Annotated in this window: 56 protein-coding genes; 28 read left to right on the top strand and 28 right to left on the bottom strand. The window is 67.3% G+C overall.

Annotated elements, in window-relative coordinates:
• Positions 1–87 precede the first annotated feature (87 nt).
• Positions 88–339, bottom strand: a complete 252-nt coding sequence (locus ACWF9G_RS30375; RefSeq protein WP_452519553.1) for a DUF6290 family protein — start codon at positions 337–339, stop codon at positions 88–90.
• Positions 340–845: 506 nt separating this feature from the next.
• Between ACWF9G_RS30375 and ACWF9G_RS30370 the strand changes: the two genes are divergently transcribed.
• Positions 846–1,055 (top strand): hypothetical protein, encoded by a 210-nt coding sequence (locus ACWF9G_RS30370; RefSeq protein ID WP_452519551.1) that lies wholly within the window; start codon positions 846–848, stop codon positions 1,053–1,055.
• Positions 1,056–1,264: 209 nt separating this feature from the next.
• On the opposite strand, the gene ACWF9G_RS30365 is transcribed toward ACWF9G_RS30370, so the two are convergent.
• Positions 1,265–3,001: a hypothetical protein gene (locus tag ACWF9G_RS30365; RefSeq protein WP_452519550.1), complete on the bottom strand. Its 1,737-nt coding sequence runs from the start codon at positions 2,999–3,001 to the stop codon at positions 1,265–1,267.
• 602 nt (positions 3,002–3,603) lie between these two features.
• Here ACWF9G_RS30365 and ACWF9G_RS30360 point away from each other — a divergent pair.
• The gene (locus tag ACWF9G_RS30360) at positions 3,604–3,804 is read left to right on the top strand and encodes a hypothetical protein (protein ID WP_452519549.1); all 201 of its coding nucleotides are present in this window, start codon (positions 3,604–3,606) and stop codon (positions 3,802–3,804) included.
• Positions 3,805–3,899: 95 nt separating this feature from the next.
• Here ACWF9G_RS30360 and ligD read toward each other — a convergent pair whose 3' ends face one another.
• Positions 3,900–4,874: a non-homologous end-joining DNA ligase gene (gene ligD / locus ACWF9G_RS30355; protein WP_452519547.1), complete on the bottom strand. Its 975-nt coding sequence runs from the start codon at positions 4,872–4,874 to the stop codon at positions 3,900–3,902.
• A gap of 775 nt (positions 4,875–5,649) precedes the next feature.
• Here ligD and ACWF9G_RS30350 point away from each other — a divergent pair.
• Positions 5,650–5,919 (top strand): hypothetical protein, encoded by a 270-nt coding sequence (locus ACWF9G_RS30350; protein WP_452519545.1) that lies wholly within the window; start codon positions 5,650–5,652, stop codon positions 5,917–5,919.
• Entirely contained in the window at positions 5,919–7,193 is a 1,275-nt protein-coding gene (locus tag ACWF9G_RS30345; protein ID WP_452519544.1) for a helix-turn-helix domain-containing protein, read from the top strand. The genes ACWF9G_RS30350 and ACWF9G_RS30345 overlap by 1 nt, the downstream gene beginning before the upstream one ends.
• Positions 7,194–7,652: 459 nt before the next feature.
• On the opposite strand, the gene ACWF9G_RS30340 is transcribed toward ACWF9G_RS30345, so the two are convergent.
• On the bottom strand, positions 7,653–8,147 hold the full coding sequence (locus ACWF9G_RS30340; RefSeq protein ID WP_452519543.1) for a hypothetical protein: 495 nt from the start codon (positions 8,145–8,147) through the stop codon (positions 7,653–7,655).
• 484 nt (positions 8,148–8,631) lie between these two features.
• Here ACWF9G_RS30340 and ACWF9G_RS30335 point away from each other — a divergent pair, with 484 nt between their 5' ends.
• On the top strand, positions 8,632–9,015 hold the full coding sequence (locus tag ACWF9G_RS30335) for a hypothetical protein (RefSeq protein WP_452519541.1): 384 nt from the start codon (positions 8,632–8,634) through the stop codon (positions 9,013–9,015).
• Positions 9,016–9,045: 30 nt separating this feature from the next.
• Here ACWF9G_RS30335 and ACWF9G_RS30330 read toward each other — a convergent pair whose 3' ends face one another.
• Together ACWF9G_RS30330 and ACWF9G_RS30325 are read right to left on the bottom strand one after the other, a co-directional pair.
• A complete protein-coding gene (locus ACWF9G_RS30330; protein WP_452519539.1) occupies positions 9,046–9,378 on the bottom strand; it encodes a hypothetical protein in 333 nt (110 codons plus the stop codon).
• Positions 9,378–10,073: a recombinase family protein gene (locus ACWF9G_RS30325; RefSeq protein WP_452519538.1), complete on the bottom strand. Its 696-nt coding sequence runs from the start codon at positions 10,071–10,073 to the stop codon at positions 9,378–9,380. The genes ACWF9G_RS30330 and ACWF9G_RS30325 overlap by 1 nt, the downstream gene beginning before the upstream one ends.
• Before the next feature lie 342 nt (positions 10,074–10,415).
• Between ACWF9G_RS30325 and ACWF9G_RS30320 the strand changes: the two genes are divergently transcribed.
• The 4 genes from ACWF9G_RS30320 to ACWF9G_RS30305 all read left to right on the top strand — a co-directional run bounded on the left by ACWF9G_RS30320 (position 10,416) and on the right by ACWF9G_RS30305 (position 14,304).
• A complete protein-coding gene (locus ACWF9G_RS30320) occupies positions 10,416–11,327 on the top strand; it encodes a pentapeptide repeat-containing protein (RefSeq protein WP_452519537.1) in 912 nt (303 codons plus the stop codon).
• 255 nt (positions 11,328–11,582) lie between these two features.
• Positions 11,583–12,386 (top strand): RNA polymerase sigma factor, encoded by an 804-nt coding sequence (locus ACWF9G_RS30315; protein WP_452519536.1) that lies wholly within the window; start codon positions 11,583–11,585, stop codon positions 12,384–12,386.
• Entirely contained in the window at positions 12,383–13,909 is a 1,527-nt protein-coding gene (locus ACWF9G_RS30310; protein ID WP_452519534.1) for a DUF6777 domain-containing protein, read from the top strand. The genes ACWF9G_RS30315 and ACWF9G_RS30310 overlap by 4 nt, the downstream gene beginning before the upstream one ends.
• Before the next feature lie 185 nt (positions 13,910–14,094).
• Positions 14,095–14,304 (top strand): hypothetical protein, encoded by a 210-nt coding sequence (locus ACWF9G_RS30305; protein ID WP_452519532.1) that lies wholly within the window; start codon positions 14,095–14,097, stop codon positions 14,302–14,304.
• A 252-nt stretch (positions 14,305–14,556) separates the two neighbouring features.
• Here ACWF9G_RS30305 and ACWF9G_RS30300 read toward each other — a convergent pair whose 3' ends face one another.
• A complete protein-coding gene (locus ACWF9G_RS30300; protein WP_452519531.1) occupies positions 14,557–15,249 on the bottom strand; it encodes a hypothetical protein in 693 nt (230 codons plus the stop codon).
• 271 nt (positions 15,250–15,520) lie between these two features.
• Between ACWF9G_RS30300 and ACWF9G_RS30295 the strand changes: the two genes are divergently transcribed.
• Positions 15,521–15,826: a hypothetical protein gene (locus ACWF9G_RS30295; protein WP_452519529.1), complete on the top strand. Its 306-nt coding sequence runs from the start codon at positions 15,521–15,523 to the stop codon at positions 15,824–15,826.
• 62 nt (positions 15,827–15,888) lie between these two features.
• Here ACWF9G_RS30295 and ACWF9G_RS30290 read toward each other — a convergent pair whose 3' ends face one another.
• Complete coding sequence (locus ACWF9G_RS30290; protein ID WP_452519528.1) at positions 15,889–16,905, bottom strand: hypothetical protein; 1,017 nt, start codon at positions 16,903–16,905, stop codon at positions 15,889–15,891.
• A gap of 422 nt (positions 16,906–17,327) precedes the next feature.
• Positions 17,328–17,459, bottom strand: coding sequence for a hypothetical protein (locus ACWF9G_RS30285; protein ID WP_452519527.1), 132 nt, complete (start codon positions 17,457–17,459; stop codon positions 17,328–17,330).
• 218 nt (positions 17,460–17,677) lie between these two features.
• Between ACWF9G_RS30285 and ACWF9G_RS30280 the strand changes: the two genes are divergently transcribed.
• Complete coding sequence (locus tag ACWF9G_RS30280; RefSeq protein WP_452519525.1) at positions 17,678–17,863, top strand: DUF6011 domain-containing protein; 186 nt, start codon at positions 17,678–17,680, stop codon at positions 17,861–17,863.
• 76 nt (positions 17,864–17,939) lie between these two features.
• Here ACWF9G_RS30280 and ACWF9G_RS30275 read toward each other — a convergent pair whose 3' ends face one another.
• The 11 genes from ACWF9G_RS30275 to ACWF9G_RS30225 are packed head-to-tail and all read right to left on the bottom strand — an operon-like array spanning position 17,940 to position 28,242.
• Positions 17,940–18,239, bottom strand: coding sequence for a hypothetical protein (locus ACWF9G_RS30275; protein ID WP_452519524.1), 300 nt, complete (start codon positions 18,237–18,239; stop codon positions 17,940–17,942).
• A complete protein-coding gene (locus ACWF9G_RS30270; RefSeq protein WP_452519523.1) occupies positions 18,236–20,917 on the bottom strand; it encodes an RRQRL motif-containing zinc-binding protein in 2,682 nt (893 codons plus the stop codon). The genes ACWF9G_RS30275 and ACWF9G_RS30270 overlap by 4 nt, the downstream gene beginning before the upstream one ends.
• A gap of 10 nt (positions 20,918–20,927) precedes the next feature.
• Positions 20,928–23,903 carry a toprim domain-containing protein gene (locus ACWF9G_RS30265; RefSeq protein WP_452519521.1) on the bottom strand — a complete coding sequence of 992 codons (2,976 nt, stop codon included), beginning with the start codon at positions 23,901–23,903 and terminating at the stop codon, positions 20,928–20,930.
• A complete protein-coding gene (locus ACWF9G_RS30260; protein WP_452519520.1) occupies positions 23,900–24,700 on the bottom strand; it encodes a DUF4913 domain-containing protein in 801 nt (266 codons plus the stop codon). The genes ACWF9G_RS30265 and ACWF9G_RS30260 overlap by 4 nt, the downstream gene beginning before the upstream one ends.
• A complete protein-coding gene (locus tag ACWF9G_RS30255; protein WP_452519518.1) occupies positions 24,697–26,589 on the bottom strand; it encodes a type IV secretory system conjugative DNA transfer family protein in 1,893 nt (630 codons plus the stop codon). Before ACWF9G_RS30255 ends, ACWF9G_RS30260 begins: the two co-directional genes overlap by 4 nt.
• Positions 26,574–26,828, bottom strand: coding sequence for a hypothetical protein (locus ACWF9G_RS30250; RefSeq protein ID WP_452519517.1), 255 nt, complete (start codon positions 26,826–26,828; stop codon positions 26,574–26,576). The genes ACWF9G_RS30255 and ACWF9G_RS30250 overlap by 16 nt, the downstream gene beginning before the upstream one ends.
• A 5-nt stretch (positions 26,829–26,833) precedes the next feature.
• Positions 26,834–27,157: a WhiB family transcriptional regulator gene (locus tag ACWF9G_RS30245; protein ID WP_452519516.1), complete on the bottom strand. Its 324-nt coding sequence runs from the start codon at positions 27,155–27,157 to the stop codon at positions 26,834–26,836.
• Entirely contained in the window at positions 27,154–27,402 is a 249-nt protein-coding gene (locus ACWF9G_RS30240) for a hypothetical protein (protein WP_452519514.1), read from the bottom strand. Before ACWF9G_RS30240 ends, ACWF9G_RS30245 begins: the two co-directional genes overlap by 4 nt.
• Positions 27,402–27,698, bottom strand: coding sequence for a hypothetical protein (locus ACWF9G_RS30235; RefSeq protein ID WP_452519513.1), 297 nt, complete (start codon positions 27,696–27,698; stop codon positions 27,402–27,404). Before ACWF9G_RS30235 ends, ACWF9G_RS30240 begins: the two co-directional genes overlap by 1 nt.
• Before the next feature lie 5 nt (positions 27,699–27,703).
• Positions 27,704–28,009, bottom strand: coding sequence for a hypothetical protein (locus ACWF9G_RS30230; RefSeq protein ID WP_452519511.1), 306 nt, complete (start codon positions 28,007–28,009; stop codon positions 27,704–27,706).
• Positions 28,006–28,242 carry an excisionase family DNA-binding protein gene (locus ACWF9G_RS30225; protein WP_452519509.1) on the bottom strand — a complete coding sequence of 79 codons (237 nt, stop codon included), beginning with the start codon at positions 28,240–28,242 and terminating at the stop codon, positions 28,006–28,008. The genes ACWF9G_RS30230 and ACWF9G_RS30225 overlap by 4 nt, the downstream gene beginning before the upstream one ends.
• A gap of 161 nt (positions 28,243–28,403) precedes the next feature.
• Between ACWF9G_RS30225 and ACWF9G_RS30220 the strand changes: the two genes are divergently transcribed.
• The 4 genes from ACWF9G_RS30220 (at position 28,404) to ACWF9G_RS30205 (ending at position 32,365) form a co-directional block, all read left to right on the top strand.
• Positions 28,404–29,177 carry a GntR family transcriptional regulator gene (locus ACWF9G_RS30220; RefSeq protein ID WP_452519508.1) on the top strand — a complete coding sequence of 258 codons (774 nt, stop codon included), beginning with the start codon at positions 28,404–28,406 and terminating at the stop codon, positions 29,175–29,177.
• 11 nt (positions 29,178–29,188) lie between these two features.
• On the top strand, positions 29,189–29,863 hold the full coding sequence (locus ACWF9G_RS30215) for a YdcF family protein (RefSeq protein ID WP_452519506.1): 675 nt from the start codon (positions 29,189–29,191) through the stop codon (positions 29,861–29,863).
• A gap of 230 nt (positions 29,864–30,093) precedes the next feature.
• Entirely contained in the window at positions 30,094–30,315 is a 222-nt protein-coding gene (locus tag ACWF9G_RS30210) for a ribbon-helix-helix domain-containing protein (protein ID WP_452519505.1), read from the top strand.
• A 193-nt stretch (positions 30,316–30,508) separates the two neighbouring features.
• Complete coding sequence (locus ACWF9G_RS30205) at positions 30,509–32,365, top strand: hypothetical protein (RefSeq protein ID WP_452519503.1); 1,857 nt, start codon at positions 30,509–30,511, stop codon at positions 32,363–32,365.
• Between the two features lie 356 nt (positions 32,366–32,721).
• On the opposite strand, the gene ACWF9G_RS30200 is transcribed toward ACWF9G_RS30205, so the two are convergent.
• A complete protein-coding gene (locus ACWF9G_RS30200) occupies positions 32,722–33,597 on the bottom strand; it encodes a ParB/RepB/Spo0J family partition protein (protein WP_452519501.1) in 876 nt (291 codons plus the stop codon).
• A complete protein-coding gene (locus tag ACWF9G_RS30195) occupies positions 33,597–34,304 on the bottom strand; it encodes a nucleotide-binding protein (RefSeq protein WP_452519500.1) in 708 nt (235 codons plus the stop codon). Before ACWF9G_RS30195 ends, ACWF9G_RS30200 begins: the two co-directional genes overlap by 1 nt.
• 161 nt (positions 34,305–34,465) lie before the next feature.
• Here ACWF9G_RS30195 and ACWF9G_RS30190 point away from each other — a divergent pair, with 161 nt between their 5' ends.
• Complete coding sequence (locus tag ACWF9G_RS30190; protein WP_452519499.1) at positions 34,466–34,717, top strand: hypothetical protein; 252 nt, start codon at positions 34,466–34,468, stop codon at positions 34,715–34,717.
• Complete coding sequence (locus ACWF9G_RS30185) at positions 34,717–36,549, top strand: hypothetical protein (protein ID WP_452519497.1); 1,833 nt, start codon at positions 34,717–34,719, stop codon at positions 36,547–36,549. Before ACWF9G_RS30190 ends, ACWF9G_RS30185 begins: the two co-directional genes overlap by 1 nt.
• Positions 36,550–36,627: 78 nt before the next feature.
• Here the strand turns inward: ACWF9G_RS30185 and ACWF9G_RS30180 are convergent, their stop codons facing one another.
• Complete coding sequence (locus tag ACWF9G_RS30180) at positions 36,628–36,852, bottom strand: hypothetical protein (protein ID WP_452519495.1); 225 nt, start codon at positions 36,850–36,852, stop codon at positions 36,628–36,630.
• A 292-nt stretch (positions 36,853–37,144) separates the two neighbouring features.
• On the opposite strand from ACWF9G_RS30180, the gene ACWF9G_RS30175 reads away from it, so the two are divergent.
• The 3 genes from ACWF9G_RS30175 (at position 37,145) to ACWF9G_RS30165 (ending at position 40,633) form a co-directional block, all read left to right on the top strand.
• Entirely contained in the window at positions 37,145–37,555 is a 411-nt protein-coding gene (locus tag ACWF9G_RS30175) for a hypothetical protein (RefSeq protein ID WP_452519494.1), read from the top strand.
• A 7-nt stretch (positions 37,556–37,562) separates the two neighbouring features.
• Entirely contained in the window at positions 37,563–39,443 is a 1,881-nt protein-coding gene (locus ACWF9G_RS30170) for a relaxase/mobilization nuclease domain-containing protein (protein ID WP_452519492.1), read from the top strand.
• Positions 39,444–39,895: 452 nt separating this feature from the next.
• Positions 39,896–40,633 carry a helix-turn-helix domain-containing protein gene (locus ACWF9G_RS30165; protein ID WP_452519490.1) on the top strand — a complete coding sequence of 246 codons (738 nt, stop codon included), beginning with the start codon at positions 39,896–39,898 and terminating at the stop codon, positions 40,631–40,633.
• A gap of 218 nt (positions 40,634–40,851) precedes the next feature.
• Here ACWF9G_RS30165 and mobF read toward each other — a convergent pair whose 3' ends face one another.
• A complete protein-coding gene (gene mobF, locus ACWF9G_RS30160; protein WP_452519554.1) occupies positions 40,852–45,585 on the bottom strand; it encodes a MobF family relaxase in 4,734 nt (1,577 codons plus the stop codon).
• A 135-nt stretch (positions 45,586–45,720) separates the two neighbouring features.
• On the opposite strand from mobF, the gene ACWF9G_RS30155 reads away from it, so the two are divergent.
• The 5 genes from ACWF9G_RS30155 to ACWF9G_RS30135 all read left to right on the top strand — a co-directional run bounded on the left by ACWF9G_RS30155 (position 45,721) and on the right by ACWF9G_RS30135 (position 48,704).
• Positions 45,721–45,960, top strand: coding sequence for a hypothetical protein (locus tag ACWF9G_RS30155; protein WP_452519488.1), 240 nt, complete (start codon positions 45,721–45,723; stop codon positions 45,958–45,960).
• 113 nt (positions 45,961–46,073) lie between these two features.
• Positions 46,074–47,030 (top strand): RNA polymerase sigma factor, encoded by a 957-nt coding sequence (locus tag ACWF9G_RS30150; RefSeq protein ID WP_452519487.1) that lies wholly within the window; start codon positions 46,074–46,076, stop codon positions 47,028–47,030.
• Positions 47,027–47,719, top strand: a complete 693-nt coding sequence (locus ACWF9G_RS30145; RefSeq protein WP_452519485.1) for a hypothetical protein — start codon at positions 47,027–47,029, stop codon at positions 47,717–47,719. Before ACWF9G_RS30150 ends, ACWF9G_RS30145 begins: the two co-directional genes overlap by 4 nt.
• Before the next feature lie 428 nt (positions 47,720–48,147).
• Complete coding sequence (locus tag ACWF9G_RS30140; RefSeq protein ID WP_452519483.1) at positions 48,148–48,402, top strand: hypothetical protein; 255 nt, start codon at positions 48,148–48,150, stop codon at positions 48,400–48,402.
• 50 nt (positions 48,403–48,452) lie between these two features.
• Positions 48,453–48,704, top strand: coding sequence for a hypothetical protein (locus ACWF9G_RS30135; protein WP_452519481.1), 252 nt, complete (start codon positions 48,453–48,455; stop codon positions 48,702–48,704).
• 63 nt (positions 48,705–48,767) lie between these two features.
• On the opposite strand, the gene ACWF9G_RS30130 is transcribed toward ACWF9G_RS30135, so the two are convergent.
• Genes ACWF9G_RS30130 through ACWF9G_RS30120 form a run of 3 tightly spaced genes read right to left on the bottom strand, consistent with a single transcriptional unit; the run spans position 48,768 to position 50,329 of the window.
• Complete coding sequence (locus ACWF9G_RS30130) at positions 48,768–49,622, bottom strand: helix-turn-helix domain-containing protein (RefSeq protein ID WP_452519479.1); 855 nt, start codon at positions 49,620–49,622, stop codon at positions 48,768–48,770.
• The gene (locus ACWF9G_RS30125; RefSeq protein ID WP_452519478.1) at positions 49,603–50,121 is read right to left on the bottom strand and encodes a DUF6879 family protein; all 519 of its coding nucleotides are present in this window, start codon (positions 50,119–50,121) and stop codon (positions 49,603–49,605) included. The genes ACWF9G_RS30130 and ACWF9G_RS30125 overlap by 20 nt, the downstream gene beginning before the upstream one ends.
• The gene (locus tag ACWF9G_RS30120) at positions 50,105–50,329 is read right to left on the bottom strand and encodes a hypothetical protein (protein WP_452519476.1); all 225 of its coding nucleotides are present in this window, start codon (positions 50,327–50,329) and stop codon (positions 50,105–50,107) included. The genes ACWF9G_RS30125 and ACWF9G_RS30120 overlap by 17 nt, the downstream gene beginning before the upstream one ends.
• A gap of 229 nt (positions 50,330–50,558) precedes the next feature.
• Here ACWF9G_RS30120 and ACWF9G_RS30115 point away from each other — a divergent pair, with 229 nt between their 5' ends.
• Both ACWF9G_RS30115 and ACWF9G_RS30110 read left to right on the top strand, forming a co-directional pair.
• Entirely contained in the window at positions 50,559–50,747 is a 189-nt protein-coding gene (locus ACWF9G_RS30115) for a hypothetical protein (protein ID WP_452519474.1), read from the top strand.
• Positions 50,748–50,849: 102 nt separating this feature from the next.
• Entirely contained in the window at positions 50,850–51,377 is a 528-nt protein-coding gene (locus ACWF9G_RS30110) for a hypothetical protein (protein ID WP_452519472.1), read from the top strand.
• 87 nt (positions 51,378–51,464) lie between these two features.
• On the opposite strand, the gene ACWF9G_RS30105 is transcribed toward ACWF9G_RS30110, so the two are convergent.
• The gene (locus ACWF9G_RS30105) at positions 51,465–51,617 is read right to left on the bottom strand and encodes a hypothetical protein (RefSeq protein WP_452519471.1); all 153 of its coding nucleotides are present in this window, start codon (positions 51,615–51,617) and stop codon (positions 51,465–51,467) included.
• 567 nt (positions 51,618–52,184) lie between these two features.
• Between ACWF9G_RS30105 and ACWF9G_RS30100 the strand changes: the two genes are divergently transcribed.
• A complete protein-coding gene (locus ACWF9G_RS30100) occupies positions 52,185–52,487 on the top strand; it encodes a hypothetical protein (protein WP_452519469.1) in 303 nt (100 codons plus the stop codon).
• The last annotated feature ends 182 nt before the right edge of the window (positions 52,488–52,669 follow it).

Genomic DNA, 52,669 nt, shown 5'->3' with positions numbered 1-52,669 from the left:
GGACGTCGACGTCCAGGCCGCTTCGCTGTGTGTGGCTACGCGCTGCTTCAGTGGTTTCGAGATCCCATGCAGAGGACGAACCGCAGGTTAGCTACCGGGAGTGCGTACTGCGCGCATCTCCTCCGCCGCCCGCAGGAGCCGCTGTTTCTCTTCTTCGATCATGCGCTCGATCTCGACCGGATCGAGGGCATTACGGATGCCTTCCAGGAGGAACTCCCGGGCCAGTTCCGCGACCGATTTGTTGCGAAGCTTCGCGATGCTGGCCAGCGTCCGATAGTCCTCGTCGAGTAGGCGCACGCTGAATGTGCTGGTCGCAGGCGACGATGCAGATTTGGTCATGGCTCATCTTCTCCTTCCGTTGCGGTCACCACGGTTCGGTGGTTCCTTCGGTTCAATACGCCAAGTGGCATGCATCCCTCGCCGCTGTGCCACCGACACAACTGGTTCGATGCATCTAATTGGTATTTGAACCATAGCACTTCATTGCCGTCAACAGGTGCTATGGTGCGACCTCTTGTATCGACTAACCACTGGTTCACGCGGATGCGGGCGCTCGCGACGAGTGTCAACGTCCGAACACGGCGCCGAGCAGCTCCAACCCACAACCGGGCATCCATCGACTCGGCCTCGTGCCCGCCACTAGCTGGCCGACTCTCTCGTCGGGGTGGGGAGAATCCAGCCCTCGGGGTGGTGGTTTCACTGACAGGCACCAGGCTTAATTGAGCTTCCTTGCCAGAGCCCGGCGTTCGCGCACCCGCGGGCACGATGGGGTCGACCCCGACAACCGAGTAGCAGCCGGGCTATCGGCCGCCAAAGCCCAGTCCACGAAGGCAAAGAGATGCCGGATGACTGATTCGAACAAAGCACAAACCGGTGAATTCCACGTCGTCGATCTCGCGGGACACCCTTTTCGCGAGTGGCTGCACGATTGGGTCCGCGCGGAGGCGCTTCGACGCGTCGAACCCGTCCTCGAGCACATGTTCGATCCCGCGTTCAAACGCATCACCGACCTGCTCGGCCACGACGAAGAATCCGGGAACCCGCACGACAGGTAACCAACCCGCTCGAAGCGCATGCTCCGACCACGGCGCGGCGATCCTGCCGCAGTGGGTTGAGCCAGCTCGCATAGGCCGAGGCTGGGCAACTTGCCCGATAGCCGTATCGGGGTGCTGATTTCCAGAGCGATCCCCGCCGGATGGGATGCCGTCTTGGCCACCGGTCGTCGCGGCGCCTCAGCCTCAGGTCGAACGGTCCGATATCGGCATCACGTGACAGGTCGGTACCCGCGAATCGGTGTCGGTGCGAGGGGATCGCTGACGTAGATGGGTATTTCGATCGGCCCGGTGCCAGCGAATTGGCGTTTCCGGTTACCCCGGTTCGCGGTGACCACCTCTCGGGTGTCGGTGACCCCGTGGTCATCGAGGAGACCTCGCATGCGAACGGTGAACGCGGGCGCGTGCCGTTCGAAGTAGAACAGCACATCCAGGATCTGGCATGAGTGCTCAGCGACGATCCACCGCAGAATCGGGTCGGCCGCATCGCCTGCAGCCCTGACCAGCTGTTCACAGAACCGCAGCTGACGGCGGCCTTCGGGCATGCCCATGATCATTCGAGCGATGTCCACGGTCACGGGGCTGTAGTCCTTGGCCATGGTGAGCAGCATCGCCTGGAATCGTTGAGGGGCCGGCCATGGCAGCGCTTCGAACAGCAGCCACCCGCTGGTCGGGTGCTTGGTCAGTAGGTCGGCGACCAGCGGTGCGGGATCGGGTGACTTCAGCACGGCCTCACCGAGTCTGGCCAAGGGCGTGTAACAGTCCGGGATTCCGGTCCAGGGCCGCAGCCGCTCGTCCCAGTCCCGCAACGCACAGGCCAGCAGTAGGGTCGTCTGCTCACGGTCCTTGGCGAACATGACGTCCAGCAGCGGCCCGAGGTGGATCACCAGCTCGAGGAGGTGGCCCACACCGTGCTGCTCAGGTCGGGTGAGCCGCGGATCGAGCAGTGCGGTGCTCAGGTGATCGAGGTATTGGCGTTGGACGTCGACGAAGGCGACCAGGTCGTCGATTCCGTCGCCTTCCAGCTTGATCTCGTTGGGTACGCGGGTGATCTGGCTCAGGCGCACCAGGATCTCGGTGCGGATCTCTGGCCGTAGTTGCTGGTAGAGGTCGGCCAGCAGGTTCGGGCGTTGCATCGCCCGCGCGTGGCGGATCAGCTGGACCGCGGCGAGGAACATCTGCTCGGTGTGGTTGCCAGCCAAGGCCGACAACAGCTTTCCCGCCAGCGCAGGTCCGTCGGTGCCGCTGTCGATGACCCCGCCGAGCAGGCTCTCCGGACCGTGCGACAGGTCGCCGGCGCGTACAACAACCTCACGGCGAGCGCGGGCGATGTCTCCCTTCTTGACCACACCGGCCAGCCGCCGACCGAAGGTGATCATCGGGCTCTGTTCCAGGACGCTGAACTCGCCGTCGCCGCTCAGCGGAGGAGACACCGCGGCGATCCGCTCGGCGATCTCGGTGTTCCTGGAACCGATCTCGGCGAACATCCGGGAGCTACGCGGGTAGTCGCGGCGCCGGACCTCCTCCAGAAGTGCCGCCGGCATCCCCGGATCGATCTCACCCGCCAGGTAGATCAGGACGTCGATCAGGTCGGAGAACAGGAGGATCTCGTCCATCTCGTCGACCGCGCGCTGCTCGTCGTTGGCCTCGAGCAACCCGGCCAGCCACTCGGCGTTGCGCTTGAGCTCCGGGGACAGCGCCGCCGAATGTCGGCTGCTGCGCGGACGCGGTCCGACCAGCTCTGGCACCTTCACCGCTACCGGGCGCGCGGTCGACGGCGACGCGTTCCTCGCCCGCTGCAGCTGAGGATCGAACTCGGCGTGCAGGTCGTTCGACGATCTGCCGATCTTGCCCGCCACGCTGGTCAGGATCGCGTCGTAGAAGTCCTGGCGCGGGCCGGTCTTGGATTCGCGCATCTGGCGGCTGCACTGCTTGGCGTCTAGCGTCAAACCGTTCGCCTCGACAACCTGCTTGTGGGTCAGGTCCGCTTGAACGAGAAGCCCGTTGAGCGCGGCGTTGAGCTCCCGGGTCGCCGGCGGCAGCCCTTTGAACGCGTCCGGAGAAGTCGGCAGAGGCCGCCCGGCTCGTCTTGTCTCCGGCACCTGCAGGCCTTTCCAGTTGTCTGAGCTATCTGTCAGCGAGCCTCGTGCCGTTCAAGTGTAGAACTCCACCCGGACAATCCCGAATCTCCACGGGGACAATCACATCCACGCACGTCAGGGACTATTCCGGCTTGGCGGACAATTCTTCGACGCTGTTGAATCGCAGTGCGACCGTCAACCGGCAGTCGTACGAGAAGGGACCCGCATCGGCAACTTGGCGGCCAACGATGCGGGTCCCTGCGTCAGACCGAACTCAGAAAGATCCGACAGCACATGTTCTCTCATGAGGTCCCCGGATCGGAAGATCCACACACCGGACATGACCGGACACCGCTCGACAGTGGGTGTGACGGTATGTCCGTGCTCGGCGCCGGTGTCGTTCGACAGTGCTCGGTCATGGACGAGGAAGCTGTGGCGACGGTGATGCGATCAGCCCTGTGGGTGTCGGCATGAACCTTTCAGTGCCCGTTATCGTCCTGGTGGTCTGCCTGATTGCGGCGGGGGCGATCATCTGCGGTCTAGGGGCTGTCGTCCTGGCCCAGAAGAAGGGCCAGGACGGCGCCACGGCGATCATCGCCGGTTTCGCTGCCGCAGGCGTCGCGGTCCTGATCGGCTGTGCCCTCATGGGTGCGATCGCCGACATGGCCTGACAGCCCGACACCGTTTGGTACGCAACAAGAACCCGCCCAGATGGTCTGGGCGGGTTCGCGAGCCCGATCGGCTGGCGCACGCCTGAGCGGCGGATTCAGCTGGGCAAGCCGACTTCGTCGGGAGTCTTGTCGGTCCGGATCCCCCGAAAGCTCGGATGCCGCAGCAGTCCGTCGGCACTAATCTCGCGGTATTCGATGTCGGCGACGAACACCGGCTCGACCCACCACGCGCCCCGCACCGCCGCGGCCGGCGGCTGGTCGTCGAGCGGGCTGGTGTCGCGGCGAACCTTCTCGAGGGCGGCGTGGATGCTGCGCCGGGCTTCGGTGGTGAATCCGGTCCCGACCCCGCCGATGCAGTGCAGGTGTCCTTCGGGAGTGTGTCCGGCCAGGATCAGGCCGCCGAAAGTGGAAGCGTTGGGGCCGGTTCCGGGGACCGCGCCGACGATGACGGCCTCGGTCGTTGCCCGCAGCACGGTCTTGATCCAGGCCGAAGAGCGGCGACCGGGCTCGTAGATCGAGTCGGCTCGCTTGCTGAGGATGCCCTCCAGCCCGGCCTCGGCGGCGGCGTGCAGCAGCTGCTCGGCGTCGTGCTCGGCCAGCGACCAGCTCGGTGGAATCCGCATGCGGGCGCCGTCGTCGATACGCAGGTCGGCCAGCTCAGCCCGCCGCGAGGTGTACGGATCGTCGAGCAGGATGTCGTCGTCGAGGGCGAGCAGGTCGAAGCCGATGTAGTCCACCCGCACCTGCTCGATCAACGCGGCTGCGGGGCGCCCGACGTGCATGCGCCGCTGCAGCAGCGAGAACGACGGCGCACCGGACTTGTCGGGGGCCACGAGCTCGCCGTCGAGCAGGATGGTTCGCCCGCAGGTGATCTCGGCCAGCGCGGCGACGACCTCGGGGTAGGAGCTGGTGATCTCGCGTAGGTTCCGGCTCCACAAGCTCACGCCGTCGGGGGTACAGCGGGCGATCGCGCGGACGCCGTCCCACTTCATCTCCGCGCACCAGCCGACGGGCGGCCGCGGGGGCCGTCCGGGTTTGGCCAGCATCGGCGCTGGCACCGCGAAACCCACAAGATCAGGCTAACCCCGGCCTACCTGCGGTTTCGTTTCGCCGTCGAAGCTGGGCGTGTTCAGACAGACCGTGGTGCTCGCTGCCCGCTGGTTCGGGCGGCCGGTCAGTGTCGGTGCCCGGCGGTCGCAGTCCGGCTGTAGCCAGTATCGGCGCGCTGACACCGATAGATAGGGCGCTGGTCCGAGCCGCGCCTGGACGTTATATGGCCGGTCTCCCCGTTGCCGCGGGGAGACCGGCCGAGTCGAGATCGCCCGGACGAGTGGACGGTTCCCGATCGCGCGAAACGGTGCGCAAATGCGCGTAACGGCGACTGGACCAATATCTCTGTCCGGGCTCGGTGGCGTCGAGGAAGACCTGACAATCCCGGACAGTCCAGTTTCTCCGCAGGCGTGAGGACCTGTGCTATATCCGGCTGTGCGAGGTCCGTATACCCGCTGGTGGAGCGTTAAAGGACCGTGTCATTTGTCCTGGGTAAAGGTGCGTAAGGGGGACCTTTTAGAGACGCGGAATGCCGAGCCTGCCAGGGTGGCAACACTGAACAGGTTGGTGTTGCCACTCATCGGTGGAGTCCGTCGACCTATGTTCGGCTGCTCGAGATTTTGCCGTTGACCTGTGTAGTTCTCCCGCGAAATCGGGTTTCCTTGAAGGGCAAGTGAATACCAGGGTTGGGATCTCCCAGCGCCCGCGGATTGCCGTCTGCGGGAGACGCGTTCGGTAGAGCCCCCGCCCATCGCCCCATCGCCCGGACGACGTGTTCTCACCCGAAAGGTCATCATGCGCATCTCTCTGCGGATTCCCGAGGTTTTCCGTACCGATCCCGATCCCGTCGGCGGTGTCCGTCGCTTCCACCGTGGTAGCGGGCTCTCCGCGCGCCTGGGGGCGTTCGGCATGATGGCCGGGGTGGCGATCGTGCTGCACGCCAACGGCGCCGACCTGGTCACCGCCTCCGGCGTCGTCGTCGCCCTCGGCGCGGCCGCCACCCAGCTGACGACCACGGCGCTCGCGCCGACCAAGTCGGCGCCGACGGCACCGGCGGGTGCCTGATGGTGCGCCCGGCTCGCCGGCGTGCCCGACAGGGACGCCGCGACCAGACCGCCGAGACCCAGGACGCACAGGCCCTCGACGCCCGCCTGGTCCTGGCCGACCGGGTCCGGGAGCTGCGTGAGTCCATCGGCGTCAGCCAGCGGGCCCTGGCCGTGCAGATCGTCTACAGCCGCACCATCGTCAACCGGGTCGAGTGTGCGAAATGGCCGGTGTCGTGGGACTCGGTGCGCGCGATCGTGGCCGCGCTCGGAGTCGTCGAGGACGAACAGGATCCGGCCAAAGACGAGATGGCGCAGTGGAAGACGCTGTGGCAGCAGGCACGCGACCGCTACTACCGCGAACCCCAGGAACTAGTCATGAGGAAGCCCATCATGGTGACGTCGGTCCGGCGTCGTCGGCAAGTTGATGGCGTCCAGCTTGAGCTGCCCGCGCCCGGGGAGCCCGCGCCGTCGTCGGTGAAACCGGAGCCCGAGGCCGCGCTGGTGCGCCCGCGCGGGTATCGGCAAGATCTGTATCTGCCCGACCCGCGCACGGTGCGCACCGTCGGCCGCTACGTAGATGCGCTTCAGCGCCTGCGAGCCTCGGTGGACAACCCGTCCTACCGCAAGATCGCAGGCCGGGTGCGGACCTTCCGAGTCGCCCTGGAAGGTACCGCCGGCGGTGGGATCGCGCCGAGTCACCAGACCCTGCATGACATGTTCAAACCGGGCCGGGTCGAACTGCACTGGGAGGTGGTGCTGGCCTTCCTGAGCGGGTGCGGGCTGAACTCCGAAGAGATCCGCTACTGGCACAAGCTGTTCCAGCGCTTGCACTACCGTCCCAGGGCCAAGTTCTTGCGCCAGATCGACGAGCACAGCCCGCCGCCGATGGTCGATCTCGACGGCGTCATCACCGCCGCGCAGTTCGTCGGCAAGCTGCGGGCGCTGGCCAAGGCGTCCGGGCGCAGCATGGACAAGGTCTTGAGCACCGCGAAGATCCATCCGGGCAGCTATCTGCCCTCCCGCTCGGCGGTCTTCGCGCGGTTCCGCGACGCGGAGCAGTCCAACACCCTGCCCGAGCGCGACGTGGTGGTGAGCTTCCTGCGCGGCTGCTACTGCCGCACCCACGGGTATCACTGCGTGCCTGATTGCAAGGCAGACTTGATCGAGCCGTGGATGCGTGTCTACGACAGCTTGTACGGCAGGAAGCGGAGCGATCCCTTCGCGTTCTCCCCGCCCGAGCTGAGCATGTTCGAGTCCAAGCTGGAGCCGGTCCTGATTCGCGAGACCGGCTAGCGGCGGGTTTGATGATCTTCCGGGGGGACACTTTTCGGCCATCTGCCGCGCAGAGGGTGTTCGGAAAACGACCGTTTACCGAACAGCCGGCCACATTCGGGCGCCGACGGCGGACTCGCAGGAGTGGGTGTTCGGAAACCCGTTCAGCCTCAACGGTCAGCCAGGCAGCCCGACCTCGTCGGGTGTCTTGTCCGGCCCGGATCCCGCGGGATTGCCGCAGATGCCAGAGATATCCCGCGTAGGGTCTAACTGTGAGAATTTCGCGCGGTCGCGCCGCGGCCCGTGTTGTTCTGTGGCAGCTCGCCACGGGAGCAACCGGCGCGGGCGCGGGCCTGACACTCGGCGCCCTGCTCGGCGCCGCGGTCTTCGGTCGCGCCAGCACCGGAGCTGCCGTGACCACGGCGGCCACCATGGTCACCGTGGCCGTGGCGTTCGGGCTCTGGATCCAGCCGGGAGGCCCTAGCCGGATGCAGGGCTCTCCGGCGCAGGTTCGAGGGGTCGAGGATCGTCCGGCCCTGCGGCATCGCTAGAAGTTCCACGGGAGAGCAGCATCTTCCAGACCGCGCGGAGCTTGAACGAGGCCGCTCCCATGGTCGCGACACTGCCGACCGCGCCCAAGCTCAGCGCGACCTGCGGCGACAACCCCGCAAGGTAGACCGCCGCGCCGATCCCCAAGCCCAGCATCGCGCCGGCACCAATCAGCGCCAGCGCAAGCATGGCGACCGTCGACCGCAGGAACGTCATCAAGGTGATGTAGCGCGCCAAGGTCTGGTCGTCGGCGGTTGCACGCACCAGCTGGCGGTCGATGGAATCGAGCCAATCCGCCGGCGCGCGGTTCACCCGAGGGGCGGGTGCGCGGGGCGGCTGACGACGAAGCGGCACGACCACCTCGGCGGAGGCTTGGCGCTGGTCGGGTTCGCGCTCACCGAGGCCGTTCGACTGCGGTCCGATCATGACGGTGCTCCCGCACGGCTGTCTTCGGCCGACCAGTGGCTGCTGAACTGAAAAGCCAGTGCGACGTCGCCACTCGCTGCGGTCGATCCGGAGGTTGCTCCGAACACATTGATCCCCAGGGGATTCGGGGACGACCCAACCGGAGGTAACCAGAACGGGAATGCAACACCGGTTCGGCCATCCGATCATGGACATGGATGGTCGAACCGGGTGCGGTGGAGCCCCACTCCCGGTCAAGGTAAAGCCCTGCAAGACGTGCGTTGCGGGGTTGCACCGACTCACGGTCGGTCAAAGTCTTACTGGCTCCAGAACCCTGGCGATGGGGGGTCCCAGCTCGACTGCAACGCTGCGGCCAGCATACCGGCAGTCATCGGCGGGATGCCACCGATCCTGGGTCCGACCGTGACCACTCAGGGGATCCTCAGGAGCCGCCTCGTGCCGGGGCTGCCGGGGCTTTGCACCCCCTGTCCGTACGGTCCGCGCCATGAATCTGAACATGTGGCAGACAGGTGTGGTCTCGCTCATCGTCGCGGCGGTGATCGGGCTCGCGAAGCTCCTTCGCACCTGGACGAAGCAGCACTGGCCGAAGTGGCGGCAGCGCCGCCGGGCCGCGGCCGACGCGCGCCGAGCCCAGCGGGATCTCCAGCAACGAGAACAGGCTCGGCAGACGGCGATCGCGGCCGCGGCTGCCGAGGGTCGGCTGATCGCGGTCGAGCACAAGGGAAGCGGACCAGTCGCGGTGCGCTTCAGCGACGACACCTGGTCGTACTACTTCAGCGGCAACCGCGAGGCATACAACACGGCGATGCGCAGCGGCGAGTACCCGCCGACGCGCACCTTCCCGAACTATCCGCCGCCTCTCCCCTGATCAGCTGCTGGGGCCGCGAGCCCTACCGCGTCAGTAGTCGAAGTCGGGGTCCGCGAACAACCGACAGGCGAAGGCGATGCCCGCACGGAAGTCGTCGTTGATCCCGTCCTCGTCAAGGCGTTTTGCCGTCGCCTTCAACAGCGGGTCTTTCTGGAGCGACGGGTGGTCGTCGAGGAACTCGTGGATGCAGGCGTCCGGGGATGCGCCCCCGAAGGACTTGCGGTCGATCTTCGGGCCGCCGACGAACATGTCCCTGATGTGCTGGGCGATGTCGGTGCGGGCCTCATCGGTCGCGCGCTGCCGGATCTCCTCTCCGAGCCCGGCCAGCTCGTCGGCCAGCTCCGATGCGGACTTCTTCGCCATTACCGCTGTTCTCCCTCTTCGGAATTCGTCGCGGCCGCCAGCGCCGGGGCCGCGGTCGAGCTGCTGAGCTCGGGGACGTACTTGTAGATCGTGGCCCGGGAGACTCCGAGCAGCCGGGCGACCGAGGACACCGTCTCCTCCGGTCTGGTTAGGATCGCGCGGGCCTGGCGGATCTGCTCGTCGGTCATCGCCGGCGGCCGACCGAGGCGCTGCCCGCGGGCCCGCGCGGCGGCCAGGCCCTCGTTGGTGCCCTGCACGATCAGCTCGCGGATGAACTCCGCCAGCGCGGCGAAGACGTGGAACACCAACCGGCCGCCGGGGGTGGTGGTGTCGAGTGCTTCGTGCAGGGAACGGAATCCGATGCCGCGGCGGCGCAGGCCGGCCACGATCGAGATCAGGTCCTGCAGCGAGCGGCCGAGCCGGTCCAGCGACGGCACCACCAGGGTATCGCCGGGGCGCAGGTAGTCCAGGCACGCCCACAGCTCGGCGCGCTCGACGTTCTTGCCGGACTTCTTGTCGGTGAAGATCTTTTGGCAGCCCGCCGCCTTCAGCGCACGCAGCTGGCGGTCGAGGTTCTGGTCGCGGGTGGAGACGCGGCCGTAGCCGACGAGCGCTCCCCCGCCGCCGATCGGGTCGAGGGCGTCGCCGTCGAGGGTCAGCGGTGCCAGGCCGGTGTCGTCGGAAGTCGCTGTCACGCAACGATTGTACAAAAAAGGGTGCTCGGCAGTTGTTGAACACTCTCGATTTACAACACCTTTTTCAACACTGCCGTGTCTCGACCGGCCTGGCGGTTCCGGTTCGGGCGGCCGAGTGTCGTAAAACGATCGTTTCTTGACGCTGCCGCAACGGGTGAGGATGTCGACTAATCCCGAAAGTCCGCGCGTAACACGAGTCTCTGAGGGCGGCAGGCTGGATGATTCCCAAGTATGAACGCCACGCCTCCTGCTCGACGTCGCCTAACCAGGGTGGTTGCTGGGACCCGCGGGAGTGCGCAAACCGTTCAGTCGGGCGTTCGGTTGCGGCGACCGGCGCCCGCGGTGCGTGGATGGCGACGCTGGTCGCAGCTAGGCCGTCGCTCCCTGCTCGGCTTCGTCGGCTGGAGCGGCTGGTCCAAGGTCGCTGCACTGGCCACTGCAGCGACAGCCATTGCAGCGCTGTGGTTCACCGGACAATCCTTGCAATCCACCGAGCAGCAGTACGCCCTGTCCGAACAAGCCCAGGTCACCGAGAGGTTCACCAAGGCTGTCGAGCAACTCGGCTCGGACAAACCTGATGTCCGACTCGGAAGCATCTACTCGCTGGAGCGCCTCGGCCGAGACTCCCCCCAGGATCAACCCGTCATTCTCGAAATCCTGACTTCCTTCGTACGTACTCACGGCGTCACCTGCGGCCAACCGCCCGACAAAGTGTCGTTTCCAGTGGACACCCAAGCCGCCTTGACAGTGATCGGCCGACGAAACACCGACCACGACGGCCCCCGACTGTTCAACTTCAACAACGCCTGCCTCGCTGGCGCAAATCTGTACGGCGGCAACTTCTCCACCATGGCCTTCTTCGACGCCGACCTCACCGGCGCGAACCTGAACAACGCGCGCCTCGTCAATGCGAGCATGAGTCCGGTGCGCCTCGGTAAGGCGGTCATCAACTATGCCGACCTCGTCCGCGTCAGCCTGCAAAACGCTGACCTCACCGGCGTGAGCATGCGTGAGTCGGACCTCACCGGCGCCTACCTCCACCACTCGAACTTCACCGGCGCCGACCTCTTCTATGTGCGCTTCGTCAACGCGAAACTCATCGATGTCAATCTGACCGGCGCAGACCTCACCTACGCCAACCTGACCGGCGCAGACCTCACCGGTGCCAATTTGACCGGGATCTGCTACGACAACAGGACCATCTGGCCCGAAGGCTTCACCCCACCGCAGCCACCGAGCTGTCCCCCTGCGTGACCCATGCCAGGCTCTGGTGGCGAAGCCACGGTCGCAGCGGCCAGGACACAGACCGCGCTGCCCGCTGACCCATCGATTTTCAACGCCGACCGTGTAGGAGGCGGTGAACCGTCGGCGGCCTTCGGCCGAATGAGCTGGGATCTGTTGAAACTTCTTTGTCCAACCGCGTACGCGTTGGCTCGGTCGCGCCTATAACTGTGCGTGTTCTCTTCGCCTCGGCGATCCGTTCTTGTGCTTCCGGGCAGAAGGTGGTCGATGTCCGATCCCACGGACGAACACGCGCTCGGTCGTCCCGCCGACAGTGAGTCCGGTGCCGGCATCGACGCCGAGGAGCTGGCAAGGCTGGAGAGGAAGGCCCGCGATATCGAGCTGCTCGCTGCGGCTCACGAGGCCGGGATCGACAGCTGGCAGTTCAAGGAACTCGAGCGTGAGCTGGTGAAGTACGCGCTGCCGGTAATGCGGGCGTGGATACGTAGCGAGGCCGTGTACGTCAAGGCCTCCGAACTGATCCAGAAACGCGGCGGCTCGTTCTCGGCCACCCCGCAGGAGCGTCGACGCTTACGCAGCGATACGGCGCTGCGCGACGATCTGCTCAACGAGACGCTGGTCGAGGCGATCAAAGGGTTCCGTGCGCAGGTGTCCGCGGGAACCGGATGGGATCCGGACAAGGGCGCCGACATCCGCACCTTCTTCACCAACGGCTGCGTCCTGAAGTTCATCAGTGTGTTCCGACGCCTGCTCAAACCCGCCGACCAACCGGCATGGCATGACGATCTCGATGAGGCCTTCTCCCTCACCGGCGGCAGCATGGTATTCCCGCCTGTCCGGTCGGCTTCCCCGGAAAGCGTCCTCGACGACGTCGAAGGAAACCGCCTCTGGGACCTGCTGACACCGTTGGAACGAGAGATCATCGACGCCAGGCTGGACGGCTACTCGACCAGCGAAATTGCTGAGATCTGCGGATTGCCGACACCCGGAGCGGTACGTGCCGTGCTGCAGCGACTCCGGCAGCGGATGCCGGGACTCTATGCGCGTTTGAAGCTGGAGGAGGACCAGTGACCACCACTCCACCACCAGGCCCGTCCCATTCCGAACGGCAACGGTTCCGCCAGCTCATCGAGGACTCGACCCTCGGCTCCGAGGGCGGGCGCGCGCTACGTGAACGCACCTCCGACACCGAAGTCGACCAGCTCCTCGCCCGCGCCGACAACCAGCGCACACCACCGCCTGACGACCCACCTTCAAGCCGAGACCGGTTGCATCACAAGAAGAAACAGTCACCCGCACGGAAGTCGAAGGGCGACCAGATCCGCGACCGATACGCCGTCGGCGGGGCCCACATCGGCGGTGTGGTCGCCAACGGGGGATCCGTCGTGGTGCGGAACAACGTGATCAGCCGTGCCCGGCGCCCAGTATGGCGGGGTGTGGTCGTGCTGGCGGTCCTGGTGCCGTTGATGGTGCTCGGTGTACGCGTGTTGTTCTTTTCCGACAGTACGCAGGCGCCACCGGTCACGATCGATGCGCAGCTGCTGCGCGCCGATGACCCCGGTGGCACGCCGTATCTGTCGGCACCGCCCCCAGGATCTGCTCCACCCTCGGAGCCGATCACCCCGTTGGTGACTTTGCCTGGAGGCACCAACAGGTATTCGGGCGGGACCGACGGCCTCTACAGCGGTATTCGCGATCAGATGATGGGGGGACGTGAACAGATCATCGACTTCTACCGATCCGACCGTGTGGCGGCCGCGGCGGCTGCGGCGGCTCTCGAAACCGATGCCACGTTGACGTGGTCGGGAGGGCATTTGACCGCCGCCAACCTGGTCGACTATCTGAACGAACTGACCGCGGTGTGGCTACGCGCCGATACCCGCGTCACCGACTACGCCACCAACTGGGGTGACGGCGGCACAGCCAACCAGGTCGTGCTGCAAATGGGGACCGCGGTGCTGATCGATCGAACCGGGGTCCCGCGGATTCGCAGCATCAGCGGATCACCGCTGACCGCGCCCGAACAAGGCGCCACACGCATCCGCTACACCGGTACCGCCTGGCAGGAGTTCTCGCCCGCGACCGTCGTGACGATCACTCCCAGCGCGCCGCTGCAGGCCTTCACGTTGTTGGATCTGCGCGGGGGCCTCCTGTTCTCGCGGCCCAGCGGAACCGTCGGTGTTCAGGACCAGGACGCACCCACCACCACGACACCGCCGGCCACGACGACCACCCCGCCGCCGGTACCGATACCGGGAAGGACTCTCGCCGACGTCGATACCAGCGGGGACTGGCTGCTCGAATCAGAAAGCAGTGGAGTGTCCGGGACGCTCACACGAACGGGGCCGACTTCCTTCCAGTTTCGGACCGACACGACCAGCGAACACGTGGGGTGGGACTGCGAACTGCGTGCCCAAGGCATCGATGCGGCCACGATGAGATGCCTCTCCCTCACCGGGCCTTCGTCGGTGGAGTGGTCCTCCACCGGGAGAGTCACGATCTTGCATGACAACGAGGGGCGTGTCCGGCTCTACTACACCGGGAAGGTCGAACCGGGCATGGGCGTGACAACGATGATCCTGCGCTACCCATAACCTTCCGGGCTGGTATAGGGGGTGGAGTCGCCGCGCGTACGCGAATGCGAGAAACCTCTCAGCACCGCTTCCAGGCGTACGAGTCCCCACGTATCAGGCCTAGGCCCTCATGAAACAGCAAACCCAACAGTGGATTTCGGGGGCTTCCCGACTATCCGCGGGTTGCCGACTACGAGGGAAACTCGATGTTGTCATACGACCAATTGCGCCAGCGGATCAAGTACCTCTACTTCGTGATCTGCGTGCTCCTCAGCCTCCTCAGCGGAGTCATCGGAGCGTGGGTGGCACACAGCGCGGAAAACTCTTGGGCCACCTGTTTTTTCACCGGCGGCGGGATCTTCGCCGGAACGCTCACCCTATTCGTTGGCGTTCTGACATTGCTCTGGAATGTCTAGACAGTCGGGCAGGTAGGCCTGCCGACCCGAAGCCGGTTACCGGCACGGGCCCCGGATCCTCCCGGGGCCCGTCTTGTTTATCTCGCGGACGCTGCTCAACGAACGGGTTGCCGAACACCTCGTTCTGCGAGAACCGTGCCCAACCGGTACGAGAGCCGGCGTTCGCTAGATGTTCGTTTCACGACACATCACCGAGGGGTGCCCTTGGACGGGCACCCCTTCGGCGTGTTCGACCTCGATGAGCCGGACGAGTCAGGGTTTGGCGGCCGCGACTTGCCGGGCCTGGGTCGTGTTGTCGATGTACTTGCCGAGGTCCGCGTTGAGCATCGTTGCCAACTGAATCAGGTCGCCGACTCTGGCGGGCAGATCGGTAGTCAACAGAGGTTCGTGGTGGGCGATCCGGTTGCGGAGGGCGTGGAGCGCGGCCATGGGCTTGTCGACGTCTCGGGCTCGGTCTGTGCCTGCGGGGAAGGCGTGGTGGAGGATCGGCACCCACAGTGTGCTCTCGTGGCCTGCGCTGGTCAGATAGCGCCAGAAACCGAAGGTCAGCTCCGCGACAACCTTGCCAGAGGGCGCCGCTGGTCCACCGGCGTCTTTGCGGGCCTTGGCCAGTATGTTGCGGTTCTGCTGGTTGATGTCCACCTGCTTGCGCTGTGCTCGTTTTCCTCGCGTGCGCAGCAGCGGCGGAAAGGTGACGTTGGGATCGTCTGTCCAGTCCCCCGGCCCTGGCCAGTGTGCTTTCATCACCCGGTCGTAGCTGTTGCGGAGTCCGATCTCGAAATGACAAAGGTCCTGGTGCAGCGTGCTCGCGGCAGTGCTGTTCCACTCGTAGAGCTCCAGCGCGGCCTTTCGAGATCCGCCGCTCGCACGAAGGTAGGTCAACAGCCGACCCGCCGTGAGCCACTCGTCGATCCACCCGCCGTCGTTGTCTGCGAGCCTGAACACACCCTGCGACAAGTCTTTGCCTTCCCCGCTAAACGCATGTAAATTGGATTTCGAACAGCCCCGGTGGGCCGCTGACTCTAGTCATGTCGCCGGGGCTTTGTACTGTCTTGACTACGTTTCGAGGTTCACGCCTCGATCGTTTCGCCCCTCCTCTCTGCGGGCTCCGCTCCTGATCAGTGATGACCAAACCCCTTGGCTTGGTGGCGTTCTCGGGCGTATCCGAGTCCGCGCACGCGACGGACATGTCGGCGTGCTCATGCACCATCGCGGTATGAGCACGCACGATGCCGTCAACACCGCAAACCTCGAATCAGCCCGCCGGGCCGGATGGCCGGAACTCACCGGCACCCCTGCACAGATCGGCTGGGCGGCCACCATCCGGGCAGCGAGGATGCGCGAGTTCGACGCCACCGAATCCGAGATGACCGACGCGGCCCGGGCCGCGCTCCGCAGCGTGCTGCTCGAGGTCACTACCGCCAGCGATTGGATCGACACGCGATCCAACCCCCATTGGCACCTGGTTCTGCTGGTCATCCAGCGATCCCCCGAACAGATCTCCGCGCTCGGCGCGCTATAGCCGATCCGGCGCACGGTCTTCGGTCGCGAGCTGGCTGCGAGCCCAGCCGGTCCGGGGAGTCGTTAACCCAGACGCGCCGCGGCACCAGGTGGGCTGCTGGGGCGCGCCTTCCTGCGTCTGCGCACCGGTGGTACCGACGGTGTCGGCGCGGCCGACGCGGCCGCGGTTATCGGCTGCAGCCTCGCGTCGTTGATCAACGTGTAGACGTTGCGGACCTTCTCGCGGGCGAGGGCACGAGAATTACCTGGGCTGTTCGGCACGAGCCGCTTGGTCACTCGCAGCAGTCCGCGGTCGACCAGTTCCTTGGTGCCCCGCGCACGGGTCGCGGGGGAAATCCCGTACTGGTTGGGGAACTTCTGGGTCGACCACCAGACCTCGGCGCCTTCACTGGCGTGGCTGTTCGACATCACAATCAACAGCATGGCCACCGCCGCCGAAGACATGTCCTGAATGTGGCCGTTGGTCCACAGCGTCAGCGGAATTCGGCTGTACCGGTTGGCCTCCATGGCCTGCTGATACTTCTGCTTCCGCTCATGCGACCGAGTCTTCGAGGCAAGGTCCTGCGCGCGAAAGTGTGAGGTGGACGGCAGCTCGTACGCGGCTCCGGAACCGCTCTCGTCGAGGATCTGAACGATCGATGGCTCACCCGGTTCGCGGACCAGGCGAACCAGCTTGGCGTCCTCGAGTGTGCGAAGCGCATCGATCACCCGCCGCGTCCCCTTGGTCTCGGGCTCGGGAAGCGCCAGCAGCTGCGCCCACTTCCGGGCCGGATAGTCCGTGGTGTGCGGCGCGGCGGCCGACCGCCAGATCAATGCCAAGTACAGCTTCACCGACACTGCTGCTCCCCGCCCGCCGGCCCCGACGAGTCTCGCCATCGGCGACCGCTGCCGCTCCTGGTCGTCCTTGGAGGCGCCAGCTTGGGTGAAGGACCACCGCAGCGGAATCGAGGTCCGCGAACCCGACGTCTCCGCGATGTTCACCGCGATCTCGATCGACGACTCGGGCACGTCCGGGCGTGGACATGGGAGTTTCTCGAATATCAGAATGTTAGGATCGACTCTATCGACCTGGTCAGCCATTTGGAGTCCTCCATACTTCTTCAACCAAACCGGGTCCATCTTATCTACAAACGTAGGTGTAATCAATCTCCTAACCGTGAGTTCACTTCAAGCTAACGCGACAGTCTTCGGGTGCAAGCTTGACATGACCCGCAAACTCCAATGTAGAGAACATATTTGCCTTTGGCGACGGCTGGGAGGTGTGCTACGATCTGATCAAGAGCTTCCGGAAGCGACATCGCAGCAACCGGGGTGGGGTCGACAGCCATTCGACTCACCTCCTCGGCGCGGTCGACACCGGATCTTGAGCGTTGGTGGGCTTCGGTCAGCCTCCAGGCGATGGGAGTCCGGCTTGCCAAGCCGGAGCATCCCCGCCTGGCACCACGTGAACGGAGGGGCGCCCCTGGAAAGGCGCCCCTCCGTCGTTTCCGCATCCGCCTAGGTCAGTTCCGGGCGATGAAGTCCACGACGTTGCGGTCCACCTCGGCGGTGCTGATCTCCAGCACGTCCTCCTGATGGTCGGCCCGGCTGTCGTCGATCTCTGTCGACTCGGGGAGCTCCAGCATCTTGGCCACCCGATCGACCGTGCCCAGGGCCGGGATCGCGTCGCCGGCGGCGGCGCCCTGCAGCTTCCGAGGGCAGTGGCGCAGCAGCTGCTCGACCCGGAAACGCTGGCGCAGTGGTGCGCTCGACTCGCCTCCGTCGCGCCGGCCACCAACTGACCGAGAGTTCCTGTCGGTGCTTGATGCGACACTTCGGGGAATTGCGTGCTCTGTCCCGGAGGTGAAGTCGCATGGCCGGAAACTCTGGTGACCGTGCGGAGGTCAGGCTGGTGGCGCATTGCCGCCGCTGCCACGGCTGGCTGCTGTCGACGAAGTCGATCGCCGAGGGCATCGGCCCTACCTGTGCGATGCGTGAGCGTGCCGAACATGCAGCGGCGTCCACAGCCGCGCTGACGCTGTTCGACCTCGCAGCCTGAGAACATAGCTGGGCCCTCACCCGAGTACCAGTCGGGTGAGGGCCCAGTCTTTTGGTGCGCGGCTACCGCGCCCCGGTCACAGCTCCTCTATGCAGGTGGTCGCGTCGGCGAAATACCGCACGGCCCCCGAGCTGGTAACCCGCTTGCGCCACTGCCCGATCCGCGCGTACCCGGCCACGCCCAGCGTCTGGTCGAGCGCCTCGAGGCTCGCGTCGACCCCGGTATCCAGCCGCACCGATTCCCACCACGATTCGACCGTGCGGCCATGGCAGGTGCCGGTGCCGTGGTCGTAGTAGACCTCGCAGCTGTAGAGGTCGGCGGCCGCGTCGCCGGCGTCGAGGCGCGCGATGACGTAGAGGTCGATCAGCTCGGTCATCGCTCGACCTCGGGGGTGTGGATGTGGCGGCGACCGGCCGGTGCCCGCATCGAGGCTGGGGCAGGTGAGCTGGTCTTCGACTGGTCGGCGCGCACCGACTTGCCGGTGCGCGGTGTGCGACCACCTCGGGCGGAGGCTGTTGCCTGGCGCTGGGCGAGGCGGTCGTCGCGCTGGGTGACGATCGCAATGGTCCGGTTCTCCCACGCGGTGCTGCGCTGGTGCACCGCACGACCGAGTTGCCCGGCCTGCCCGCCGATAGTGTTGATCTGCGCTCGGATCGTGTGCTGCTGCTCCACATCGGCCCCCGCGACCGCCAGGTGGGCGGTGAGGACGTCACGCTGCTGGGTGAAGCGCTGACGAGCCAGCTCCACGCCCTCGGTGGCACCGATAGCCACCGCGTGGATCGTCTCGCCGAGGTCGGCGACGCCGGACCGCACGGCCGCGGCCTGCTGCTCGGTAGCGGTCACGCCGGTGATGCCGGTGTCGTCGATCTGCTGGGTGATCGTCTCGGCGAACGTCTTCTTCAGCGCCGAGGCCGCCTTGATCGCGCGCCGATCGTCGAGGTCGGACTTGCTGCGCTCGTCGGCGAACATCAGCTCCGGCACCTGGTCCTCACGCCGGATCCGGCCCAAGTCGACATCGTCGAGCACCGCGGTGAGCTGGGCACGCTCGATCGGCGCCAAGCCCTTGCCGTCGACGGCGATTCCGCGCAGTTCGTCCCGGGCGGTGGCCATCCGCGCGATGCGCTCGCCCATGTCATCGCTGATCCCGACCTGGTTGCGCTCGTGGGCATCGTCGTCGACGAGGAAGTCGGCTTCGGCGGCCTGTTCCTCGGCGTCGATGACGTAGGCGGCGATCTTTTCGGCCAGCTGGTCGCGGTCGACGTAGTCGGGCCAGGGATTGAGATCGGGCCGATCCCCCGCCTTGAGCGCGAGACCGATCGCGCGCACGATCTGCTGATCCGCCGGTGTCATCACCTCGAGCTCCTCGGTGATGATGGCGCCCGACATCTGTTTGGCGGCGAAGCGGTCCAGCAGCGCGCCGATGCGGCCGCGAGCCTCTTCGCCCGGGTCGACCGCCACAGGCGTGGCGAGCAGGTCCAGGTCCGTGGTGTCCCCGCGCAGGTAGTCGACGGTGAAATCGACCATGGCCCGGTCGGATTCACTGAGCTCGGCCTGGTCGAGGTCGGCGGTGAGCTGAGCACGGCGGGCCTGCTCGGTGTCGAGGTGAGCTCCCGGGTTGGCCGGGTCGATGCCCTGCTCACCGGACCACCGGGCCAGCGCTTCCTCCACCGCGGCCTTGGCCGCCGGGGTGATCGGCGCCGCGGCGAGCATGCCGATCGCGGCCCGCTCACGCGCCCACAGCGCCGCCGCGTCGGAGAACTCCTGTCGGGCAGCGGCATCGTGGCCGCCGTCGATGGTGACCTTCATCGTCTGCGGGTCGATGATCACGCCCCACTCGTGGGCGTAGGAGGCGATGAGCTGATCGGTACGCTCAGCCGCCAGCGCGGAATCCTCACGCCAGGTCAGCGCGTCGACCAGCATCATCGAGCACGCATCCGGGTTGTGCCAAGGGATCTGGGCCATGCGCTCCTCGGCCGCCGTGCGTGCGGCGAAGGTGGTGGGAGCCAGCTCCTCGGTGGCGGCCGCCTGCAACTGCCGGCGGTTGTCGCGGGCCTGGTTGACCGCGACCAGGGCGTGGAGCTGGGCGCGGCGCTGTCCGTGCCCGACCGGATCAGGCTGGTCCTCACGGTCGATGCGCCCGTACCAGTCCTCCCAGTGCGGCGACCCTTCGAGGGCCTCGCGGTTCGTGCGCAGGTGATCCAGCAGCGCCGCGCGGGCCGTGTCGGTCTCGGCGAGATCCCCGCTGTCGTAGGCGAAGTCGAACTCCACTTCCAGGTCGTAGGCGAGATCGTCGGCCGCCTCGAAGTCGGGGACTCCGGCTTCGGGTTCGGGGCTCGTCGGGAGACCGAAGAGGGTTGTGCCCTCAACCAGCGCGTGGACGGTCGCGGCCATATCTGCCGGAATCCTCCCGGCGGCTGCGAGCTGGTCGACCTCGGTCGTGATCGCGGTGATCTCGGCGTCTGCTTCGGCGTCGATGACCGCGTACGCCCCGTGCCAGGTCTGGTCATGCTCCAAGACCGCACGGTGTGCGCGCATGTGGTCGTGGAACTGCTGTGAGGCGTGGACGACGGCGGGATTGGGTTCGCGGTCGACGGCCCTGCCATCAGTCGGCCACGTCGCCAGATCCGCGGCCAGAGTCTCGTCGAGGGCCTTCTCCAGCTGCACAGCCTGGTCGTGGACGGTGGTGTTGTTCATGGTGTTCTCCTCTTGGTGGGTGGTGGTCCAGGCCGGTCCGGGATCGCCGGTCTGGGTCAGGTCGGCCTCGGTGAGGCCACGACGTTCGGCGGCGCGCAGCTTGCGGGCGCGGACGGCTTTGGCGACCGCGTCGAGCTGGGCGGGAGTGGCCACACGCTTGGGTGGGGCCTGGGTGGAGTCGAAGAGAGCGGCCCATATCCGGCGGGCGCGCCCGCGGCGGCTGGTCTCGTGGACCATGACCGCGACCGGCTGTGCGCCGCCGGGGGCAAGGCCTGCGGCGCGCAGCTGGCGGCGGGTCATCAGGTGAGACGGAGCAGCCCGCCACGGGTAGGTGTCGGGCTGCTCATCAGTGGTGCTCATCGCGGAAACGTCACCGGCCCAAGCCCTTTTCGGGGCCCTTACCCGGGCGGCCGCGGTGGTGGGTGCGCGAGACACCCATGCCCGGGGACGTCCGGCGGGAGCCGCCACGGGCGTTGCGCACCGCCGCGCTCGGCGGCCGCGCCCGTCCGGCGTCAGCGGCCATGCGCTGGGCGACGGAGTCCTCACTGACTCCGGCTGCGCGCACGTCCTTTTCGAGGTCGGCGCGCCGTTCGGGACTGTCGTAGTCCGGGCCCGTAGGAGCGGCGGCGGCTGCCGCGGCGCGGGTCACCACGACCACTTCCCGGCGTTCGGCCCACCGGTCGGCGATGCGCTGGGCCGTCTTGCCCGCACTGGCAGACTCCCCCGCCGCGTAGTCGAGGTGGTGGGCCAGCTTGTTGCGCAGCGGCTCGGGCACACCAACGGCGGCGAGCTTGGCGCCGAGCTGCTGGTCCAGGCCCAGACGCTCGTAGTCGGGCAAGGTGCCATGGCCTCTGCCCAGCTCGGTCTGGGCGTCCATCACCCGGCCGAGCTCGGTACGGACCCGACGCACCGTGCCCTCAGGCGCCTGATTCGACTTGAGCATCTGCTCGGCCTGGCGGCGGTGGGCGTAGCTGGTGTCGCGGGCGATGTGGGTGGCGCGGTCGGCGTCGACGGCGGCCGCGGACCGGTCATCGGCCCACAACATGTCCGGGGTCTGGGTCTTCCCGGCCTCGATGTCGCGCAGGACCGCACCGACCTGGTCGCGCTCGTAGACGTGCAATCCCTTGCCGGACTTGAGGGCCTTGGTGATGGCGGCGCGGTGCTTGGTGGCCTGGCGCATCAGCCCGGCCGCGGTCGCGTCGTCGAGATCGGAGGCCTTGCCCGCCGCGAGCTCGGCCTGCGGCGCGAGAGTGGCGTACATGCGGATCTGGGTGCCCAGCTCGTCACGGTCGACGTGGTCGGGCCACAACGCCGGGAACCCCTTGGTCGGGGCCTCGTGGATCGCGCGGCCGCGATCACGGGCGGCTTCCTGGTCCTCCGGGGTCATCACCGCCAGCGCTTCGGACAGCTGGGTGCGGATCGACTCGGTCGGGGCACCGAGGCGGACCCGGTCCTGGTAGCGGCGCAGCAGATCGTCCACGCGCGGCTTGACCTCCTCGCCGTGGTCGACCAGCGCCTCGGGCAGGCGGCGCAGCTCGGCGGTGGGCTGCACCGCGCGGGTCTCGGCGAGATCGGCCATCGGCACCACATCGCCGGGGCGGCCGAGGTAGACGGCGACGAAACGGGCCTCGGTGCGCACCTTTTCGGGCACGCCCTTGTCTTCCATGACCTTGGTCAGCTCGGTCAGGGCCCGGGCGCTGGGGTGCGATCGCCAGGTCTCGATCGCCGCGTACAGCTCGGCCTTGCGGTCCTCCTCGATGCCCTGGGTGTTCGCGACGAGCTCCACCATCCGCTTCTGTGCGGTGGCCAGGCGGGCGGTGGCCGCGCGGTCGGACTCGGCACCCATGAGCGCTCCGGCCAGATCCGGGGTGGTGCCTGAAGTGACCTCACCGGACACCGGGTCGACCCGAACGCCGAAGCGCAGGTGCACATGCTGGCTGAGCTGGGTCATCATCTGGGCGGCGAACTGCGAATCCTCACGCCAGGCCGTCGCATCGGCGATCGCTTCAGCCACCTGAGTCCGGCTGGCGTTGACCAGGCCGGCGTCGGCGATCTTCGACAACCGCGTCTCCACCGCCTTGCGCTCGGCGGCGTGCCGCGCGGCGAGCTCCTCGGCAGCCTGCTCGGACTGCTCCTTGGCGACCCGCTCGGCGTGGGCGCGCTTTTCGGCCTGCTTGCGGGCGACCTCGGTCAGCTGCGTCATCAGCAGCCGCATGAACGTCGACCAGTGCGACCCGATCGAATCGACCTCATCGCTGTGGGTTTGGGGGACATCGCCGGACATGGCGAGCAGGTACTCAGGCACGGGGGCTCCTTCAGGGGTGACAGATGGAGCAGCCGAGACGGTGGAGGTCTCGGCTGCTGGAGTGGAATCGGCCTGCGCTGCAACAGCGGTGGGACCGGGGGTGTAGGGGTCCAGATGCGGGATCGGGACCAGCTCGCTGATGTCGTGGCCACACATCAGGTGGTCGTGCAGGTCCTTGCCGGTCGCGGCCTGCACGACCCGTACCCGCCCGACCAGGCCCGCCAGGGTCGACATGACCCGGTCGGCGCGCCGGTATCCGGCGGTGTCGTGGTCGGCGACGATCACGACCGTGCCCGCACCGGCGAGCCACTTCGAGTGCTCCGGGCCCCAGACCATCGCGCCACCGGCGTTGGTGGTCGCGGTCAAACCGGCCGAAGTTGCTGCCGCGGCGTCTTTCTCGCCTTCGACGATGTAGATGACGCCGCCGTCGGCGATGGTTTCGAGGACCTGCGGCAGCTGGTACGGGATCGGTTCGAACCCGCCCTTCTCCATCGCGCCGGACTCGGAGTTCCAGTGGCGCTGGGTGAACTCCTTGTCGCGGCCGTGCTCGAACTGGGCTTCCTTGCGGATGACCTCACCGGCGACGGTGCCGTCGGCGCGGACGTAGGGGTAGGCCTCGACGGTCTTCCACGACGAGGTCTGGCGCCCCAGATCCGGGCGGCCGGGCTGCTTGGGCGGCAGCCCCGCGGCTTCGAGTGCCTTGTCCGAGCGCGAGGCCGGCCGCTGGGTCGGGCGGGGCCGATATGCGCGGCGGCCCCGCCCGGCGGCGCGGCCCAGGCGCCGATCGAACATGTCCTTGACCTCGAGACCGACAGCCTCGAGGACCTGCTCGTTCTCGCACCCGGCGAAGCAGCGGACCACAGTGCGCTGCTGGCCCTGGTCGTACCTGACCCCCAGGGACGGCTTATGGGCGCGGCCGTCGCCTTCATGGCTCGGGCAGCAGTACTTGGTCCAGTCGCCCGACGGCTTGCCCTCGCCGACCCGGGATTCCAGGGCGGCGGTGATCGTCTCCCACGAGCCCTTCGGCTGCTGGCTGGTCATTCGCCGAACTCATCGATCGCGACCACCACGCGGGCCCGGCCGGTCGACGGTGGCGGCAGGTACAGCCCCGACGCCGTCATGCCCGGCTCGGGGCCGTCGTGAGCGTGCCCATCGGCGAACCAGCCAGTCGGCGCGGGCACGGTCGGCAGCCGCTTGAGCGAGTCCTTGTGCCCGTCGGCGACCGAGCAGTACTTGAACACACCCTCCGGGTCGTACAGGGCCGCCATCAGCGGATCAGCGCAGGTGGTCCACCACGTCGCCATCTCCGAGCCCGCACCCAAACGGGCTTCCTCCCAGGCCATCCAGAGCGCCTCGAGGCGACCCACTGCCTCGGAGTGGTCCCACCACTGCGGGCACCAGCGGATCTTGGCCTCGGTGCCCTTGCGGGTGACCTCACGCCGATAGGTGTGCACGAGGTACTTCTCGACGAACTCATCCAATTTGGCGTGGTGGAGCTTGCGCTCCTCCTCTTCCGGCTTCTCCTCCTGCGCAGGCTCGGGCTCCGGATCGGTGCCACCAGTGCTGGCCGCGACCGCGGCGGCGGCATCGGGGTTGACCGCGGCTTCGGCCTCCAGCAGCGCGGTCTCACGCATCGTCGCGACGACCTCGTCGGTGAGGAAGTCGTTGATCGCGCCTTGGGCGATCTCCTTCGCGGCGGCGGTGACCTGGGTGTTGACCGCCTTGCGCACCGCCGCCGACATCGTCGCGGTCAGGTCGACCCCGCCGAGGGTCGTCGCGGCCTCAGCGGCGTCGACCGTGTCGACGGCCTCGGTGGTGGTGTTATCGGTCGTGGTCATGCGGACTTTCCTTCCTGGTGGGGGTTGGGGACGACGTGCAGCGTCGGGCGGGCCGGGGGCCGCATGGTGGAGGCGAGTTCGTCGAGCGCCGCGCGGATCTGGGGCGCGTAGGGGCGGTCCATCCACGGCACCGTGGCGCCGAGCATCGGGGTGTGCCCGGAGAGGAAGACCACGACCCGGCCCTTGGGCAGGGCGGCGAGATCGCTGGCGTGGAGGGTGATTTCGCTGGTGCGCGAGGTCGAGGTCGACTGCGACTTCGAGTTCTGGCCCTGGCCGCGCGAGGTCGACGTCGAGGTGGTCAGCTCGTAGTGCGGGCCGATGAGCTCGGAGCGGTCACGCAGGAATCCGGCGTCGTCGAGACCTGCGCCGAGGACCTTGATGTTGGCCGCCGACCACAGCGCCAACATCCCGTCGGGGCCCCAGCAGCGCACACCCTGAGCCCAGGACTGCAACACGGTCATCACGACGATGCCGCGAGACCCGAAGTGGGAGTACTGCTTCGGCAGGTCACGCCACTTGACGATGTTGGCGGCCTCGTCGAGCACCACCAGCAGCGGAACCGGCATCCGGCCGGACGGGTAGCGGGTGCCCAGCTCGGCACCGGCGAAGGTGATGGCCTCACACAGCGCCGCCACCAGCGGGCCACCGGAGCCGGGGCCTTCCTTCGACAGCGGGTAGAGGGTGTCGCGCGAGTGCACGAAGTCAGCGACGTTGAACTCGCGGCGGGCCCGCTCCCCCTTGGCCGGCGGGCACACCCACGGCGCGATATGGGCGTACTGCAGGCAGCTCGCCATCTTCTTCGCCGTCGAGAACACACCGGACTTCTGCTTCTCGGGAGCGTTGTACTGGTCGGAGAGCGCACCGGAGACCAGCTCGTAGCCGCCTGCGGACACGATGTCGATCGGCTCCTGGTCCGAAGCCTTGGTCACCCACATGAACACCTGCGTGATCGGCCTCTTCGCCAGCGCGGCCGCCAGAATCAGCCCGGACAGCAGGCTCTCGCCCTCGGGCTCGAAGAACGCGTCCTTGGAGTCGGTGTCACCGCCAGAGGCGAAGTGCGCGGCCAGCATCGCCGCCCGCACCTGGGCACCGCGGCCGCCGTCCTCACCTGCGACCCACGCGATCGGATCCCAGTACCAAGTGCACGGCTCCTCGGCCACGCCCTGCGGGTCGAACACGTGGGTATCGCCCCGCTCGGCACGGATCTTGCGGGTCGCGTCGACCACATCGCGCTTGTTCGACGTCGCCACGACCGCACCGATGGCCTCGACCACGGCCGGGATCACGCGGCTGGTGGACTTGCCCGAGCGCGGGCCCCAGATGTCGATGTGCAGGTCCTCGTACGAGCCGTAGATCGGCTCCTGCGCACCGGAGACGTTGCGCGCCACCATCACACCGGGGGCGTCGCCAGCGTCCATCTGCACGCCCAACGAGGTGGCCTTCTTCAGGATCGCGGCGCGGTGCAGGTCGGCGAGCTCGCGGCCATCGGCCATGTAGCGGGCCTGGGCGTCGATCTCGCGGGCCGCGAGCTTGGCTTCGCGGCGCTGCTCCTTGCGCTCGCCGCGACGGTCGGCCAGCTGGGAGCACTTGCGGCACGCGGCACGCCAGCCCCACACCGACCCGACCGCGCCCGCGGCGACGGCGGCGGCCAGGGTGACCGCACCGCCGGTCGCGGCGCCGGTCCAGTGCAGCTCTCCGAGTCCCAGCTGGATCGCCAGCTTCACCGGGTTCCACGGGACGTCCTGCTGCACATCGGCATACAGGGCCTCACCGAGAGTGATGCTGGTCCGGGTCGCGGTCGAGAGACCGAGCACAGCCCCTACAGCGACCAACTCCTTGTACTCGTCGAAAGTCGTGGAAGTTCCGGGGTTCTTCACGCGGCGGTCCATGCCGCACCTCCTAGGTCGGCCCACACGACGCGGGTGGCGCCGTCGTGGCCGTGGATGGTCTGGATGTCGTCGATGCAGTCGGCGGTGACGGTCGTGCGCAGCTGGCCGCGCCAGCGCATCGAGACCGTCCCGTCGGGCCACACCACGCCGTCGGCGACATGACCGACACCGGAGAACCCCGTGACGTCGCGGTCACGGAAGAGGCGGAAAACCCGCACCTGAGCGCCGGTTTCGGTCATGGCCATCACGCGACCGCGACCTGGTCTCGGTCACCGGCCGCGATCGCGGCCAGCTCGTCGGCGGCAGCCGCACGCGCCACGGCGTAGCGCTTGACCGCCGGGGGCGGGGTCAGCACTCCGGCCACGACGGCTTCGGTGATCAGCCGGTCAGCAACCAGCGGGCCCGCCCAGCTCGCGCACTGGCGCAGCACCGGGCACTCCCTGCACACCCCGCGGGCCCGCGCCAAGGTCACCTGGTCGGTCGGCTCGGGGAAGAACACGTTCGTCGGCACGGTGTTGCAGGCGCGGTTGGCGGAAAACGCCGGGTCCAGCGCGGTTTCGGTGCTCATCGCTGCTCACCTGCGTCCTGGCAGAACGCCGCGCACACCGGCATGGTGCGGGTCACCGGCACCGTGGAGACCTGCACCGGCGCATCGGGGTAGGTGTGGCTCGGGAAGGCCAACACGACCGCGACCATGACCAGCACAGCCAGGCCGATCACCGCACCGAACGCGGCGGCGATGGCCTTGATCGGGTTGCTGGTGCCCGCGCCGGGCCCGACCGGCACGTAGATGTCGACGTAGCGGTTGCGCATCACACCTGCACCTCCCGCACCCGGGCGACCAGCTTCGGGTCGGTGACCAGGGCGTAGAGCTTGGGGTCGGCCAGGCGGTCGGCGTCGATGCGCTGGGTCCGCGCCGAGGTGATCCGGGCAGCCTCACGCATGACCACCCGGTAGGTGACCTCGCAGTGGGTGCGGCCCTTCACATCGGTGGTGGGCTCGGCGATGTCGGTGACCAGCAGAACCCGAGCGCCATCGCGGTAGATGTCGGTGTAGAGGTGACCGACGGCGAGCTGCACACCCTTGGCGGTGGTGAAAGTCTTGGTCATCGCGATCACGCCCCCACCGGCATAGCCAGGTAGCCGAGGGCTTCGGCAGCGGTCAAACCGAGAGCGGCCGACCACCTTTCGACCTCCGGCTTGTCCGGCGCGATGGCGATCTGCAGGGCGGCCTCGGCCTGCTGCTGGGTCAGGTGGCGACCAGGCAGGTAGTCGACGACCCAGCGGCCCTCGCCCATGGAGTCGGCGTGGTGTTCGGTCGCCTCGCTGACCATGTGCCCGTCGGCGACGTAAACCGCGGGGATCGTGGGAGCTGCAGCGCGGCGCCCGATATCGCGGCTCCAGGTAGTGGGGATATTCATCGCCCCACCGCCGAATCACCGGTCTCGGCGGTGGCTCCCAGGCTTGGCTGGGGCATGGGGGTGGCCAGGTCGAGCAGCTCGGCGCGGCTGACGCGGATCTGATTCGACGCCATACGCCATCCGGTCAACTTGCCCTGGTCGATCCATCGCCGGAGCGTTCGCGAATGGACGCCCACCAGCGCGGCACCTGCGGACAACCGGATCAGTTCATGAGCGTCTGCGTCCCTGCGCATCTGCGGATTTGTCACGACATTTACTCCCTTGCCGTAATAGAGGTAGCTCTATTGGAGCAGGAAGGTGGAGGGTCGTCAATAGAACCAGCTGTAGTGCCGATCCCGTCTGGCAAGGTGAGTTATGGCTACTCTTAACGAGGCGACAAGGAAGGAGCACGGCGATGGCGGCTATCGGCGGATACCGGGAGTTGGCAGCGAGTCTTCGCACTGCGATCCAGCAGGGCGAATACGCGCCTGGCGCGACGTTGCCCAAGCAGGATGAGTTGGCTGAGCGCTACGCGGTCAACATCAAGACCGTGCGCCAGGCGATCAACCTTCTGGAGTCGGAAGGCCTGGTGACCCCAATCAGACGGCGGGGCACCGTGGTCCGTGAGCGGCCACCCATGCGCCGTCTGGGCGCCGATCGGTACTCGAAGAAGAAGTGGAAGTTCGGCGACACCGTGGCTTTCGTGGCTGATCGGGAAGCATCTGGCCGTCCATGGCAGCTCACCGACCAAACGCAGACCGTTCAGCTGGTCGAGGCCGACAGCCAGGTCGCTGATGCATTCGGGTTGGCGTCGGGCAGTCTCGTGTACGAACGAGCACGACTGGTGAAAGATGCCGACCAGCCAACGCACACACTGACGAGCTACTACTTGCCGACACACGTGGCGGGTACACCGCTGGTCGACCCAACTCCCGGGCCAGCCGGCCGCGGCGGGGGCTTCGCCGTCCTAACCTTGCAGGGCTTCGAACCCGACCACATGACCGAGACGATCTTCGCTCGGATGCCGACACCCGACGAAACCGAGCAACTGAACCTCCCCGCCGGCGAGCCGGTGATGGTGTTGACTCGCCAGACCTACACCGCTGACGACACTCTGGTCGAGTTCGCCCGCGGAGTTCACGCTGCATCACGGTTCGCCTGGACCTACAGCTTCGACCTTCCAGACTGAGGAGGGAACCCATGCCTTCGATTGCTATACCTGACAACCTCTGGGCCGAGGTCGAAACGCTGTGGGACTACAACCAGCTCGCCCAGGAGATGCGTCCAGTCGACGTTGGAATCGGGCTCGGGAGCCACGATCTGGGTGTCGCTACCTACACCGCTGACCTCTACAACCAGGGGATGTTTCCGCTCGTTGTGTTCACCGGCGCGAACGCGCCAACAACCGTGGATCGTTTCCCTCGAGGCGAGGCGGTCCACTATCGCGAGCACGCTATCGGTCGAGGTGTTCCCGACAGCGCAATCCTGGTGGAGCCCAACGCAACCAACACGGGCGAGAACATCGACTTCACTCGTGCGGCCTTGGATCAGCACGGTGATCTGAGCTGGATCCGGTCAGTGATGCTGATCTCTCGGCCGTACCAGCAGCGTCGTAGCTTCGCAATCTGTCGTAAGAGGTGGCCTGAGGTCGAGGTGCTCTGCTCGTCTCTCCCGCTCCCCCTGGACGATTACGTGCGCTCGATCGGCGATGCCGACCGGGTGATCAACATGCTCGTCGGTGACACCCAACGGATCTGGGTGTACGCCGAGCGTGGGTGGGCGATCGTGCAGGACGTGCCTGACGATGTGCGCGAGGCGTACGACCGTCTCGTTGCGGCTGGCTACACCAGTCGGCTCCTCCTTGCAGACGAGTAGCGCTGCCAGAGCCAAATTTGTTCGGTACGTTCGCCGATCCGGCTGTGCGGCTCCCCCCGGGTGGCCAAGCCAGAGACAGAAAACTCTCGATCACGCTGGGGCGATGCAGGTTCCACACACGCTGTGTGACATGAGGTCCTTGCCCTTCGACCCCCGGACAACAATGCTGATCACGGGGATGTCGGCGCGCCGATACCCTTTTTCAGAAAAACTCATGTAGGAATGCGGGTATGTCGACCACATCTTCCCGACGCGGCCGCCCCTCCAAGGGGGTCAGAGTCGTGTCGATTACAACCCGACTCCCTGCAGAGGTTCGAGAGGATGTCGACAGGATCGCCGCGGAGACAGGGTCAACCGTTAGCCAAGTCATCGCAGACCTGGTTTCGCGGGCAGTTGGACGAGGCGACCTCGTTCTTGAACTACAAGATCCGCTTCCGGGGCTCGCCAGCTAGCGCGCTGACCGCCGCAACCCACTCTCTCAAAGGAGTTCACGCACGATCTTGACCACACAGGCGGATGCCTGACCTACACAACCCCATACAACGCGAAATGCCCCCGACGTAGCAGGTCGAGGGCGATCGCATCCCCTGAAGGGATCATGTCTTGCGGGACAGATCTCAGGATAGCGCACGCACACACAAGATTGTGTGTGGACACGGCCTTGCCACGGAGAAAGGCTCGCGTACCCATCCTGAACAGCACAAAAACGAAACCTCACAGCGCAATCACCCCGCGCCGAGCGCACCCACCCGTGTCGAACTCGGCGCACTTGAGCGGGTTGTATACCGCGGCCAATGGCTGCTCATCGGTGCCGACAACCGTCGCGTCTCCACCGTCCGCTCACTCAACGCCCTGCGCCAGGGTCTCGCGGCTGGGACCGCTGTAACCGCGGCTGCGCGACTCGTTGACGGCGTGCACGGCGCCGATATCGACTCCGAAGACCCCGTGATCGGCGATGCCGTCGCCGAAGCACTCGTCGCCTGGTGCGTCAAACACGCTCTGCCCTACCTAGTTCGGGAAAGTGGGCGGCCCGGCGGCCGCCACGTGATCACCGCCATCACCCACCACCACGTTGACCCCTCCGAATGGCACACGCTGTGCCAGAAACTGTCCGAGGACTTCGGCGTAGTTGTCGATGACCGCACAGGCAAGGCGTTGCGGCTGCTCACCGCGCCGCACCGGCTCGGATGGCCCAGCCGTGTCATCAGCCGAACCATCACCCCCGGCGATGTCGTCGACGCCCGAAACCTCTACGACGGAATCCCTTCTGCCACGCGCGCCGGATCGCCGCGGCGCAACTCACACGCTCGTGCGGCCCGCCGCGTGACCGATGGATCTCGATCCGAGATCGAATTCCGGGTCGCGATGGTCCTGGCGCGGCGCGGTTACACACTGGATGAGGCGTGGACTGAGCTGCGTCATCAGCTAAATGAGAACGCGAAGGCATTCGAGCAAGGCCGCGACTGGTGGAAGCGTTACGTCTGGCTCATCGCGGTGACGACAGTCGCTGCCGAGCAAGGTCTTTCACCCGTACAAGCTTGGGCACTGGTCGAACGCGACCGCCTTGGCGCCTGCGGTCGATCCTGGTGGGATGAACTCTGGTTACTCGCAAAGGCTGAAGCCGACGCCGACCGGCCTCGTGCCGTCCGGCTGGCAGGCGAACTGTCGCCCACCGCGCTCGACAGCGTCGATCCTGGCGATGCCGAGGCGATGCGCCGCGGCCTGCACCAGGCCGTCGCTGCGACCCTTATTGGAGTCGATCCGCGGCGCCAGCACAGCGTCCTCGTCGTCCTCTGTGCCCTTGTGCCCGCGCTGCTGGCACGTGAGGGGTCGATGAGCATGCGCCAGATCGCCGAGCGCGGCCACGTCTACACCAGCACGGTCCAGACCGCGATCACAACGGCTGTTGAGCACGGACTGCTCACCATTGCCTGCCGCTATCCAGGCGGCGCTCGGTCCTGCCAGACCTACGCGCTCGGACCAGCCGCTCAACGCTACGTCGAAAGACCCCCGAGTTCTCCGCACACTAGCTGTAGCACCCCCGCCCCCCTCGGCCACAGCTCCCCCTCCAAGCTCACTGCGCTCCACACCGCCGAGCGTGAGGCCTGGACACCCCGCAGTGACGTTCTGGCCTCTGTCGCGGCCGGAGAACGCCTCGCGACTAGCAAGCACCCAGTCGCCAAAAACCTGCGCTCCCAGTGGTTTCAGAAGAAGTGGTGGACTTCGCTCACTGTTGAGCAGCGAGCCGAACGTATCCGACTGAGGCAAACGGAACTTGGGCAGCTGCACCGGTCCCTTCGTCGGTCCTGGTTCACCTGGCTCGGCGAACGTGCCGGAATCGTCGAGGCTGCCGAGCACTTTATTGCCTCAGCACCAGAACCGGCGCCAGAGGCAGCTACGGTTCTCGCGGCCGCGCCGGTCACGCTGCACCGCGGCCTGAGGGATCCAGCGGTGACCCACCGGATCTGCACGGCGGCCGACCAACTCGTGTTAGCCGCATGACCTCAATTTCCCATAACGGCGCTCGGGCTTCTCGGGGTACTACAGAAGGATCGCCATCTGGCACCTGGTTGACGACGTGCGGATCGAGGCATTGGCCGCCCGCTACAGCGGTCCGGAGCGGGCGGCCAATGCCTCCGTGGACATCGCGAAAGCTGATCTGTAGGCCGCGCTCGCCGACATGAACTTTGTTGGACTTCCGGCGACTACTGCCGGAACCTCCCCTATGAGGCGCGATCTTTACCGCGGTAAAGATCGGCGGAAGCGCATAACGGTGCGTGGCGCCTTTACCGCGGTAAAGATCGGCGGAAGCGCATAACGGTGCGTGGCGCCTTTACCGCGGTAAAGATCGGCCACTGTCAGCTGACGCGGACCGCCTGCTCGCCAATGGTCGCGTTGAGCGAGGCGATCAGGGCCTGGAGTTGGTCATGATCGAGATACCCGGTCAGCGCGGCGGCCAGAGTCTCTGGTCCGGCGCCGAACTTCTTCAGCGCCTTGGTGACCTGGGGAACTGAGGCTGGCGCGGGCTTCTTCGGCGACCGCTCGGACTTCTCCGCACCGGAGTCCGCGGCGAGCCAGCGAGCGACCTGCTCCTCGCGCGGCACCCGAGCAAGGCTGCGGGCGACCCGCACCGCGAGATCACCCCGTCGCAACGCATCCTGCAGCTCCGGGGCGAGCTGGAGCAGTGCGCGCCGCTGCGAAACCCAGCCCTCCGACCTCTTGAGCTGTCCACCAGCTGCCGCCGCTGTCCCACACTCAGCTATCAGAGCATCAACCGCGCGGGCTTCCTCCAACACGTCGAAGTTCTGCCGGTCGACGTTCTCCGCGATCGACACCGCCAGCAACGTCGCCCTGCTGGCCGCGACCTCGTCCTTGACGACAAACTCCAGTTCGGCGCGGCCGAACTTCTGCGAGGCCGCAAGACGGCGGCAGCCGTTCACGACGACCCAACGAGCACTGCCGAGATCGGTCTCGTCCTCGGGGTAGAGCCGCAGGTACGCAGCACGGGTGACAACCAGCGCAGGCTGCAGCTGAATCTCGGCGATCGAGGCCAGTCCGGTCAGGTCCCCGAGATCCACACGCGGGTTGCGAGGGTTCGCGACCAGATCCGCCAATGGCGCGGACGTCTGAGGCGCCGACGACTGCTGCAGCGCCTTCTCGCCGTCGACGGGGGAGTGGTCGCCCGTCGCGGACACCAGATCAGCCAGGTTCTTGCGTGTTCCGCCGCGCGCCATCACGACACCCGCAATTCGAGCGCGAGCCGGAAGAAGTCCTCCCGAGCACGCAGCGCCGTGCCGGAGCTGGCGTACTCGGTAACGACCTGCCCGTTTAGTGAGGCTCGGGAATGGACTTTGTATCGGCGGACCACCGTCCGGGCACACGACCACTCGTTGAGTGCCATGAACTCGAGAGTCTCGTCGCGTTCGGCCTCCCCGTCCCGCGGGTCCCAGTTGTTCAGCACGACCGTGTATTTCAGGCCCCGCGGCGCGACCACCTTCCGGATCGTCCGGACAGTCGGGTCGAAACTCAACGGTTCCGGCGTGATCGGCACGACCACATGATCAGCGCAGTCCAGCACCGCCCGCATCGCATCGGCAGCCGGGCCTTCGCCGAGCGGGTCGCGGCTGTCGTCGGCCGGCGACATGTCGATCCAGCCGGGCGTGTCGACGAAGACGTGGTTGATGCCGGGAAGCTCGCGCAGCTTGCGTAGCCCCTCGAGGTCCTCGTGGGCCTGTACGACGTGGAACGGCAGATCGTCGACCCTCGACCCCCACCACACCGCTGACCCCTGCGGGTCGATCGAGACCGCGGCCACATCGGCCGGGTCGTCGTCGGCACTGGGTCGACCGGCGACATCAGCGGTCACCGCCGCCAAATTCACGGCCAGCGTGGACTTGCCCACCCCGCCCTTCTGATTCAGCAAGACATGCACGTACGCCATTCAGTTTCTCCTCCGTGGCTTCACCCGACCTTCCCGGGCTACTCGGACGCCCGCAGCATAAGGCCCGGATCCGGACTTCCTCTCGCCAAAACACCGGCGTTGCAAGACATTTCAAATGCGTGTAATACATGCATTTGTCACATGCATGTTAGAATTGTGCTATGCCCGAACCCTCTGAATCCGCGAAGATTGCTCTGCCCCCGCGCCGTGGTCGACGGCGAGGGTCCAAGCGGCCGTTCTCGACGCAGTTGGAGTCCACCACGTTGGCGCGACTGGATTGGGTTGTCAGCCAGGGATACGTGCTGACCGACACCGTGGACGCCGCGATCAACGCCTACCTCGACGCCGCCGGTGTACCCCGGCCCGACGCCGAGGGCCATATGCCCGACACCAGCCCGGAAGGGGCCCGCTGATGTTCCGCCAATCCACCACACCCCGAACACTCAGCTCGCACGACGAGCTCGTCGCCGGCGAGCTGACGGACCGAGTGCAGAAGGCCCGCGATCGGGTGGCGCACCAGTACGACCCGGCGCTGCTCGAAGCGCTGTCGGAGAGTGAGCTCGCCCAGGAACGCCAGCTCGCCGAGCTGGTGCGCGCACACCAGCGCAACGAACAGCGTGCCCGCATCCACGCGGCCGCCGACGCGGCTGATCGCGTCCGCGTCACCGCGGCGTCGCTCGCGGATCGGGAAGCGGCCGATCTGCTGCGCGCGGCGCAGGCGGTCGGGGAGCAGCGTCACAGCAGTAGCCCGCACGCCAAAGTCGCTCGGCTGCACCGGCGCAAGCCGCGCGTGCTCGCGCTGTTCGCCGGCGTTGTCGGCTTCTCGATGTTGTTCTCCGCGGTCACTGTGCAGCAGAACATCGCACCGGGCATGGACACCGCGAATCCGATGTTCTGGCTGTCCTACGGCCTGGAGGCCCTCATCTCGGCCGTGTTGGTCGGGCTGATGATCTCGACCGCCGACACTTCCGAGTACGACGTCTTGAGCAAGGAGAAGCTGCGGCAGGTCTACCTCGTCGAGGCGGCGTTGCTGCTCACCAGCATCGGGCTGAACACCTTCCCCTACGTCCTCGCCGGCGATCTGGCGGGCTTCGGCGTGCACGTGATCGCGCCGGTGATGATCGGCGTCGCTCTGATCAGCCACCGCCTGGTCGCCGAGCGGTACGGCCGCGCGATCGAGCAGGCCACCGCCGCCATCCCCGACCACGAGGATCTTCAGGCCCGCCTGGTCGCCCTGACTCAGGTCGGCGACGCGGCGAACCAGATCGTGCCCGGTGTCCTCACCGCAGAGCGTGCAGATCAGGACGAGGTCCTCGACGCGAACGTTGAGGACACGATCACGATTGCGGCAACCGAACTGGACACCACCCAGCCGATCGCGGTCGAGGTGGCGACCGACGCGTCGCGCGCGCGCGACGCGGCCGGGCACAGCGCCGATCGCGCGCGACCGATCGCGCGCGACGAACACACCGAGGAGGCGGCCGATCGCGCGCCGATCGCGCGCGAGGACATTGATCCCGTGCGCGGAACCATCGCCCAGTCGATCGCGCGCGCAGCGCGCGACATCGACGACACCGCGCGCGCGGTCGAGGTGTCCGAGACCGCTCTGATCGCGCGCGACGAGCAGCCCGAGCCTGAGACCGATCGCGCGCCGATCGCGCGCGGAGACGACACCATCGCGCGCGCGGAGACCGCGGCGATCGCCGCGCACACCCCGGCTGAGCTGGACACCGATCGCGCACCGATCGCCGCGCACGACGCCGAGCCTGCACCCGTAGTTGAGGAGTCTGGTGTGGAGGATGCTCCGGCCGGCGGCGAGGCCGCGCGCGAGCCGGAGGCGATCGATCGCGCGCGGACCGCGCCGATCGCGCTCGTCTCGATCGCGCGCGAGGACACCGATCGCGCGCGGCCGTCGCGCGTCGATCGCGCGCGGGAATCCTCGACCGCGGGTGCGCTCGCGCGCGCGACCGAGCCTGCGCCGATCGCGCGCGGCGATCGATCGCGCGCGGACGATCACGGTCCGTTCGATCGCGAGCTGTCGCGCGCGGAGGCGAGCCGGTATGCGCGCGCGGTGTCCGATCGCGGGCTGAGCAAACAGCCGGTGTCGGTGCTGACCGAGATCTACCTGCTTGCCTCGCAGGGCCACAAGGCCAACGCGATCGGCACCCAGGTCGAGCTGGCGCACTCCACGGTCGGGCGCGCGCTCTCGCGTGTCGACCAGGTGGTGGGTCCCCGCCCGATCTGATCCCCGCTCCTCACACAGCGACAGGGCCCTGGCGGCGCATATCCGCCAGGGCCCTGTCGTGTGCAGACCTTACGTGACCTACCCGCTGATCCTGCCGCGGGCTACTTCCTCGGCGAGTGCGAGTGTCGCGTGCACCTGGGCCTGCGCCTGCAGCGCCTGCACCCGCTGCCACTTGTTCCCGCCGATCCCAGCGTTCGAGAACGCGTTCACGTGCCCCTTGTTCTCCAGCTCCATCTCTTTCCGCATGATCGCTTCTGCCTCGGCCGCCAGCGCCTCGGCACGCGCTGCGTGTGTGTCTCCCATGTCGGTGACGGTAGCCGCCGATGCTCCCGCGCCGCCCGAAAATTTCGGCGGTGAGGGTCGCGCTGCAAGACGCGTCCACCTCGCCAACCAGCGCGGTAGCGTTCTGGACGGATTGAAGAGGAGCGAGCTAGTATTTAGGTGACCTAAGATCGGTCACCCCACCCGTTCGGGTGGTCGCTGCGCTGGGCTGTAGGGAGGCTGCGGGATGGCTGGAGAGTCGTCGAATCGGCGGGCGTCGGTGCGCCGCGAGCGGCAGGCCAACGTGCCCGGTGGACGCCCGCATCGCCACATCGTGAAGCTGTCGGATGCCGAGCACGAGGACCTCACGCGCCGTGCTGCCGAGGCGTGTGTGTCGGTGCCGCGGCTTCTGGTGGAGTCGGCGCAGGACTCGGGCAAGGTCGAGGCCGGCCGGGCGTTCGCGGCGATGCGGCTGCTCGAGTTGGACGATCAGATTCGTCGGATCGGCGCGAACGTCAATCAGCAGACTCGGCACATGCATCAGGTGCGTGGGGAGCTCGCGTCGGATCTGGTGGTCGCGCACCTCGACGCGCTGCACGCGGTGGTGCGTGCGTGCTTGAGCGTGGACGCGACCGCGCGGTGGGTGATGGGCAAGGGTCCGGCGGTGACCGAGACGTCGGTGGTCGTCGAGGCGGACCTGGCGGTGAGCGAGGAGTGGGCGGCCGCGGTCGACGGCGAGGGGTGAGCGGCCGATGATGCCGAACATCGTGAAGGGCTCGAACATGGGTGGGCTGCTGCGCTACCTCGCGGGCCCGGGCCGGGCGAACGAGCACACCGACCCTCGTGTGGTCGCGGGCGACCTGGTGACCATGGCCGTCTATGCCGGGAGCATCGACGTGGCGCGCGCGGGCGAGCTGGCGAAGCTGCTCGACTCGCCGCGGCAGACGGTGCTGCGTGGGGAGCCGGTGTTGGTCACCAACTACCGCGAAGCGCGCGCGAGGATCGCCGAGGGCGTGCCGCGCAAGGAAGCGTTCGACGCGGCGACGAAGGATCAGAATGTCTGGCACTGCTCGCTGAGCTTGGATCCGAAGGAGGGTCAGCTCGACCCCGCGAAGTGGGGTGAGATCGCGCGCCGTTTCATGGAGGAGATGGAGTTCGTCGACCGAGCCGACGGAGCTCCGGATGTTCGGTGGACTGCGATCCATCACGGGCTGACGAAGAACGGTGGCGACCATATCCACATCGCGATGGCGGTGGTGCGTCCGGACGGTTCGCTGGCCGATGTGCGTCGCGATCATCCGCGCTCGCAGGCCGTGGCCGCGACGATCGAGCGTGAGTTCGGGCTGAAGGTGCTCGCCTCGCGCGAGGACCGTGCCACCGAGCAGGCGACGCGTCCGGACGAGCGCGGCCGCGCGGAGCGGGTGGGTGCGGCGGAGACCGATCGCGAAGCGCTGCGGCGCCGGGTGCGCGCGGTCGCGACCGCGACCGAGTCCGAGGCGGAGTTCGTGTGCGAGCTGCGCGCCGACGGGATGGTGTTGCGGCCGCGGTTCGCGAAGGGCGGCACCGACGAGGTCGTCGGCTACGCGATCCGGATGCCCGCGCAGAAGAACCTGCAGTCGGGCGCGTGGGAGAAGGCGGTCTGGTACGGCGGCGGGCAGCTTTCCAAGGACCTCACGCTGTCGTCGCTGCGCGGGTGGACCGGATGGGATGCCTCCGAGGACGCGCGCACCGCGGCGGTCGCGGAGTGGTCGCGGCCGGCGACCACTCGCAGCGGTCGGGCGATCGGACCGAGTCCGATGTCGGAGCAGGACGCGATCCGTCAGCTCGGTCGGTGGAGCCAGTACATGTCCACGATCCCGGTGTCCGATCGCGACGCTTGGGCGAAGGCGGCGTCGCAGACTGCCGGGTTGTTCGCCGCGGCGTCGGTGCGCACTGAGACCAAGCCGGGCCCGCTGGACTCGGTGTCGCGGCAGCTCGCTCGCGCCGGGCAGCTGCCCGCGCATCGGCGCCGACCGCAGCAGGTGCACGGCCAGGGGATGCGGGCGGTGGCGCGGATGCTGTGGTCGATGCAGTCCGAGGCGACGAGCAAGGTCGCGTTGGCGGTCGCGTTGACCGAGTGCCTGCTCGCGATTATGGACATGCTCGCCGAGCGCGACCGCGCCCAGGCCGCGAAGATGCTGGCCTCGCATGCGCACCGGTCGTTGACCCAGGTCCACATGCGTGCTGCCGGGATCGACCCGACGCGCAAGACGGTGCCGGTCACCGAGGTCGGTTCCCCGCCGTGGGTGGCCGCGCGTCGATCGCTGGCGGTGATCAACCGCGAAGATGGCGCCGCCGTCGAGGGCGAGGTGGCAATGATGAGCAGTGCGTGGCGGGCCAAGCGGGTGGCGATGGCGGGTCGCCCCGGCGCGGCTCGGGTCGACGAGTTCGGGCACGTTGTCGATGAGCCGAGCAGGCCGTGGAAGCAGCGGACGGTCTCGCGTGCTGCGGGCCCGCTGACGCCGCCGACCGGCGACAAGCAGTCCGGCAAGACCACACCAGGGCGCACCACTCCTCGGCCGTCCACCGGGCCGTACCCGGGGTACAACCCGTACGGGCCCGGTCAGGACCGCGGCCGCGGGCCCGAGCGGTGACACCGCTCGACTGGCAGGCGCAGGCGCTGCACAGTTCCTCTTCGCGGAAGAGGCCGGCGACCGGTGTGCCGAGCAGATCACCTGCTCCGTACACCGGGCCCGTGTCTGGCTAGCGAGCTACTTCCAACTCAACGTGCACTGTTTCGCGGGGGCGAGCTGGCAGGCGACGTCAGAGTGGTCGTACACGAATACTCCAGCGGCAAGCAGCGCGGCAGTGATCAGACCGCCCCCGACCTGGAGGGCAAGTTGCCCTCCAGGTGTGCCAGCCCAGCTGGGAGGGCGAGTCGGTTCCTTCTGGTCTACCCCACCGCGACGGAGGTTGAACATGATGTCTCCTAATTGAACAGTCCTGGACCCGCTCTGTTCGGGATATGACGAGGTTAAGCGGCCGATTTCTACTGTTCAATACAAAGAGACAACGTGCGACGTTGAGAGACAATATGATACTTACCATGATGGCAAGACGTCCCCGTGCTCTTGACCCCGCCGCCGGACCCGTCGTTCAGTTCGCTCTGAAGCTGAGGGCGTTGAGGGACAGCGCTGGGCTGAAGGCTCCGACCGTCGACCAGATCGCGAAGTCAGGTCATGTTTCGCGATCTGCGATTTTCAAGGCCCTCAACGGCGCTGTCCTCCCCAGTCGGCAGACTCTCGCGGCGATGGTTGATGCGTGGGGCCGCGGCGACCATTCATTTTGGATCGAGCAGCGAAACCGTTACGAGGAAGCCAGTGAACTCCTCCGCCTTGAGCGAGAGGGGCACGGGTTCGCTGGATCTGCCTCAGCTTCCGATACCCGGTCGACCTTTCCGCCGGTGCTGTCACGGGAGGATAAGTCCAAAGACGCGAGCAGTCTTGTGGTCGAGGAGGCCCGGCATGCCATGCAGATGGCCGCGAAAAGTTGGAAGGACCTGCTCGATGCAATTGAGTTGCTGCGCATGACCGCTGAGGGGAAACAACGATCCTACCGAGAGATCGTCCAGCTAGTCGAAGACGCTGATCTCGGATATGGATTGAGCGTGGGCACGCTACACAACTTCTTGACCGGTCGGACGTTTCCGTCCCGCAAGACAGCACTGGGTATCGCGATCGCCCTCGGCGGCGACGCCGAACAGTTCAACCGATTGTGGGCTGAGGCTTCCCGATGGGAGCAAGAGCGGCATGCGTTCACTCATGGCACTCACCCCAGCCTGTAGCTCACAGCCCGAGAGACATTTCCAGCACGGGGTAATCCAGGTCTTGGAGTGCAGAGGAAGTTACACAGAAGGGGAGGACGGCGACGCCGAGCGGGGCGAGGTGCGCATCGTTTGGGCAAGCGGGCGGCGGCTAGGGTAACGGGCTGCCGCGCACGCTTCGCGCACTTGCCCCACACGACCTGTGGCAAGCCTGCGGAGCAGGCGCGGCAGTACTTCTTCTACAGGCCCAGGTCCGGGCCGGAGCGGGGCGGCTCGTAGATCGGCCGGTGGTGGATCGGCGGCTCGATCCGGCGCGGCGGTTCCGGCTCGGAGTCCAGGACTCCGGTGGCGCGCACCAGCGCGTCGGGGCCGTCGAGATAGTGGCGGGCCTGGTTCTCACGTTCGCGGTCGTCGTCGGTGAGCTCGCTGCGGCGCCGGTGCTCGGTGACCACCGAACGTAGCTGCCCACGCAGCTGCTCGCTGGACTGAGCGAACCGGAGACGGGAGTCGGCTCGAGACTGGTCCTGGGCTTGGGCGGCGTCGAGTTCCGCGGTGCGTGCCTCGGTGTCGTCGGCGGCGGTCAGGACCGACTGCCAGCGCTGCTGGGGTACGCCTTCGCGGCCGGCGGCGTCGTAGATCGCTCGGGTGCGGGTGAGGTAGTCGCGGTGCGCGGTCTCGGCGGCCTGTAGCTCCTGCTGCTTGGCCTTGAGGTCGGTGTCGCGCTGGCGGCGGGCCCACCACGCGGTGTCGCGATCACGGATGTCGGCGAGCTCTTGGCGCAGCGTGGCGACCGCGGTTTCGGCGGCGCGCTGTTGGTCGGCGAAGGAGGCGAGTTCGGTTTGGGCGCGGCGGATTCGGGCGGCGTCGGCGTCGAGACGTGCGTGGGCGGCGGTGACTGTGGCGGCTTCGCTGCGGTCTTGGTGGTCGGCCAGGTGTGGGATCGCGGCGGTCTGGTGCTGGCGGAGTCGGCCCCGCAGCCGCGCGAGTTCGTCGCTGAGGGCGGCGTCGCTCATGCGGCGTAGCCGGTCGTGTTCCATGATCTGGATCTGCCGGTTCGCCGGGGCTTCGGTGGTGGGTGGGAGCTGGTCGAGGTCGCCGGCCAGGCGCCAGCGCAGTGCGGCGGCGGGCTGCTCGGCCGGGAGCGGGCGGGCGGCGGCCGCGGCGCGGGCGGCCTCGGCGATGTCTCGGCCGTGGTCGTCGGCGCGGGAGAGGTCGGCGGCCAGCAGCGGCCACACCGGGTCGTCGGTCAGCCCGGACACCGACAGCTCACCGGCGAACGCTTCCCAGCGGCGGACATCGGCGTTGGTGTCGCCGAGCCGGGTGGCTACCCGCTCCTCGAGGTGGCGCTGCAGGTCGCGTTCGGCGTGAGCTGCAACGGCGGGCCCGGTCGGGCGGCGGTCTGTGTCGGGCACACCGTGCCCTGCGCGCCAGGTCGCCAGCGCCGCAACCAAATCCGGGTGCGCGGTCAACGGCTGTGCCCACAGCGGCGCCTGGTCGTCGGTGGCGTCTGGCCAGGTGCGGGCGAGGTCGCGGACCTGGTTGGCCAGGTCGCGGATCTGTGCGTCGCGGGCGGCCAGGTGCGGGCCGAACTCGGCGTCGGCGCGCAGTTGGGCTGGGATGGCGGGCAGCCATCCCAGCGGCCCGAGGTCGCCGAGCGGTTTCCCGGGGCGGCTGGAGTGGTAGCCGCTGGGGTCGATGCGCCAGTCCAGCACGGCGGCCGGGTCGGCGGCCGTACCGAGCTCGCGTGCACTGATCGCGGTGGCCAGGGTCTGGACGGGATCGTTGCCGTCGAGGGCGAGAGTCACCAGGTGCTGACGCAGGACCGGGTAGGCCGCGGCCGTGGTCAGGCCCGGTAGCAGGGACTCGGCCGCGTCGTCGAGCGCGGCGAGTGCCTGCGCGCCGTAGCGGGTTTCGGCGGCGACGCCGAGCGCGTCGAGGTAGGAGTCGACCGCACCGACGAGCTGGGTCCTCGGGTCGTGGGCGCGGGCTTCGGCGGTGGCGGCCGAGACCTGGACGCCGTCGCGGGCCAGCACATTGGTGAGCAGGTCCAGGGCGGTCGGTGGCCGCACCGCCTCGTACTCGTACAAGTTCGGTTCGCCGCCGTCGCTGGTGGACAACCAGATTCGGTTGCTGGCGCGGCCGCGGGTGAGTGCCACATACAGCTGGGGGCGGGTTTCGCGGCCGGTCAGGACGGTGTGGCATGTGTCGACGGTCATGCCCTGGGCGGAGTCGATGGTGGTGGCGTAGCCGAGCTGGGTGTGTTCGGCGACGTAGTCGGCGGGCAGGGTGACCCGGCGTCTGGAGCCGATGTGGGCGGCGGTGAGGCGGCCGTCGTCGTGCACGGTCTGCACCCTCCAGCGGGCGCCGTTGCGCACGTAGTCGGTCTTGGAGATCCGCAACCTGCGCTGGTTGAGGCGGGTGCAGATCATGTCCCCGGCCGACGCGCGCAGTCCGTCGCCGAGGACCACCTCGGTGCCAGGGTCGTCGGAGAGGCGGGCGAGGCGGTCGGCGCGGGCGCGCGAGTTGAGGTCGGTCACCAGCTCGCGGGTTGGGGCCAGCAGCGCCGCGTCGCGGCCGGTATCGATGTCGGCGGCCCACGCCAGATACGCCTGTTCGGTGACGGCGTCGAGGCTGCCGATCCGGATCCGGTCGTGGTCGGTGTAGTAGGCCAGTCCGGCCGGGTCGCCCTCGCGCACAGCGAGGCTCGCGGCACGCTCACCGAGGTCGGCGAACCGCATCACCACGCTCAGGTTCGCTGATCCGGCGTGGGCGACGATGTCGCGGATGACACCGCCGGCGGCGACGGCGGAGAGCTGCCGGTCGTCGCCGATCGCGCGGACACTCGCGCCCCGATCGAGCAGCCAGGTGACCGCGGAGTCGAGTTTGAGGGTGGCGGCCTTGGCGGCCTCGTCGAGGATCACCAGTGTGCGGGGCCCGACCTCGGTCAGCCACGGCGGCGGCTCGAGCAGCTCGCCTGTCTCGAGGCGCTGGGCGAGGCTGACGAGCAGGTCGACGGTCGAGGCCGGGGGCTCGATCTCCTCGGCCAGGACCGCGGCCGCCGACGCGGTCGGCGCGAGCCCGATCACGCTGCCGCCCGCTGCTTTCCAGGCATCGGCGAGGACCCGCATCGAAGTCGTCTTACCCGTCCCGGCGGGGGCGAGACCGACCTGCAGGCGGGCGCCGGAGGTCGCGAAGGTGCGCACCATCGCGGCCTGGCCGGGGTTGAGGGCGAGGCCGTCGTTGTTGGCGGCGTACTCGATGATCGCGGTGTCGACGTCGGTGACGGTGATGCGGTGTCCGTCGTGGCGCAGCCCGGCGTCGACGAGCCTGGCTTCGGCGGCGATGATCTGCGGCGAGGTGTAGAGGGTGGAGCGGGCAGCGGTGTAGACGCTGGTCCCGTCGCTGCGCGACAGCTCGGCCACCGCTGGGGCTACGTCGTGGACTCCACGCGGCACCGAGACCGGTTCGGAGAGGGCAGCATCGGTGATCTGGGCGACCACGGTGGCCCACTGGTCGCCGGCGATCCGGCCGCGGACCTGACGCTCGACTTCGGCGCGGATGTGGTGGTGTTGCCAGGTCGCGCGTGTCTGCGAGACCACCGCGACGGCTTCGGCGGCGGTGCGGGTGATCCACTCGCCGGTGATCTGCTCGCGGTCGGGAACCTGCTGGGCCAGGGCGGTGTTGACCATCGCTTCGACGGCGTCCTCGCTGCCGAGCACGGCGATCGCGTCGGCACGCCAGGTGGCGCGCTGCTCGGCGTGGCTGCGGGCGGCGTGCTTGCTCGCGCGGGTGGACAGCGTCGCCTGCTGGGCCAGGTCGACCAGCTCGAGCGCGGTCGGCTCCCGGTCGTGGTCGGCTTGGAACTTCGCGGCGAGCTTGGCGGTGGCGGACCGGATGGCGCGGCCGCGCTTGGACCACTCGTGGATGAGGCGTTCGTCGACGCCGACGACCTCACGGACTGGGCGTTTGTCGGTGGCGTCGCCGCGGTCGGCGAACACCAGGCCCAGCATCTGCTCAAGGTGGTGTTCGAGGCGCGTGTTGTACATCTCGCTGCAGGTGACGTTGTAGCGGTAGATCATTCGGCCGTCGATCGCGCCCCACTTCCCGTCGCCGCGTAAAACGTTGTTGGCGAGGACGAGGTGGGTGTGCAGGTCCGGGTCGCCGGCGCGGGAATCACGGTGATCGAAGCCGGTGGCGATGAGTCCGGCGACCTCGACCTGGCGCACGCTGTGGCGCCCGACCCGCGTGTAGAGGACCTCGGCTTCGATGAACGCGATGACGTCGCGGATCGCGGCATGGTGGGCGGCTTCGATCTTCTCGGCGATCTCGCGCGGGGCTACCGCCCACAACACCGAGACCGACTTCACCGGCGAGAACGTGAGGTCGAACCCGGCGACGGCGGTCTTGGACGGACGGGAAGCGCGAGCGATCCAGCCCGACAGTTCACGGGCGTTGAGCGGCTCGCGTCCGACGTCGGCAGCGAACATTCGCAGCGCGACCTCGGTGCGGATCCGGCGGCGTTCCTCGGACGGGACCGCGGCGCGGGAATCGCGGCCGTGGGCGGTGTTCCACTCGGTGAGCGCCTTGGCGCATTCGTGGCGGTAGCTGCCCGGCGCGGTCGTGAACTGGCTGTAGGGGCGGCCCAGCTGGGCCTTTTTCAGTGCGTAGCGGATCGCGTCCTTGGCCTTGGCGCCGAGCGCGACCTGCTCGGCGATCGCGGCGTCGATGATCGCATCGGCGTTGGGGTGCAAGCCTTCCCCGAGCAGGGCCCGCATCTGCGCCTCGATGACCCGCTCACCTTCGGTGATGCCGAGCGCGGCCAGGCCGGCGCCGAGCCATACCCCCGGCGACTCGCCCTTCTCGGAGTAGTAGTCGTCGATCCCGGTGGTGCCGCGCTCGTTCGCGTCGTGGGTCGCGATCACGCGCGTGTAGTACTCGAACCCCTCGCCCGCACTCAACTTCGCCAGTGACATCACCCCACCCACGGTAAGCACGTTCCAGACCGATAGGACTGACCTCGGACGCGATGTGGGTGATGACTGGATCACACCCGCCGGCCTATTGGTCTGCCAACTCGAGATTTGCGACGTCCCAACCGACTACATGGCATGAAGGTCGCATCGAGTGAGTTCCTCCTGGCAATGGCCCTGACCGTGATGACGGCGCTGTGCTGCGGGCTCGTAGCCGGTTTCCTGAGCTGGCGCGGCGGCGCCAACCCCTCCAACGCGATCCTGCGCGGGCTCGCCACCTTCGGTGCTGTGCTGATGGCCGGGGTCGTGGTCTTCGGCCTGGGCTTCGACATCGAGTCGGCGACCGCGGCGCTCCAGAACAACCTCTACACCGGCTGATTCATCAACCCAACAAGGGCCAGAGCGCACTGCGCTCTGGCCCTTCGACATGTTCGGCCGAAGTTTTTTCGCGAACTGCTCGAGGATCAGGGGTCCTGCCACGACTACTAGAGGTGACGTCGTTCTGGGCCGCCCCGTTCACCGACCCCGTGGTGGTCTGTGCCGGTGCGCAGGGCGGGGCCGCCTCGTCCGACGTCGTCTCACTTGCGCAAGCTGCTCGGCTCCACCTCCAGCTCACGGTGTCCTCCCAATCAGATTGGCGCGCACCATGGTTGACAGCACTTGCATTCGCACCTGTATCTCCGGGTCCGACGCGGGTCACCACTGTGACCGCCTCGATCGGCCCGAGCGTCCTGCCATGCGTGACATGGCGTCGATTTCGAGGAGCCGACACGATGACCGATGCACAGTCCAAGGCCGCCGTCGAGGCGATCTACCGCCGCCACCGTTCCGCGGTGTACGGGTACCTGCTGATGCGGGTCCGGGGCGACGAGAAGCTGGCCGAGGATCTATGCAACGAAACCTTTCTCGAGGTCTGGCGCAAGATCGACCGCTACCGCAACCGGGTAGACGACCCGAGCCTGCGCAAAATCCTGTTCCGGATGGCCTACTGCAACATGATCGACGACTACCGCAAACACCGCCGACGGATCGAACTCGTCGAATCCGTCGAGGAGATTCCCTCCGGGAAGGTCGTCGATCTGCCGCTGGTCGTCACCGACCCGTTGGCCGGCGTGGTCTCGAAGGAGTTCTTGACCCAGTTCTGGTTGAAGTTGCGCCAGAGGAACAGCCGCACCAGCAAGGGCTGGCTCACCGACATGGAGTACCGCGTGGCGTTGCTGGCGTGGCGAGAGGATCGGCCCATCGACCGAATCGCGCGGGATCTCGGAATCGGGGAAAACGCCGTCTCCACCCACATGTCGAGAGCCCGCACCAAGCTCCGAGCCCTCATCGAGTCGGACACCTTCCAACTCGAGTTCGGCCCGATCGAAGCGCCCCAGAAAAACACCCATCAACAACAACCCCAAATACCTTACGACCTGGGGCAAGTAGCAAGGAGTGCTGAATGAAGGAAGACAAGGAGCAGTTCCGCGCCGATAGCGCGCCGATCTCCGTCACTATCAACGAGCTATTCCAGAGTGTGGAGCACCACCTCGTCATGGACGACAACGGCTTCGACTTGGACGCAGGCTGGGCCCGGCTCGAAAGTCTCATCGAGCAGGAAGCCGACAAGGACAAGGACGACGACACCAGCGCCGGAGAGGTACGCCGCTACAACAGCACCACCGAGGACACCACCGGAAAGCTGATCGACTTCCCGACCCCGGCCCTCGCCGAGGAGCTCGCGCGGCGTCCCGCCTGCATGCGAGAGCAGCGGAAATACGCCCGCCTCGCTGTAGCCTTCGCGTTTGCGCTGGCAACACTAGGTTTCGTCGCGTTTCACATGGTGAGCGGCTCGGGCGCCGGCTCCGCCATGGCGATGCTCGTGTCGGCGGGCTTTGTCCTTTCGATCCAGGGTTTGTTCATCGCTCTCGGTGAGCGCAGCCGCAGCCGTGCACGGGCCCAGGAGAGATCCGACGACGTCGAGATATTTCCTGGCATCTACCCCATGCTCGACCGGATATCGGTACAGCGCAGCAAACGACACGAACGGAACGAACGGAACGAACGGCTGGAGAATCTGAGGATTCAGATAGTGGCGATGGTGGGAATATCCACCACGGCCGTCGGCGGCTTGCTCGCACAGCGATGGGCATGACAACCCACACCACCCTTCACCAGATCGTCTACAAGGCGGCCAGCATGACGAACCGATCCCCACCACCGAGCTCTTCCTGAGCTCCACCGAACTTCAATGCCTCGAAGCGGCACAGCGCTCGCTTCGAGGCATTTCTGCGTTGAGCGAGCCTGCGTCAGAAGGAGTCGTGATCTAAAAGTTACCTAGGGAGCATGAGGTGTGACAGATTTTTGTTCGTTGCGTGGGTGCATGCAATGAGGGATGCGAGCGGGCGTGAGCTGTAGGCAGCAGTGGGGCGTGGATGGCGTGAGCGGGGTGAGTTTGAGGTGTGTGAAAGCGACTGGCGGTCACTGAGGTTCGGCACGGGCGCCGTCGCGGCGCCCGTGCAACCCCTCGCTAGCCCGACGGTCGGGTTGGCGGCGGCGATGCCGCCCAGGACAATCGGGGCCGTGGCGGACGAGCATCTGATGTCGGCGGAGCAGCAGCGCCTGGTGCTGGCTGTGGTGGAGGCGCTCAACGCCGGTGTCGATGTGCAGGAGTCGGTGCGGGTGGCGGTTACGCCGCCGCCGGATCCCGCAGACGTGGAGACCGTCGTGCGGATCGTCTCGCTCGACTGGGTCGGCTACGTCCCGGGCGAGAAGCCCGCCGTCATGCTGGCGCGGATCTTGGACCGGATCGAAGAAGCTGTCGGCGGCGAGGACTGAGTTTCGGCTACCGTAAGCCGGTTTCGGCCAGTGGAGGGGCGGAGGACACGATGAACCAGTACCGGTACCCGTGCACGCGGGGCTGTCTGCTCGGACATCCGACGCCTCGGTGTCCGCACCTGACCGACTGGGACCCGCCGACCCTGCTCGAGTTGCAGCATCAGGTCCACCAGCTCCAGCGGATCCGGCTCGATCCCACGCCGATCCGGTACCCCGGCATCGACCGTGCCCCGTCGAGGTTTCGGTGGTGGTGGATCCCCGTGGGTCTGGTGTGCTTCGTCGCGCTGGTCATCCTGATCTGAGCGCCGCGGCGCCGCCGGATTTGTGGTGAGCGTCGCGGATGGAGCGCTCAGGTCAGGGTGCGCTCATCGGTTGAGGTCGTTGAGAGCGGTGACGATCAGCTGGCGGGCGGCCCGCCCGTAGACGGCGGATTGTTTCAGCTCCTCGAACATCCGCGCGTACAGGTTGATCTCGCTGGGCGCGGTGACCTGGATGCTCGCGGTCGGGGTCTCCAGCGCGACCAGCTCGTCGTCGAAGATCCAGAATCCCGCCGACCCCACGCCGCCGCGTTCGCGCATCAACGGCACGATGCCCAGCGAGATCTGCGGCAACGCCATCACTTCCAGCAGCCGCCCGAGCTGGCCGGCCTGCACCTCGGCGGTGCCGAACCACGTGCGCAGCGCCTGCTCCTCGAGGACGATGACGAACCGGCGCCCACCACGCTGCACGATCTGCTGGCGCTCCATCCGCACCGCGACGGCGTCGTCGACGTCGTTCGGTGTGCCGAGGAACTCGATCCAGAACTCCACCATCGCGCGCGCGTACTCCGGGGTCTGGAACAGGCCGGGGATGACGTTGTGCTCGTAGATCCGGAACACGCTGGTCGCGCGGTAGCGCTGCGGGGTGTGCGCGCCCAGGACACGTTTCATCCCGGCGCGGGATTCGCGGCGGTGCTCGGTGTAGGCCGAATCGACCGCGCGCAAGGTGGCGAGCAGGTCCGGCGCCTGGTCGGCTGCGCCGAACAGGCCGCACCAGTCGGTGATGTCGTGGACCGTGGGGAGCTGGCGGCCGTTCTCGATCTTGGAGATCCGGGTGTAGTGCCCGCCGGTGAGATCGGCCAGTGCCCGGATGGTCAGGCCCGCCCCGGTGCGCAGGTCACGCAACCGGAGCCCGAGTGCGCGGCGGCCGTCGGCGGCCGAGCTAGACGGGCTGGTAGTCACGGTGCGGGATCGCCCACGCCCAGACCGCCTCGAATGCCTGGCGGCACAGCTCGATATCGGCGGGATCGGTCGAGGTGAGCTTCTCCACGCCCAGGCCGTCGCCGGAGTAGTGCAGGAAGATCACCAACGCGTCGTCGAGCAGGTAGAAGTCGTTGCCCGGGATCGCGACCGAGTCCAAGCGTGACCGCGGCACCCACCGGATGTCTTCGCCGGCGGCGACCATTGGCGCCGCGATCGAATGCGACCAGCGTTGGTAGGCCGACAGCGGTTCGGACACGATCCGGGCCCGGCGCACGGTGCGCCCGGCCGCGGTGTGACGGCGCAGGTTGGCGCACCAGTCGCCGAGCCAGTCCAGATCATCGTGTTCACCGGCGGCCCACTTGGCCATGTGCGGCAGCTCGATCTCGGTGCCGTAGGCGTCGCGGGTCTCCAGATGCACCGCGCTGCGGGCGAATTCGGTCAGCAGCCGGTCGAACTCGCCGTCACTGATTGCTGTCACTGGCGGGCTGGGCTCCTTCGAAGAAGTACGGGACGAGCCGGTCGGGGATCTCGACACACGATTCGCCCTCGGGGATGTCCATCCGGGCGAGGATCTCGGGATCGGTGACGACCCAGCCCTGCACGATCCAACCGGTCTCGGTCTTGTACAGGGTCGGTGATCCGGACGGGTTCGATCCGGGATCCTTGGCGACGAATCTAAAGCTCACAATGGCCCCCTGCCTACTGTGTTGCGTGATGTTGCCGATGCCCGTTCATCCTGGTCGCTGCCGGGAACGACGGTCAATACCCTGACCTGGCGCAACATTTCGCAACATCGTTCCGCTCCGGCCGATTGCGCTTCTACCGTTTCGGACATGCCGCGGCGCCGGTTCGACGGAGGTCACCGGCGGCGCGGCCCATCACAGCCTGTACTCCGATCCTCGGGAGCGATGACCTATGAGCGACTCGATCAAGGCGGTGCTCGCCAGGCTGACCGATCGAGCCGCACGGCGGTCGATGGGCGTCCGTCGCGCCGAAGAGCCGCCCTACGGCTGGCAGCTCTACAACCCGTTCCGGGTCGTGTGCCACGGCAGCCTGGACAATCTCGACGCCTGGCTGACCGCGGCAGAAGGCAACGACCGATGATCGCACTCGGATACGCGCTCACGATCAGCATCCCGCTGGTCGTGCTCATCGCGTCCATCCGTGCCCACCGGCGCGAGCACCACGGGCCGCTAGCCTGTCGTCATGACATCGGGGGACCTCGACGCCTTGGCCATCGCCCGTGAACAGATTCGGCATCTCCTCGCCGATGGCGGGCAGCACCTGAACGATCCGCAATTCCGGCTGCAGCTCGGTCTGCTGGCCTCCCAAATCGCCCTGGCGGAACGACTTCCAGGAGGTCTTCCCGAAGAGCGACCGGTCCCACTCCCGTCGTCTCCTGAAGTCGAGTGGAACCTGCCCACGATCAAGAACTTCCTCGAGAGACTACCCGGCATCGGCATGAAGACGGTGCGCATCCTGGTCGCCGAGGGCGGCAGTGCCACACCCGCGCGGATCAAAGAGCTCACCGGCGCGAAGGGCCTTTCGGGCCTGAAGTCGGCACAGCAGTACGCGACCCGGTCGATGACGCGCCCACTCCCGCATGGCTGGCTCATCGAGCAGAAGTACCTTGACAACCGCCGAGAGAACGCGACCGAGCGGTACTTCATCCGCGCGAACCTACTGCCTCTGGTCGGCGAGGCACTCGACCAGATCGACAAAGAGAACTCGTAGCAGGCCGCAGGCAGGTCCCACACCAGTTGACGGCGCGGTCGGCGTGAGCCGGGGAGGGCGCGGTCGGCGCCCCACCCTCCCTACGACTCAGATCTGGATGAGCGCCAGGATCAGCATCACCAGCGGGACCGCGAGTTGGACGAACGGGCGCAGGTACTCCGCCCAGTACCGGAGGCGATCGAACCAGCTCGGCGGTGGCGGGGTGGGCGCGGCGGTGGGCCCAATAGGGCTGTCGGACATGACGTTCTACTTTCGGTGACGGTCACCGCGGCCAGGCGGTCGCGGAGTGAGCCGACAGTAGGAAAGGGGTTCTCCACCTCTGCTTGTCCGAGAAGCCGAGCAAGCCCCTACCTGCGGAAAGCCCGGCAAACCGAAGCCCCCGCACCCGATTCCGGGTACAGGGGCTTCGGTTCGTTGGTTGCTCGGTCACTACTCGCTCAGACCAGAGGGGGAATCGGCGGCCGTTGTTGTACCTGACCTCGAATTCGGTGAGCTTGTCACGGACAGCGACGTCGACGAGCGCGGCGAGGCTGGCTGCGCCCGGTTCTGCCGGTCAGGCGTTCGCCGACAGCGTCGGTCAACGCCGGGTCACGCAGGGGCGGTCGTGAACCGTCCCGATTGTCGTGACCGGGCCGTGACGTCAAAGGACCAACAAGACGTAACCGTTACACCAAAGGTTCTTGCAAACCAATGGTGCTCTAGGTAGTTTTGGTTCTACACCGCCTAGGCGGTAACCCGAACGGAGACGAGCCGGGAACCAGAAAACCGACTCCGATCCCTACGACGCCCCCGAAGGAGGTGAAAGATATGGCACTCAGTTTCAAGCGCAGGGCGGTGACGATCCCGTCGGGTACCGGGTTTAGGAGTTTCCGGACGACCGTGACGTTTCCCCGCAGTGTGAAGGTCGCCGACGTTGCCCTTAATGGGTTCAGGCTGAACTTCGCTGGCGTTGTCCAGCGGCCGATCGGCGAGATCGAAGTTGATCTCGATCTCGTCGAAGTGAACGGCACGAAGGTGACCTTCGACGTTCACTGCCAGTACGCGGACGCGAACTTCAACGAGCCGTACAACGGTTACGCCTCGGTGTTGATCGTCGCCGATACTGTCTAAGCGACCTCGGAAACCCCGGAGCAACCTCCCGATTGCCGGCGCGCCTGGTTCCGCCGACGATCCCGTGGTCTCCAAACGCGATTCGTGGTACCTCGCATAAGCGACAACGCCAGCCTGCCCTGCGACCGAATGTCGCCAGAAGGCCCCGTCCACCGCGGTGGACGGGGCCTTCTGGCGACATT

The organism is Nocardia sp. NPDC055029, assembly GCF_053608525.1.
This window is presented reverse-complemented; position numbering and strand designations above follow the sequence as displayed.

Bases quoted from the DNA above. Each gene is read 5' to 3' on its own strand.
- ACWF9G_RS30270 (WP_452519523.1), bottom strand. From the start codon at position 20,917: ATGAGCACCACTGATGAGCAGCCCGACACCTACCCGTGGCGGGCTGCT.
- ACWF9G_RS30280 (WP_452519525.1), top strand. From the start codon at position 17,678: ATGGCCGGAAACTCTGGTGACCGTGCGGAGGTCAGGCTGGTGGCGCAT.
- ACWF9G_RS30185 (WP_452519497.1), top strand. From the start codon at position 34,717: ATGTTCCGCCAATCCACCACACCCCGAACACTCAGCTCGCACGACGAG.
- ACWF9G_RS30195 (WP_452519500.1), bottom strand. From the start codon at position 34,304: ATGGCGTACGTGCATGTCTTGCTGAATCAGAAGGGCGGGGTGGGCAAG.
- ACWF9G_RS30155 (WP_452519488.1), top strand. From the start codon at position 45,721: ATGAAGGTCGCATCGAGTGAGTTCCTCCTGGCAATGGCCCTGACCGTG.
- ACWF9G_RS30345 (WP_452519544.1), top strand. From the start codon at position 5,919: ATGGTGCGCCCGGCTCGCCGGCGTGCCCGACAGGGACGCCGCGACCAG.
- ACWF9G_RS30170 (WP_452519492.1), top strand. From the start codon at position 37,563: ATGATGCCGAACATCGTGAAGGGCTCGAACATGGGTGGGCTGCTGCGC.
- ACWF9G_RS30200 (WP_452519501.1), bottom strand. From the start codon at position 33,597: ATGGCGCGCGGCGGAACACGCAAGAACCTGGCTGATCTGGTGTCCGCG.
- ACWF9G_RS30105 (WP_452519471.1), bottom strand. From the start codon at position 51,617: ATGTCCGACAGCCCTATTGGGCCCACCGCCGCGCCCACCCCGCCACCG.
- ACWF9G_RS30330 (WP_452519539.1), bottom strand. From the start codon at position 9,378: ATGGCGAAGAAGTCCGCATCGGAGCTGGCCGACGAGCTGGCCGGGCTC.
- ACWF9G_RS30115 (WP_452519474.1), top strand. From the start codon at position 50,559: ATGAGCGACTCGATCAAGGCGGTGCTCGCCAGGCTGACCGATCGAGCC.
- ACWF9G_RS30215 (WP_452519506.1), top strand. From the start codon at position 29,189: ATGCCTTCGATTGCTATACCTGACAACCTCTGGGCCGAGGTCGAAACG.
- ACWF9G_RS30290 (WP_452519528.1), bottom strand. From the start codon at position 16,905: ATGGCTGACCAGGTCGATAGAGTCGATCCTAACATTCTGATATTCGAG.
- ACWF9G_RS30245 (WP_452519516.1), bottom strand. From the start codon at position 27,157: ATGAGCACCGAAACCGCGCTGGACCCGGCGTTTTCCGCCAACCGCGCC.
- ACWF9G_RS30350 (WP_452519545.1), top strand. From the start codon at position 5,650: ATGCGCATCTCTCTGCGGATTCCCGAGGTTTTCCGTACCGATCCCGAT.
- ACWF9G_RS30360 (WP_452519549.1), top strand. From the start codon at position 3,604: ATGAACCTTTCAGTGCCCGTTATCGTCCTGGTGGTCTGCCTGATTGCG.
- ACWF9G_RS30230 (WP_452519511.1), bottom strand. From the start codon at position 28,009: ATGAATATCCCCACTACCTGGAGCCGCGATATCGGGCGCCGCGCTGCA.
- ACWF9G_RS30340 (WP_452519543.1), bottom strand. From the start codon at position 8,147: ATGATCGGACCGCAGTCGAACGGCCTCGGTGAGCGCGAACCCGACCAG.
- ACWF9G_RS30295 (WP_452519529.1), top strand. From the start codon at position 15,521: ATGAGCACGCACGATGCCGTCAACACCGCAAACCTCGAATCAGCCCGC.
- ACWF9G_RS30260 (WP_452519520.1), bottom strand. From the start codon at position 24,700: ATGACCACGACCGATAACACCACCACCGAGGCCGTCGACACGGTCGAC.
- ACWF9G_RS30255 (WP_452519518.1), bottom strand. From the start codon at position 26,589: ATGGACCGCCGCGTGAAGAACCCCGGAACTTCCACGACTTTCGACGAG.
- ACWF9G_RS30370 (WP_452519551.1), top strand. From the start codon at position 846: ATGACTGATTCGAACAAAGCACAAACCGGTGAATTCCACGTCGTCGAT.
- ACWF9G_RS30100 (WP_452519469.1), top strand. From the start codon at position 52,185: ATGGCACTCAGTTTCAAGCGCAGGGCGGTGACGATCCCGTCGGGTACC.
- ACWF9G_RS30135 (WP_452519481.1), top strand. From the start codon at position 48,453: ATGAACCAGTACCGGTACCCGTGCACGCGGGGCTGTCTGCTCGGACAT.
- ACWF9G_RS30315 (WP_452519536.1), top strand. From the start codon at position 11,583: ATGTCCGATCCCACGGACGAACACGCGCTCGGTCGTCCCGCCGACAGT.
- ACWF9G_RS30235 (WP_452519513.1), bottom strand. From the start codon at position 27,698: ATGACCAAGACTTTCACCACCGCCAAGGGTGTGCAGCTCGCCGTCGGT.
- ACWF9G_RS30305 (WP_452519532.1), top strand. From the start codon at position 14,095: ATGTTGTCATACGACCAATTGCGCCAGCGGATCAAGTACCTCTACTTC.
- ACWF9G_RS30265 (WP_452519521.1), bottom strand. From the start codon at position 23,903: ATGACCAGCCAGCAGCCGAAGGGCTCGTGGGAGACGATCACCGCCGCC.
- ACWF9G_RS30335 (WP_452519541.1), top strand. From the start codon at position 8,632: ATGAATCTGAACATGTGGCAGACAGGTGTGGTCTCGCTCATCGTCGCG.
- ACWF9G_RS30110 (WP_452519472.1), top strand. From the start codon at position 50,850: ATGACATCGGGGGACCTCGACGCCTTGGCCATCGCCCGTGAACAGATT.
- ACWF9G_RS30180 (WP_452519495.1), bottom strand. From the start codon at position 36,852: ATGGGAGACACACACGCAGCGCGTGCCGAGGCGCTGGCGGCCGAGGCA.
- ACWF9G_RS30375 (WP_452519553.1), bottom strand. From the start codon at position 339: ATGACCAAATCTGCATCGTCGCCTGCGACCAGCACATTCAGCGTGCGC.
- ACWF9G_RS30275 (WP_452519524.1), bottom strand. From the start codon at position 18,239: ATGACCGAGCTGATCGACCTCTACGTCATCGCGCGCCTCGACGCCGGC.
- mobF (WP_452519554.1), bottom strand. From the start codon at position 45,585: ATGTCACTGGCGAAGTTGAGTGCGGGCGAGGGGTTCGAGTACTACACG.
- ACWF9G_RS30250 (WP_452519517.1), bottom strand. From the start codon at position 26,828: ATGACCGAAACCGGCGCTCAGGTGCGGGTTTTCCGCCTCTTCCGTGAC.
- ACWF9G_RS30190 (WP_452519499.1), top strand. From the start codon at position 34,466: ATGCCCGAACCCTCTGAATCCGCGAAGATTGCTCTGCCCCCGCGCCGT.
- ACWF9G_RS30240 (WP_452519514.1), bottom strand. From the start codon at position 27,402: ATGCGCAACCGCTACGTCGACATCTACGTGCCGGTCGGGCCCGGCGCG.
- ACWF9G_RS30220 (WP_452519508.1), top strand. From the start codon at position 28,404: ATGGCGGCTATCGGCGGATACCGGGAGTTGGCAGCGAGTCTTCGCACT.
- ACWF9G_RS30210 (WP_452519505.1), top strand. From the start codon at position 30,094: ATGTCGACCACATCTTCCCGACGCGGCCGCCCCTCCAAGGGGGTCAGA.
- ACWF9G_RS30225 (WP_452519509.1), bottom strand. From the start codon at position 28,242: ATGCGCAGGGACGCAGACGCTCATGAACTGATCCGGTTGTCCGCAGGT.
- ACWF9G_RS30165 (WP_452519490.1), top strand. From the start codon at position 39,896: ATGATGGCAAGACGTCCCCGTGCTCTTGACCCCGCCGCCGGACCCGTC.
- ACWF9G_RS30145 (WP_452519485.1), top strand. From the start codon at position 47,027: ATGAAGGAAGACAAGGAGCAGTTCCGCGCCGATAGCGCGCCGATCTCC.